General features: G+C 70.8%; 52 protein-coding genes (2 of these 52 only partly in view). 28 read left to right on the top strand and 24 right to left on the bottom strand.

Annotated features, from left to right (window positions below):
* The 3 genes from ACVKXF_RS01080 to ACVKXF_RS01070 all read right to left on the bottom strand — a co-directional run.
* Positions 1 to 98, bottom strand: partial view of an alpha/beta hydrolase gene (locus ACVKXF_RS01080; RefSeq protein WP_456794587.1) — the start only. The gene continues 1726 nt to the left of window position 1, outside the view; 98 of the gene's 1824 nt are visible here — the first part of the coding sequence; its start codon is at positions 96 to 98; its stop codon lies beyond the left edge, outside the window.
* A 141-nt stretch (positions 99 to 239) separates the two neighbouring features.
* A complete protein-coding gene (locus tag ACVKXF_RS01075) occupies positions 240 to 1583 on the bottom strand; it encodes a peptidoglycan DD-metalloendopeptidase family protein (RefSeq protein WP_456794586.1) in 1344 nt (447 codons plus the stop codon).
* A 64-nt stretch (positions 1584 to 1647) separates the two neighbouring features.
* Positions 1648 to 3315, bottom strand: coding sequence for a hypothetical protein (locus ACVKXF_RS01070; protein WP_456794585.1), 1668 nt, complete (start codon positions 3313 to 3315; stop codon positions 1648 to 1650).
* A gap of 86 nt (positions 3316 to 3401) precedes the next feature.
* On the opposite strand from ACVKXF_RS01070, the gene pyrE reads away from it, so the two are divergent.
* Entirely contained in the window at positions 3402 to 3953 is a 552-nt protein-coding gene (gene pyrE / locus ACVKXF_RS01065) for an orotate phosphoribosyltransferase (RefSeq protein ID WP_071404348.1), read from the top strand.
* A complete protein-coding gene (locus ACVKXF_RS01060) occupies positions 3950 to 6211 on the top strand; it encodes a septum formation family protein (protein ID WP_456794584.1) in 2262 nt (753 codons plus the stop codon). Before pyrE ends, ACVKXF_RS01060 begins: the two co-directional genes overlap by 4 nt.
* Before the next feature lie 167 nt (positions 6212 to 6378).
* Here ACVKXF_RS01060 and ACVKXF_RS01055 read toward each other — a convergent pair whose 3' ends face one another.
* Positions 6379 to 7332 carry an aldo/keto reductase gene (locus tag ACVKXF_RS01055; protein ID WP_456794583.1) on the bottom strand — a complete coding sequence of 318 codons (954 nt, stop codon included), beginning with the start codon at positions 7330 to 7332 and terminating at the stop codon, positions 6379 to 6381.
* A 110-nt stretch (positions 7333 to 7442) separates the two neighbouring features.
* Between ACVKXF_RS01055 and ACVKXF_RS01050 the strand changes: the two genes are divergently transcribed.
* Complete coding sequence (locus ACVKXF_RS01050; RefSeq protein WP_456794582.1) at positions 7443 to 8087, top strand: HEAT repeat domain-containing protein; 645 nt, start codon at positions 7443 to 7445, stop codon at positions 8085 to 8087.
* Positions 8088 to 8367: 280 nt separating this feature from the next.
* Here the strand turns inward: ACVKXF_RS01050 and ACVKXF_RS01045 are convergent, their stop codons facing one another.
* The gene (locus ACVKXF_RS01045; RefSeq protein ID WP_340485042.1) at positions 8368 to 9057 is read right to left on the bottom strand and encodes a metal-dependent transcriptional regulator; all 690 of its coding nucleotides are present in this window, start codon (positions 9055 to 9057) and stop codon (positions 8368 to 8370) included.
* 37 nt (positions 9058 to 9094) lie between these two features.
* On the opposite strand from ACVKXF_RS01045, the gene ACVKXF_RS01040 reads away from it, so the two are divergent.
* Entirely contained in the window at positions 9095 to 9973 is an 879-nt protein-coding gene (locus ACVKXF_RS01040) for a CPBP family intramembrane glutamic endopeptidase (RefSeq protein ID WP_456794581.1), read from the top strand.
* 97 nt (positions 9974 to 10070) lie between these two features.
* Here the strand turns inward: ACVKXF_RS01040 and ACVKXF_RS01035 are convergent, their stop codons facing one another.
* Complete coding sequence (locus ACVKXF_RS01035) at positions 10071 to 10880, bottom strand: methyltransferase domain-containing protein (protein WP_123310399.1); 810 nt, start codon at positions 10878 to 10880, stop codon at positions 10071 to 10073.
* A 2-nt stretch (positions 10881 to 10882) separates the two neighbouring features.
* On the bottom strand, positions 10883 to 11680 hold the full coding sequence (locus tag ACVKXF_RS01030; RefSeq protein ID WP_123310397.1) for an HAD-IIA family hydrolase: 798 nt from the start codon (positions 11678 to 11680) through the stop codon (positions 10883 to 10885).
* 177 nt (positions 11681 to 11857) lie between these two features.
* Here ACVKXF_RS01030 and ACVKXF_RS01025 point away from each other — a divergent pair, with 177 nt between their 5' ends.
* Together ACVKXF_RS01025 and ACVKXF_RS01020 are read left to right on the top strand one after the other, a co-directional pair.
* A complete protein-coding gene (locus ACVKXF_RS01025; protein WP_185021231.1) occupies positions 11858 to 12544 on the top strand; it encodes a TetR/AcrR family transcriptional regulator in 687 nt (228 codons plus the stop codon).
* Between the two features lie 98 nt (positions 12545 to 12642).
* Positions 12643 to 13287 (top strand): TrmH family RNA methyltransferase, encoded by a 645-nt coding sequence (locus ACVKXF_RS01020; RefSeq protein ID WP_456794580.1) that lies wholly within the window; start codon positions 12643 to 12645, stop codon positions 13285 to 13287.
* 109 nt (positions 13288 to 13396) lie between these two features.
* Here ACVKXF_RS01020 and ACVKXF_RS01015 read toward each other — a convergent pair whose 3' ends face one another.
* Positions 13397 to 14404 (bottom strand): LacI family DNA-binding transcriptional regulator, encoded by a 1008-nt coding sequence (locus ACVKXF_RS01015; RefSeq protein WP_456794579.1) that lies wholly within the window; start codon positions 14402 to 14404, stop codon positions 13397 to 13399.
* Between the two features lie 120 nt (positions 14405 to 14524).
* Between ACVKXF_RS01015 and ACVKXF_RS01010 the strand changes: the two genes are divergently transcribed.
* Positions 14525 to 15328: an NAD-dependent epimerase/dehydratase family protein gene (locus ACVKXF_RS01010; protein ID WP_456794578.1), complete on the top strand. Its 804-nt coding sequence runs from the start codon at positions 14525 to 14527 to the stop codon at positions 15326 to 15328.
* A 109-nt stretch (positions 15329 to 15437) separates the two neighbouring features.
* Here ACVKXF_RS01010 and ACVKXF_RS01005 read toward each other — a convergent pair whose 3' ends face one another.
* Genes ACVKXF_RS01005 through ACVKXF_RS00995 form a run of 3 tightly spaced genes read right to left on the bottom strand, consistent with a single transcriptional unit; the run spans position 15438 to position 19039 of the window.
* On the bottom strand, positions 15438 to 17672 hold the full coding sequence (locus tag ACVKXF_RS01005; protein WP_456794577.1) for a YhgE/Pip family protein: 2235 nt from the start codon (positions 17670 to 17672) through the stop codon (positions 15438 to 15440).
* The gene (locus ACVKXF_RS01000; RefSeq protein WP_456794576.1) at positions 17673 to 18389 is read right to left on the bottom strand and encodes a hypothetical protein; all 717 of its coding nucleotides are present in this window, start codon (positions 18387 to 18389) and stop codon (positions 17673 to 17675) included.
* Complete coding sequence (locus ACVKXF_RS00995) at positions 18386 to 19039, bottom strand: TetR/AcrR family transcriptional regulator (protein ID WP_456794575.1); 654 nt, start codon at positions 19037 to 19039, stop codon at positions 18386 to 18388. The genes ACVKXF_RS01000 and ACVKXF_RS00995 overlap by 4 nt, the downstream gene beginning before the upstream one ends.
* Before the next feature lie 161 nt (positions 19040 to 19200).
* Between ACVKXF_RS00995 and ACVKXF_RS00990 the strand changes: the two genes are divergently transcribed.
* From ACVKXF_RS00990 to ACVKXF_RS00955, 8 genes are all read left to right on the top strand, one after another.
* Positions 19201 to 22869 (top strand): S8 family serine peptidase, encoded by a 3669-nt coding sequence (locus ACVKXF_RS00990; protein ID WP_456794574.1) that lies wholly within the window; start codon positions 19201 to 19203, stop codon positions 22867 to 22869.
* Positions 22870 to 23012: 143 nt separating this feature from the next.
* Entirely contained in the window at positions 23013 to 23177 is a 165-nt protein-coding gene (locus tag ACVKXF_RS00985) for a hypothetical protein (protein ID WP_159573348.1), read from the top strand.
* 184 nt (positions 23178 to 23361) lie between these two features.
* Positions 23362 to 24660 (top strand): adenylosuccinate synthase, encoded by a 1299-nt coding sequence (locus ACVKXF_RS00980; protein ID WP_123312146.1) that lies wholly within the window; start codon positions 23362 to 23364, stop codon positions 24658 to 24660.
* A 2-nt stretch (positions 24661 to 24662) separates the two neighbouring features.
* Positions 24663 to 25223 (top strand): arsenate reductase/protein-tyrosine-phosphatase family protein, encoded by a 561-nt coding sequence (locus tag ACVKXF_RS00975; protein WP_456794573.1) that lies wholly within the window; start codon positions 24663 to 24665, stop codon positions 25221 to 25223.
* A gap of 188 nt (positions 25224 to 25411) precedes the next feature.
* Positions 25412 to 25903, top strand: coding sequence for an SRPBCC family protein (locus tag ACVKXF_RS00970; protein WP_456794572.1), 492 nt, complete (start codon positions 25412 to 25414; stop codon positions 25901 to 25903).
* A gap of 95 nt (positions 25904 to 25998) precedes the next feature.
* On the top strand, positions 25999 to 26973 hold the full coding sequence (locus tag ACVKXF_RS00965; RefSeq protein ID WP_456794571.1) for a CPBP family glutamic-type intramembrane protease: 975 nt from the start codon (positions 25999 to 26001) through the stop codon (positions 26971 to 26973).
* A complete protein-coding gene (locus tag ACVKXF_RS00960) occupies positions 26960 to 28237 on the top strand; it encodes a sensor histidine kinase (RefSeq protein WP_456794570.1) in 1278 nt (425 codons plus the stop codon). Before ACVKXF_RS00965 ends, ACVKXF_RS00960 begins: the two co-directional genes overlap by 14 nt.
* Positions 28234 to 28902, top strand: coding sequence for a response regulator (locus tag ACVKXF_RS00955; protein WP_123937474.1), 669 nt, complete (start codon positions 28234 to 28236; stop codon positions 28900 to 28902). Before ACVKXF_RS00960 ends, ACVKXF_RS00955 begins: the two co-directional genes overlap by 4 nt.
* 24 nt (positions 28903 to 28926) lie before the next feature.
* Here ACVKXF_RS00955 and ACVKXF_RS00950 read toward each other — a convergent pair whose 3' ends face one another.
* Entirely contained in the window at positions 28927 to 29400 is a 474-nt protein-coding gene (locus ACVKXF_RS00950) for a hypothetical protein (protein ID WP_456794569.1), read from the bottom strand.
* A gap of 124 nt (positions 29401 to 29524) precedes the next feature.
* Between ACVKXF_RS00950 and ACVKXF_RS00945 the strand changes: the two genes are divergently transcribed.
* On the top strand, positions 29525 to 30160 hold the full coding sequence (locus tag ACVKXF_RS00945) for a TetR/AcrR family transcriptional regulator (protein ID WP_123310369.1): 636 nt from the start codon (positions 29525 to 29527) through the stop codon (positions 30158 to 30160).
* A gap of 207 nt (positions 30161 to 30367) precedes the next feature.
* The gene (locus ACVKXF_RS00940) at positions 30368 to 30829 is read left to right on the top strand and encodes a GNAT family N-acetyltransferase (protein WP_131921307.1); all 462 of its coding nucleotides are present in this window, start codon (positions 30368 to 30370) and stop codon (positions 30827 to 30829) included.
* Here ACVKXF_RS00940 and ACVKXF_RS00935 read toward each other — a convergent pair.
* On the bottom strand, positions 30784 to 31881 hold the full coding sequence (locus ACVKXF_RS00935) for a BLUF domain-containing protein (protein ID WP_456794568.1): 1098 nt from the start codon (positions 31879 to 31881) through the stop codon (positions 30784 to 30786). The genes ACVKXF_RS00940 and ACVKXF_RS00935 overlap by 46 nt on opposite strands.
* Before the next feature lie 603 nt (positions 31882 to 32484).
* Between ACVKXF_RS00935 and glgX the strand changes: the two genes are divergently transcribed.
* Positions 32485 to 34503 carry a glycogen debranching protein GlgX gene (gene glgX / locus ACVKXF_RS00930; protein ID WP_456794567.1) on the top strand — a complete coding sequence of 673 codons (2019 nt, stop codon included), beginning with the start codon at positions 32485 to 32487 and terminating at the stop codon, positions 34501 to 34503.
* Between the two features lie 64 nt (positions 34504 to 34567).
* Positions 34568 to 35017, top strand: coding sequence for a hypothetical protein (locus tag ACVKXF_RS00925; RefSeq protein ID WP_456794566.1), 450 nt, complete (start codon positions 34568 to 34570; stop codon positions 35015 to 35017).
* A 374-nt stretch (positions 35018 to 35391) separates the two neighbouring features.
* On the opposite strand, the gene ACVKXF_RS00920 is transcribed toward ACVKXF_RS00925, so the two are convergent.
* From ACVKXF_RS00920 to ACVKXF_RS00910, 3 genes are all read right to left on the bottom strand, one after another.
* Positions 35392 to 35562 carry a hypothetical protein gene (locus ACVKXF_RS00920; protein ID WP_456794893.1) on the bottom strand — a complete coding sequence of 57 codons (171 nt, stop codon included), beginning with the start codon at positions 35560 to 35562 and terminating at the stop codon, positions 35392 to 35394.
* A gap of 73 nt (positions 35563 to 35635) precedes the next feature.
* On the bottom strand, positions 35636 to 36934 hold the full coding sequence (locus tag ACVKXF_RS00915) for a PP2C family protein-serine/threonine phosphatase (protein WP_456794565.1): 1299 nt from the start codon (positions 36932 to 36934) through the stop codon (positions 35636 to 35638).
* A gap of 46 nt (positions 36935 to 36980) precedes the next feature.
* A complete protein-coding gene (locus ACVKXF_RS00910; RefSeq protein WP_456794564.1) occupies positions 36981 to 37703 on the bottom strand; it encodes a CPBP family intramembrane glutamic endopeptidase in 723 nt (240 codons plus the stop codon).
* Positions 37704 to 37862: 159 nt separating this feature from the next.
* Between ACVKXF_RS00910 and ACVKXF_RS00905 the strand changes: the two genes are divergently transcribed.
* The 4 genes from ACVKXF_RS00905 to ACVKXF_RS00890 all read left to right on the top strand — a co-directional run bounded on the left by ACVKXF_RS00905 (position 37863) and on the right by ACVKXF_RS00890 (position 43047).
* Positions 37863 to 39299, top strand: coding sequence for a polysaccharide biosynthesis tyrosine autokinase (locus ACVKXF_RS00905; protein ID WP_456794563.1), 1437 nt, complete (start codon positions 37863 to 37865; stop codon positions 39297 to 39299).
* A 13-nt stretch (positions 39300 to 39312) separates the two neighbouring features.
* Entirely contained in the window at positions 39313 to 40266 is a 954-nt protein-coding gene (locus ACVKXF_RS00900; protein WP_456794562.1) for a hypothetical protein, read from the top strand.
* 89 nt (positions 40267 to 40355) lie between these two features.
* A complete protein-coding gene (locus tag ACVKXF_RS00895) occupies positions 40356 to 41747 on the top strand; it encodes a sugar transferase (RefSeq protein ID WP_456794561.1) in 1392 nt (463 codons plus the stop codon).
* 1 nt (position 41748) lies between these two features.
* Positions 41749 to 43047, top strand: a complete 1299-nt coding sequence (locus ACVKXF_RS00890; RefSeq protein WP_456794560.1) for a hypothetical protein — start codon at positions 41749 to 41751, stop codon at positions 43045 to 43047.
* Position 43048: 1 nt separating this feature from the next.
* Here ACVKXF_RS00890 and ACVKXF_RS00885 read toward each other — a convergent pair whose 3' ends face one another.
* From ACVKXF_RS00885 to ACVKXF_RS00850, 8 genes are all read right to left on the bottom strand, one after another.
* Positions 43049 to 44134, bottom strand: coding sequence for an acyltransferase family protein (locus tag ACVKXF_RS00885; RefSeq protein ID WP_456794559.1), 1086 nt, complete (start codon positions 44132 to 44134; stop codon positions 43049 to 43051).
* 42 nt (positions 44135 to 44176) lie between these two features.
* Positions 44177 to 44692 (bottom strand): acyltransferase, encoded by a 516-nt coding sequence (locus ACVKXF_RS00880; RefSeq protein ID WP_456794558.1) that lies wholly within the window; start codon positions 44690 to 44692, stop codon positions 44177 to 44179.
* Positions 44689 to 45921 (bottom strand): hypothetical protein, encoded by a 1233-nt coding sequence (locus ACVKXF_RS00875; protein WP_456794557.1) that lies wholly within the window; start codon positions 45919 to 45921, stop codon positions 44689 to 44691. Before ACVKXF_RS00875 ends, ACVKXF_RS00880 begins: the two co-directional genes overlap by 4 nt.
* The gene (locus ACVKXF_RS00870; RefSeq protein ID WP_456794556.1) at positions 45918 to 46649 is read right to left on the bottom strand and encodes a glycosyltransferase; all 732 of its coding nucleotides are present in this window, start codon (positions 46647 to 46649) and stop codon (positions 45918 to 45920) included. The genes ACVKXF_RS00875 and ACVKXF_RS00870 overlap by 4 nt, the downstream gene beginning before the upstream one ends.
* A gap of 500 nt (positions 46650 to 47149) precedes the next feature.
* Positions 47150 to 48079, bottom strand: a complete 930-nt coding sequence (locus tag ACVKXF_RS00865) for a glycosyltransferase family 2 protein (RefSeq protein ID WP_456794555.1) — start codon at positions 48077 to 48079, stop codon at positions 47150 to 47152.
* Positions 48069 to 48767, bottom strand: coding sequence for an acyltransferase (locus ACVKXF_RS00860; RefSeq protein WP_456794554.1), 699 nt, complete (start codon positions 48765 to 48767; stop codon positions 48069 to 48071). Before ACVKXF_RS00860 ends, ACVKXF_RS00865 begins: the two co-directional genes overlap by 11 nt.
* On the bottom strand, positions 48764 to 49636 hold the full coding sequence (locus tag ACVKXF_RS00855) for a glycosyltransferase family 4 protein (RefSeq protein WP_456794553.1): 873 nt from the start codon (positions 49634 to 49636) through the stop codon (positions 48764 to 48766). The genes ACVKXF_RS00860 and ACVKXF_RS00855 overlap by 4 nt, the downstream gene beginning before the upstream one ends.
* 200 nt (positions 49637 to 49836) lie before the next feature.
* Entirely contained in the window at positions 49837 to 50955 is a 1119-nt protein-coding gene (locus ACVKXF_RS00850; RefSeq protein WP_456794552.1) for a glycosyltransferase, read from the bottom strand.
* 226 nt (positions 50956 to 51181) lie between these two features.
* On the opposite strand from ACVKXF_RS00850, the gene ACVKXF_RS00845 reads away from it, so the two are divergent.
* The 5 genes from ACVKXF_RS00845 to ACVKXF_RS00825 all read left to right on the top strand — a co-directional run.
* A complete protein-coding gene (locus tag ACVKXF_RS00845) occupies positions 51182 to 52933 on the top strand; it encodes a DUF4012 domain-containing protein (RefSeq protein WP_456794551.1) in 1752 nt (583 codons plus the stop codon).
* A gap of 106 nt (positions 52934 to 53039) precedes the next feature.
* Positions 53040 to 53600, top strand: coding sequence for a sortase (locus ACVKXF_RS00840; RefSeq protein WP_456794550.1), 561 nt, complete (start codon positions 53040 to 53042; stop codon positions 53598 to 53600).
* A 421-nt stretch (positions 53601 to 54021) separates the two neighbouring features.
* A complete protein-coding gene (locus tag ACVKXF_RS00835; RefSeq protein ID WP_123310335.1) occupies positions 54022 to 54351 on the top strand; it encodes a hypothetical protein in 330 nt (109 codons plus the stop codon).
* A gap of 120 nt (positions 54352 to 54471) precedes the next feature.
* On the top strand, positions 54472 to 54801 hold the full coding sequence (locus ACVKXF_RS00830) for a hypothetical protein (protein WP_123310333.1): 330 nt from the start codon (positions 54472 to 54474) through the stop codon (positions 54799 to 54801).
* 270 nt (positions 54802 to 55071) lie between these two features.
* A protein-coding gene (locus ACVKXF_RS00825; RefSeq protein WP_456794549.1) for an Ig-like domain-containing protein crosses the window boundary here: on the top strand, positions 55072 to 57245 show its 5' end (the start). The gene runs 3325 nt beyond the window's last position; 2174 of the gene's 5499 nt are visible here — the first part of the coding sequence; it begins with the start codon at positions 55072 to 55074; its stop codon lies off the right edge, out of view.

Here is a 57245-nt window from a genome sequence, read left to right as displayed (position 1 = left end):
CTCCGACGCGGTCCGGCGCTCGCTCGCAGCGTCAGTGCCACCTCGACCGCGCAGCTGACCAACCGCGACGCCGCTGCGTCGTCGAACTCGATCCCCATCGTCCCCCACCATCCAACTGGTTGTTGTGGGAAACGTAGCATTTCAGTAGTTCAGTGTGAAATTGTCCGTGGTTCGCTGTGGAGGAACAGCGGACCGCCGCCCGCGGGGAGCGGACGGCGGTCGGTGTGTGATCGGGCAGGCTAGAAGGCGACACCCCGAGCGGACATGAACGGCACCGGGTCGGTCGTGGCACCGTTGATGTGCACCTCGATGTGGCTGTGGCACCCGGTGGACTGGCCGGTCGAGCCGACGAGCGCGATGAGCTGCCCTGCGGAGACCTGCTGTCCGGTGCTGACCCGGAACCCGCCGTTGACGATGTGACCGTAGGCCGTCTGCACGCCGTTGCCGTGGTTGATGCGCACGTAGTTGCCGTAACCGCCGTACCAGCCGACGTAGTCGACGGTGCCGGCCGACGCGGCGACGATCGGCGTCGAGCAACCACTGGCCAGGTCGGTGCCGTCGTGCTTGATGACGGTGCCGTAGATCGGGTGCACACGGTAGCCGTACGGACTGATGACGTAGCCGCTGGCCGGACGGACCCAGCCCTGACCGCCACCCGAGCCGGCGGAGCCGCCACTGCCTGAGCCGCTGCTGCCGGAGCCGCCACCGCCGCCGGACGATCCGCCGCCGGCGTTCGCTGCCGCCGCTGCCGCCAGCTCCCGGGCGGCACGGGCTTCGGCTTCGCGCGCAGCCTTCGCCTCGGCCGCCTTGCGGACCCGCTCACCCTTGGCGAACTCGGCTTCGGTCCGGACGCGGCCGGTGGTCAGGGTGGCCAGCTGCGCGTCGAGCCGGGCCTTGTTGGACTGCTGTTCGTCGTAGGCGGTCTGCACGGCGTCGGAGGCGGCCTGCGCTTCCTGCATGCGGGCCTCGGCCTTCGCGGCGAGCCGCTCGAGCTCCGCTGCGGCGCGGTCGGCCTGGGCCTCGAGCGAACGGGTGACGCCGGCGTCGACGGCTGCGGCGGCCTGGACACGCTCGGCCTGTTCCGACAGCTTGCTCAGTGCACCGAGGTCGTAGAGCAGGTCGCGCGCATCGTCGCCCTTGGTCAGCACCGAGGTCGTGACGTCGGCGCCGCCGGAGCGGGCCATCTGCGCGGCGAACTGGCCGGCCTGCGCGGCGCTCTGCTCGGCGACCTTCGCGTGCTCGTCGGCCTTCGCGCGGAGCTTCTGCTCTTCTTCGGCAGCGTCCTGCGCATCGGACTGGGCGTCGAAGAACACCTGCCCGAGCTCCTTCGCCTTCGCCTGGGCGGCCTCGACCTTGGCGTCGAGCTCGCTGATGATGCCCTTGATCTCGGTGATCTGCCCCTGCTTGGCGGATTCCTTGCCGCGGGCGTTCTTGACCTCGTCCCACGTGGGGTAGGTGACCGCCTGGGCAGTGGGCGCATCGACGACGACCGTGCCGACGAGGCCCGCGAGTGCCAGTCCGGTGACGGCGAGGCGGAGGCGCACGGAGGCACGAGGGGTGCGGTGGCTGGTGGGGCGAGACATCGAGCACGAGCCTATACATCCGTACAGAGAAGATCGGACGGCGACGCGCCGCTGTGGACAACTCCTAGAACCCGCGTTCCTGCCGGATCTCGTCGGCGCTGCCGACCACGTCGCGTCGGAGCACCTCGGCGCCGGCGGTCCCCGCGTAGTCGTAGACGTCGAACCCCGTGCAGTGCGTGATCGTCGCGGGGGCACCGAGCGAGTCCTCGACCGCGGTGGTCCACAGGTCGTGCGACCCGACCACCACGAACGTCGGGTCGGCATCGCGGTACGCCCCGAGGTCGACCAGCCACGGGTACGTGTCGAAGGTGTCGCGGACCTGCAGCAGCTGCACGTTCCGGGCGGAGTACGTCGCGAGGGGCCGCACGGTCCAGAACTGTCCCACCCCGGTGACCGCCCGTCCGTCCGCCCAGCGGTCGAGGCAGGACGACGGCGTGTACCGGGCGGTGGCGACGGCGTGCGCGGTGCTCGGTGCGGTGGCCACCCCGGCCGCGAGGACGGCGACGGCGGCGATCGCGACGGTGGCCCGGACGCCGCGGAACGGTCGGTGCACGCGGGTCCGGCGGACCGCGGTGCGCGTGAGCTCGGCCACCGCGACGAGGGCCAGCAGCGGTGCGGTGACGACGGGCTCGAGGTACCGCGGTGTCTCCGACCCGACGACGACGACGCCGATCGACGCCGCGACGACGGTCACCAGGGGCAGGGCGGTGGCGACGAGCACGGTGCGCGCGGTCCGGACCCGCCAGGCCCAGACCGTGCCGCCGACGGTGACGAGCACCCCGACGAACATCACGAGCAGTCCGGCGTCGCCCGCGGCCGTGCCGGCGCGCTCGTCGGTCAGTGCCGCGAAGAACTGCAGGGTCTCCACCGCGCGTGACGGCCGGACGTACGTGGACGGGTCGAGCGACACGAAGGGCTGCAGCGGGATCCGCACCAAGTACCCGATCACCGAACCGACCGTCACGGTGCCGGACAGCAGCAGGGCGGTGCGCCACGGCACCCGGCGCACCGCCGCCAGCAGCACGAGCGTGACGACCACGGGCGCGGCGGACCACGGCACGTACAGCGGGTTCGACGCTGTCGTGCACACCGCGACCAGGCCGAGCACCACGAGCACGACGACCGATGCCCGCCCGACCCGGACGGCACGGAGCACGAGCACCGCGGTGCCGAGCATCGCCAGCACGACGCCGTAGTAGTAGGTCGTGGTCAGCAGCAGGGACGCCAGCTCGAGCGACGTCGCGGTGGCCGACGACTCCGTCAGCACGAGCAGGGTCACGAACGCCACAGCGGCCGCCGACACCGTGATGCGGGCCGCTCGCCCGGCCGACGGCATGAGTTCGTTCGCGGCCGCCCGCACCAGCGCGTACACGGCCAGCAGGACGAGCACCCCGTTCAGCGCCAGCGCCTGCTGCGGGGTGCCCGTGACGAGGGCACAGAGCAGGTAGACGGGGAGCTCGGGGAAGAAGAACAGCGCCGGGGACATCGCCCACTCGAACGGCTGCCCGAGCTGCATCGACCGGTGCACCAGGGGCAGCAGCACCGAGTCGCCGTCGTACCAGAGCAGGGCGACCCGCTCCGTCGCGACGACGTGGCGGAGGGCGACGACGGACAGGGCCAGCGCGACCAGCGCGCCCAGGGCCTCCCGTCCGATCGCCCCGGCCACGCCGCCGGACCGACGGCCGCCGGACGGAGCCGGCGCCACGGCGGCGCGACGCGGGGCTCGGGGCATGACCCGGAGCGTACCGAGGGCTGCTCGGGACGACCCCACAGACCGGGGGAGCGCGCTGCGAGCCCGACCGGCTACCCTTGTGCGCTGTGACCGACGCGCGCGAACAGTTGATCCAGTACATCTCCTCCGAAGCGGTGTTCCACGGCGACTTCACCCTGACCAGCGGGAAGAAGGCGACGTACTACATCGACCTGCGGAAGGTCAGCCTGGACCACCGGGTCGCGCCGCTGATCGGACAGGTCATGACCGAGCTCGTGCAGCAGGTGCCCGACGTCTCGGCCGTCGGCGGCCTCACCATGGGCGCCGACCCCATCGCCAGCGCCGTGCTGCACCAGGCCGCCGCACAGGGCCTCACCTACGACGCCTTCGTCGTCCGCAAGGAGCCGAAGGACCACGGCCGCGGCAAGCAGGTCGAGGGGCCTGACCTCAAGGGCAAGCGCGTCGTCGTGCTCGAGGACACCTCCACCACCGGCGGCTCGCCGCTCAAGGCGGCCGAGGCGCTCGAGCGCGAGGGTGCGATCATCGCGGCCGTCGCGGTCGTCGTCGACCGCGACACCGGCGCCAAGGAGACCATCGAGGCAGCCGGGTACCCCTACTTCGCGGCCATCGGGTTGGCTGATCTGGGGCTGACCGCGTGAGCGGGGAGCGTCCGGACGAAGCGCGCGACCCCGAGGACACGGCCGGCCCCGCAGCAGCGGCCGACGGTGCCGACGGGGTCGACGGCCAGGAGGCCCGGCGCGCGTCCGACCCGGACGCTCCGTTCCACGGTCTCCGCAGTGCCGCGGACATCTTCGGCGCCCCGCGTGGCGAGGAGGACTGGCCCTCGCGCCGGGAACGCCGCGAGGCCGAGCGGACCGCACGGGAGACCGGCGCACCGTTGCCCGAGCCGTTCGAGGCGTCGGTTCCGGAGTCCGAGGCGCCTGAGCTGGTCGAACCGCCCGCACCTGCAGCTCCGGCGGCTCCGGCCGCTCCGGTGCTGGACGACGGCGCGACACAGGCCATCTCGATGCCCGAGCAGCTGTCGGCGCCGTCCGAGAGCCCCGACGCCGCCGCCGAGCACGAGCGCTCCACCCTGCACGACCGCATCCCGCCGGCCGCCGTCGTGCCGCCGAACCCGACCGCACCGCACCCCTCGTCGATCGTGCTGCCCACCGCGCAGACCCACCGTGACGAGCGCGCTGCGGCGTCGAAGGCCATCGAGGACGAGCGTCGCCGCGTCGACCCGTTCGGCGAGGGCCGTGCCGACGTCGACTGGCTCGGCCGTGCGACCGGCTCCGGCGCACCCGTCCCGCCCACCGGGCCCGTCGCGCACCAGCCGCTCGGCGTCGAGAACGTGCTGCCCCCGACCGAGGAGCCGCCGAGCTTCACCGACCTGCTGCGGCTCTCGGGCGACGGCCCCACCCCAGCGCAGGGCGCCGGGCCGGACCGACCGTTCGACTGGGCCATCCGCGACGACGAGACCGGCGAGGTCCCGACGACCCTGACCGGCGACTCGTTCGACACGACGGCACTCGGCGGCGGCGGCTCGTGGTCGCTGGCGGACGAGACCGACGCCGAGGACGAGGTCGTCTCCGGCGAGGTCGACACCCCGGCCGACGGCGTCCCCCAGGCGCCGCGGACGTTCCCGGTGCCGCCGGCCGTCCCGACAGCTGCTGCGGTGCCGCCGGCTGCTGCCGTGCCGGCTCCCGCTGTGCCGACCGCGGATGCCGCTGCCGGGCGGCCGGTGACTCATGCGGAGCCGACCGAGGCCCTGGACACGACCCGCTCGGCCGCCGAGGGTGACGGGGCGGACGCTGCCACGGGCCTCCCGGACGCCGCGACCACCGCGCTGCCGGTCGCCGGCACGCCCTGGTGGTCCGAACCGGACGCGACCGTGCCGCCGACCGCTGCGCCGCCCCTGGTCGAGCCCGCTGCGTCGCCCGCGTACCCGGCACACCTGCCACCGGCCGTCGGGCAGGACCTGGACGCCGTGCTCGGTCTGCGCCGGGACGACACCGGTGCGCAGTCCGCGGCGTTGCCGGCCGCTGCGCCGGACGACCTGGACCAGTCCGAGTGGGACGGCCGCGAGACCAGCGACACGAGTGCGATCAAGGACCTGTTCGGCACCGAGGCCGTCGGGCAGCTCGGTGGCACGGGCTACGACCCGGAGGACACCGGGACGCGCATGATGCCGGCGGCCGCGGTGCCGTCGGCTGCTGTTCCGTCTTCCACGACCGCCGCCGCGCCGACCGGGGAACGCGACAACTTCATCAACCAGGGTGCGGCGCGCCTCCGGAGCGAGGGCAAGCGCGGCAAGCAGCTGCTCGTCTACGGCTCGATCGCCCTCATCGTCGTGCTCATCGTCCTGGTGTTCCTGCTGTCGAAGTGGATCCTCGGCAACAACATCTCCGACCAGGAGATCGCGCCGACGAAGTCCTCGGCGGCAGCGTCGTCGGCTCCTGCGACTCCTTCGGCTGCGGCGTCCGCCGCCCCCTCGGACGAGGCCGCTGCTCCGGCTGCCACGCTCCAGTTCGCCACCACGCCCGCACTGCCGGGTGAACACGCCTGGACCGACCTGGCCGGCGGGGAGTGCCTGTCGCCGTTCACGAACGCCTGGGCGCAGACCTTCACGGTCGTCGACTGCACGACGCCGCACATCGGACAGCTCACCGCTCGGCTGACGGTGGACGGGGACGCGTACCCGGGGCCAGAGGCCCTCGCGACGCAGGCCGCCGACCAGTGCCAGTCGGACGCGGCGCTGAACGCCTCGGCGGCTGCGGCCGTCGGGGACGTGCAGGTGCAGGGGTCCTACGCGCCGGACCAGGCGACGTGGGACCAGGGCGACCGGTTCATCTCGTGCTTCGTGACGCGGTCGTCGGGGCAGGAGCTCACGGCGTCGTTGGCGCCGGGGGCGTAGGGGGCTGAGGGGCTGCTGCGGGTATCGACGTGGAACGACACCGTCGACGTCGTACGACATCGATCTCGTCGCTGGTTGCGCGCCGGTGATGCCCGCGTGTGCAACGAACGACATCCCCGACGTCGTGCGACGTCGAGGATGTCGTTCGGGGTCGGGCGGTCGCCGGGTCAGGCGGACGCGGGGACCTTCGCCGACACGTCGGACAGGGTCTGCAGCTCGTCGGCGCTGAGCTCGAGCTCCGCCGAGGCCAGCAGTGCCGGCAGCTGCTCGGTGTTCCGGGCGCTGGCGATCGGCGCGACGACGTCCGGCTGTGCCTGCAGCCACGCCAGGGCGACGGTCGCGAGCTCGGTGTCGCGGGCCTCGGCGATGGTGGACAGGGCGTCGACCACGGCGAGTCCCTCGTCGTTGAAGTAGCCCGACACCTGGCCCTCACGGTCCTTGCCGGCGAAGTCCTCCTTCGAGCGGTACTTGCCGGTCAGGAACCCGGCGGCGAGTGCGAAGTACGGCACGACGCCGAGGCGGTGCGCGTGGGCGAGTGGCGCGATGTCGGACTCGTAGGGCTCGCGGGTGACCAGGTTGTAGTGCGGCTGGATCGCCACCGGCTGCGCGAGGCCGTTCTCGGTCGCGATGCGGATCCACTCCTCGGCGCGGTCCTTCGAGTAGTTCGAGATCGCCGTGTAGCGGACGATGCCGTCCTTGACGAGCTGGTCGAAGGCGCGGACGGTCTCCTCGAGCGGGGTCGACTGGTCGTCGAAGTGCGCGTAGTACAGGTCGATGCGGTCGGTACCCAGTCGCTGCAGGCTGGCTCGGGCGGCAGCGGCGACGGTGTCCGCGCCGAGGCCCTGGAACTGCGGGTGCTGCGAACCCTTCGTGGCGATGACGACGTCGTCCCGCTTGCCCGAGGCCGCGAGCCACGAACCGATGACCCGCTCGGACTCGCCGCCCTCGTTGCCGGGAGCCCACGCGGAGTACACGTCAGCGGTGTCGATGAAGTCGCCGCCCGCCGCGGTGTAGGCGTCGAGGACCTGGTGGGAGGTCGACTCGTCCGCCGTCCACCCGAAGACGTTGCCGCCGAGGGCGAGGGGGAACACGTGGAGGTCACTGGTACCGATGCGGGGCATACGGGGTCCTTTCGTGGTCGGGCGAGCGGTCCTCCGTGTGAACCGCTCCGCTGCCGACGCTATGCCCCGACGCTTGACACGGCCCCGGTGGCTGCGGGTTGCATGGAGCCATGACCGTGCTCACCGATGCCCTCGCCGACCCCCGATCCTCGGTCCGCCTGCAGGCCGTGATGGCAGCCGGGACGACCCCGGACGCGGGCGACCTCGACGTGCTCGTCGAACAGTGCGCCGTCGAACCGGACTTCTTCGTCCGCGACATGCTCACGTGGGCGCTCACCCGGCACCCGTCCGACGACGTCGTTGCGCGCGTGCTCCCCGAGCTCGCCCGTCCCGAACCGCAGGCCCGCAGCCAGGCGCTGCACACGCTGTCGAAGGTCGGCGACCCAGCGGCGTGGCCGTCGGTGCGCCCGTTGCTCGCGGACCACGACGACGAGGTGCTCCGGGCCGCCTGGCGGACCGCCGTCGCACTCGTGCCCGACGACGAGCGGGCCGAGCTCGCCCGGACGCTCGCGGTGCAGCTCGGGGTCGGTCCACGAGAACGACGACTCAGCCTGTCGCGGGCACTGGTCGGGCTGGGTGAGGAGACGGTGGCGCCGGTGCTCGCGGCGGCTGCGGACCGCGGCTCCGGTGCCGTGCGGGACCACGTCGCCGACACCGAGCGGCTGTTGCACGACCCGGACGCTGCGTCAGCGCTCGCCCTCGAGCGGGCTCGGCGCGAGGTGGCGCTCGGCCGCACCCGATCCGCGAAGGGGTGAGTGCGGCCGTGGACGTCCCCTGCTGACGGACGGGAGGCCCGTGGCGGACACGGCCACGGGCCTCCCGGTCGTCACGGGGCGGGCCGGTCGCTGCGGGTCGGGCCGGCCTCGGCCACGGGGCTCGCTCGAGGTTCCACAACACGCCGCGTGCGCGACGCCGAGGTTCCACAACACGCCGCGTGCGCGACGCCGAGGTTCCACGGACGGCCCCTGGGCGCGTCGAGGTTCCGAGATTTCGGAACCTCACCGGACGGGGGGCAGGCTGGCACGCCCGCGCCCGTCAGTCGGCGTCGGGGGCCAGCCAGATCGCGGTCGCGGCGGCGGCCGGCAGGTCGACGAGCGCCTCGGCACCGTCCGCCCCGCGCCGGGACACCGCGATGACCCCGGCGTAGTCCCGCACCCGCTCGACCCGCAGGTGGGTGCCGAGGCCGACCCCGAGCTCGTCGAAGTACCGCAGCAACGAGGGGTCATCGTCCGACACCCGGTCGACGGTCCCGCACGCACCGGGCTCGATCGCACCGAGCAGGACACCGAGCGTGGCGGGCACGGTGCCGTCCGCTGCGGGGATCGGGTCGCCGTGCGGGTCGTGCGTCGGGTGCCCCAGGTCGGCGTCGACCCGGTCGAGGAACCGCTCCGACACCGCGTGCTCGAGCGCCTCGGCCTCGGTGTGGACCTCGTCCCACGTGTAGCCGAGACGTGACACCAGGAACGACTCGATCAGCCGGTGCCGCCGGACCATCGCCACCGCGACCTGCTGCCCGAGCGGGGTGAGCACGACGCCGTAGTACGGGGTGTGCTCGATGAGGCCGTCGCGGTCGAGCTTCTTCAGGTTGCCGGACACCGTCGAGGCCGAGACCTTCAGCGTCGCCGCGATGTCCCGGGTGGCCAGTCCGGCGCCGCCACGCTCCCCGGCCTTCCAGATGAGCTTGACGTAGTCCTCGGCCATGGTCGACAACGAGGGCAGGCGCATACCGCCAATCGTACGGCTGCCCTGGTACAACCGGGACGTGCACCAACCCCGTCGTCGCCGCTGGCCGGTCCCGCCCTCGCTGCTCATCGGCCTCGCGCCGCTCGTGGTCTTCGCGGCGATCAGCGCGTGGCGGTCGCGGCCGAGCGACGACTACCCGTCCCTCGGGCAGACGGTCGACAGCGTCGTCCGTGCGCTGGTGATCCCGGAGGGCATCGCCGCCGTCGCGCTCGCCGTGGTCGTCACCGGCCTCGGCTGGTGGCGGATCGCGACCGTCGACCGCACCCGGACGCCACTGCGGTGGTCCGCGCTGGCCCCGGCCCTGGTGCTCGTGGTGTGCCTGGTGCGGCTGCCCCTGATCGACTGGACGGCGCTGCCGGCGCACTACTTCCTGCTGCTCACCGTCGGGGTGCTGTTCGTCGGGGTGTTCGAGGAGCTGATGGCCCGGGGCATGCTCCTGGTCGGGCTGCGTCGTCGGGTGCCCGAGTTCGGGGTGTGGGCGCTGTCGTGCGTGCTGTTCGGGCTGCTGCACCTGCTCAACGCGCTCGCCGGAGCCGGGATCGGGCCGACACTGATCCAGGTCGTGTTCGCGGCGTCGTTCGGCTCCACGCTGTACGTCGCCCGACGGGTCACCGGTTCGTTGCTCGTCCCGGTGCTGCTGCACGCGTTCTGGGACTTCGGGTCGATCGGGTACTCCGCGACCGCCGATCCGTCGGACACCGGTCGCATCGTCGTGCTCGGTCTGATCGGACTGTTCTCGTTCGCCGTGTTGGGCTTCGGGATCGTCGCGGGCGGCATGGTCGCGTGGCGCGACGACCGTCCGCGTCGCCTGGCGAAGCGGTGGCGTTCCGTCCCGCCGATGGCGGCCTTCGCCCTGGAGGCCCGTGGCGACCTGGCAGCGCCGGCTGCGGCCCGGTAGCCGCCCGGCTCCAGGGCCCGGCAAGCTTCCGCGCCCGGCCCGCCCTCCCGGCCCGCCCGCCCGCCCCGGCCCGGCGGCGCCCGGCCGGAGCCGTCCGTCAGGGCTTGCGGCCGACGGCGAAGACCCGGCGGAACGGGTACACGGTGCCGTGGGCGCTCGCCGGGTACGCCTCGCGCAGCGCCGCCCGGTAGCGGTCGACGTACTCCGCCGTCAGTGCACCGGAGGGGTCGGCGGCGTCGAGGGCCGCCAGAGCCGGTCGCAACCCGGTGCCGCGCACCCAGTCGAGCACGGGGTCCTCGCCCGGCAGCAGCTGCGCGTAGGTGGTCTCCCAGGCGCGGGCGACGAACCCGGCGTCGAGCATGATGCCGAGGTAGCCGGCGGGATCGAGCACCGGGTCCGACCGCAGCACACCGTCGAGCGCCGGGGCCCACGGCCCGGAGGCCCCGATCGACCGCATCAGCGCGTGCGACGGGGACCCGAAGTTCCCCGGGACCTGCATCGCGAACCACGACCCGGACGGCATCGCGTCGAGCCACCGCGGCAGCAGCGCCACGTGCGACGGGACCCACTGCAGCGCCGCGTTCGTCACGACGACGTCGTCGGTCGGCCCGGGCGTCCAGTCCTCGATCGCCCCGAGCTCGAACGACAGGTTCGGCAGGTCCGCCAGGGCGGGGTCGGTCCCAGCCGACGCGAGCATCTCCGCCGAGCTGTCGATCCCGACCACCCGCGACGAACGCCACCGCGCTGCCAACGTGGCGGTGAGGGCCCCGGGACCGCAGCCCAGGTCGACGACGCGACGCGGGGCCTCCCGAGTGTCCGCGGACCACGCGACCTGCGCGACCAGGTCGTGGAAGGGACGCCCGCGGTCGTCCGCGAACGCGGCGTACCGCGACGGGTCCCAGCGCACCGCTACAGCTCGACCTCGAAGGGGGCGGTCCGGACGAGCTCGTGCACGCCGGAGATGACCTCGCTCGGACGGAACGGGTAGCGGTCGATCTCGGCCTGGTCGCTGATGCCCGTCATCACGAGGACGGTGTGCAGCCCGGCTTCGATGCCGGCCTGCACGTCGGTGTCCATCCGGTCGCCGATCATGCCGGTGTTCTCGGAGTGCGCGCCGATGCGGTTCATCGCCGAGCGGAACATCATCGGGTTCGGCTTGCCCACGACGTAGGGCTGCTTGCCGGTGGCCTTCTCGATCATCGCGGCGATGGCACCCGTCGCGGGCAGGACGCCCTCGGCCGACGGGCCGGTGGCGTCGGGGTTGGTGACGATGAAGCGGGCGCCGTCGCGGATCAGGCGGACGGCCTTGGTGATCGCCTCGAACGAGTAGTTGCGGGTCTCGCCGACGACGACGTAGTCGGGGGCGGTCTCGGTCATGATGAACCCGGCCTCGTGCAGGGCGGTGGTCATGCCGGCCTCGCCGATGACGAACGCCGAGCCACCCGGCATCTGCGACTTGCAGAAGTCGGCCGTGGCGAGGGCGCTCGTCCAGATGCGCTCCTCGGGGACGTGGATGCCGGACCAGCGGAGTCGCGCGCTGAGGTCGCGCGGCGTGAAGATCGAGTTGTTGGTCAGGACGAGGAACTCGGTGCCCTCGTCGAGCCACTGCTGGATGAGCTCGGGGGCACCGGGGAGCGCCTGGTTCTCGTGGACGAGCACGCCGTCCATGTCGGTCAGCCAGCACTCGACGTCGTCGCGGGTCGCCATGGCCTCACCCTACTGCGCACCCGTGACGGCCCGGCTCGGTGTCGGCTCGGAGAAGGCCGGGAGGCACGGATCGGCTCTTGCGCGTCGGCTCCGGACCCGAGAAGGTCGAGTCACCGAACGCCACTCGGCTTTGCCCTAGGCTTTTCGGGACACGTACCGAATCAAGGAGAACCCGCCGTGCTCGTCGAACCCGGATCGCCGACCGCCACGCCCCGCCCCACCGCGGTGCCGGACCTGGTCGAGGAGGCGCCGCGACGACGCCGGGGCCGGCCCAACGTCCTGAGCCGCGAGCAGGTGATCGACGCCGCGACGGCGATCGCGAACGAGGACGGTCTGGACCGGTTGTCCTTCCGGGCGCTCGGGGTGCGGCTCGGCGTCGCGCCGATGACCGTGCACCGGACCATCGGCGGCCTCGACGACCTGCACGCCGAACTCGTGCGCCGCACGGTCGACGAGTTCACCGCCACCTTCGTCTGGCCCGACGAGTGGCACGCGGTCGTCCGGGTGTTCGCCAGGACCTTCCGCGACCTGATGCGCACCCACCCCCTGGTGCTCGAGTCGCACAGTCGGCGCGGAGCCCTGGTGTCCACCGAGTCCGACGCCGTCGTGGCGAAGGTCGTCGGGGCGCTGTGCGACGCCGGGCTGCCCGAGGTCGAGGCGATGTACACGTTCTTCGTCGTGTACGACTTCGTGGTCGGACACACCTCGGTGCAGATCGGGCGCGGCGACGACGACACCGGGCGGCCGGAGCGGCACACGCTCGTCGGGCAGATCCTGGGGGAGCACTCGTACGACGCGCGCTTCGACCTGGGGCTCGACGTGCTCATCGCGGGCATCGAGTCCCGCGTCGCCCGGACCGCCTGATCCGTCGCTCCGGAACCAGGTTCCGGACCTGGAACCGCGCAGATCCGCGGTGCTGTGTCCGGAACCTGGTTCCCCGTGCCCGGCCGTACGCTGGTGCGGTGACCACTGCGCCCGAACCGTCGCACGAGCTGACGACGAACGGCGTCGGCCCGCACCCGGAACCCTGGCCGGACGATCCGCGCCTCGACCCGGAGCTGTTGGCGGCGGGGGACTCCCGCAACGTGCTCGACCACTTCCGGTACTGGTCGATGGACGCCATCGTCGCCGAGCTCGACACCCGCCGGCACGCCTTCGACGTCGCGATCGAGAACTGGCAGCACGACCTGAACATCGGGTCGATCGTGCGGAGCGCCAACGCCTTCCTGGCCGGCACGGTCCACATCATCGGGCGGCGGCGCTGGAACAAGCGCGGGGCGATGGTGACCGACCGGTACCAGCACGTCCGCTACCACCCGGACGTCGAGGCGTTCCTCGCCTCGATGACCGACGAGCAACGCCCGGTGATCGCGATCGACAACACCCCCGGTGCCGAGCGCATCGAGACCGCGGCGATCCCGGAGCGGTGCGTGTTCCTGTTCGGTCAGGAGGGCCCGGGGCTCACCGACGAAGCGGTGGCCGGTGCCGCCGGACAGCTGGAGATCACGCAGTTCGGGTCGACGCGGAGCATCAACGCCTCGGCGGCGGCCGCGATCGTCATGCACTCGTGGATCGTGCAGCACGCCGCGTTGCCGGACGCTTCCTGAGCAGGAATGGTCGGGTACGGGCCCTGGACCCGACCATTCCTGCTCACGAAGCGGGCGTGGCGGGCGTGGGACGGGCCTCCCGGTCGGGGTGTCGGCGGGATCCGCCGCGTCAGCGCGGGGCGGTCGTGCGGCGCGCGACGAGGCGGGGTTCGACGAGCGACTCGGTGGCCGCGAGGCCCGGGTCGGCGATGCGCGCGAGCAGGCGTTCGCCGGCGCCGCGGCCGATCTCGACGCTGCGGTCGTCGATGCTCGTCAGGCCGACGTAGCGCGTCGCGGCGACGGGGGTGTCGTCGTAGCCGATGACGGAGACGTCCTCGGGCACGCGGAGTCCGCGCTCGGCGAGTTCGGACAGCGCTCCGAGGGCCATCACGTCGTTGGCGGCGAACACCGCGGTGACCTCTGGGTGCTCGTCGAGCAGGGCGCCGAGGGCGCGGGACCCGGCCTCTTCCGTGGGCTCGCCGGGCAGGACCGCGACGGCGACGGTCACCGGTCCGGCTGCTGCGGGCGCTGCGGCTGCTGCGCCCTCGAAGCCCGCGCGGCGCTCCTGCGACGCCGCCGAACCCGCACCGAGGAACCCGAGCCGGGTGTGCCCCAGGTCGAGCAGGTGGGCGGCAGCCATCCCGCCACCGGCACGGTCGTCGTTCGCGACGGTGTCCGCGCGGGGGATCGACACGCGCCCGCCCGCGATCACGACCGGCATCGACGCGGGGATCGCGAGGTCGGTAGTCGGCTCGCCGGCGATGACGATGCCCTCGACGCGCATGGACAGGAAGCCCTCGACCGGCGAGGCGTCGAGCCCCGTGTTCAGGAACCGGTCCGCGACGACGAGCCGGTGGCCCTGGTCCTGCAGCGCCTCGCGCAGGCCGGTGAGCAGGTCAACGAACCACTGGTTCCGGAAGTCGTCGAGGACCACGCCGATGGTGCGGCTGCGGGTGCCGGCGAGCGACACCGCCGCGGTGGAAGGACGGTAGTCGAGCTCCTGGATGGCCGTCAGCACGGCGGCCCGGCGCTGGTCGCTCACCCGGGGGGAACGCTGCAGGACCAGGGAGACGAGGGACTTGGAGACCCCGGCGCGTGCGGCGACGTCGTAGATGGTCGCGGGCTTGCCGTCTCCCATGATGCGCTTCGACCTCCGTTGGCTCGTGCGTCGATCGTAGCGGGCGGCGTGACACGGGCGGTCACGCTGTGGTCGACCACCTGAGGGAACTGCTCGTGCGCCGCGGGTAGCGTCCGCGGCATGGCGACGCTGCTCATCACCGGAGCCGCAGGACGCATCGGGGCGGCTCTCCGGCCCAGGCTCCTGGCGGCCGGACACGACCTCGTCCTGCTCGACGAACGGACGCCCGACGACCCGGTGTCCGCCGGGGAGCGGTTCGTCTCCGGCTCGGTGAACGACCCGGCTGCGTTGGACGACGCGCTCGCCGGGGTCGACACCGTGGTGCACCTGGCAGGTATCCCGACCGAGGCCGCGTGGGACGACCTGCTCGCGGCGAACCTGACCGGCACGAAGAACGTGCTCGAGCGGGCGGCGGCAGGCGGGGTGCTCCGGGTGCTGCTCGCCAGCTCGATCCACGCGGTCGGCCGGGTCCCCGAGCCGCTCGACGAGCCGGGCAGCGTGCCGGGCGATCGACTGCCGCGGCCGGACACCTACTACGGCGTGACGAAGGCCGGGATGGAACTGCTCGGCAGCCTGTTCGCCGACCGGTACGACATGTCGATCGTCTCGGCGCGCATCGGGGCCTTCGGGGAGCAGCCGTCGTCGTCGCGAGCGCTCCTGATGTGGAGCTCGCCCGACGACCTGGCGCGCCTGGTGCTCGCGACCGTCGACCTTCGCGAACCGGGGCACCACGTCGTGTGGGCGCTGTCGCGGAACACCGGCTCGCCCGCCGACCTGACCGCCGGGGAGCGCATCGGCTTCGTCCCACGCGACGACGCGTTCCGGGCGCTCGACCCCGACGCTCGGGCGGACCTGCCGCCGGAGGACCTGCGCTTCCTCGGCGGCGAGATGGTGTCGTTGCCCCTCGGGCGCAGCACATCGTGAGCAGAAATGGTCGGGTGGCCTGACGCCACCCGACCATTTCTGCTCACCATGCGAACGCCCGGCGCCCCGCGCGCCCCGCGCCCCCGGCCCCGGCGCCCGCCCGCGCGCGCTACCCGATCAGGCTCGGACGCAGGTCGCGCAGCGTGCGGGAGCGGGTCTGCCGCGCCGTGACCACGAAGGACACCAGCAGCGCCCCGAGCAGCCAGCAGAGCAGCACGCCCGCGTCGGACCACGCGGCGCCGAGGTCCCCGCCGTACATCGTCTGCCGGATCGCGTCGACCGAGTACGTCATCGGCAGCGCGAAGTGCAGCGCCGCCAACGGCCCGGGCAGCGTCTGCCAGGGGAACGTGCCGCCGGCGGTGACGAGCTGGACGAGCATGAGCACCAGTCCGAGGAACTGCCCGACCGACCCGAGCAGCACGTTGAGTGCCATGATGATCGCCGCGAAGGTCGCCGACGCCAGCACCATGATGCCGATCGTGCCGCCGACGTGCACCACGTTCAGGTCGAGGGCGAACCGCACGATGAAGAACAGCGCCACCATCTGCACCAGGCCGAGCAGGGCCGGGGTCAGCCAGCCGCCGAACACCACGGCCAGGGGCTTCCGCACCGCGGTGATCGCCCGCTTCGAGATCGGCTTGAGGATGAGGAACAGCGCGTACATGCCGATCCAGGCCGCGAGCGAGATGAAGAACGGCGCGAGGCCGGCACCGTAGTTCGACGCCGCGGCGACGTTGTCGTCCCCGACCTTCACCGGGTCGGAGATCACCGAGGCCTGCGACTCACGCTCGGAGGCGTTCGACGCCGGGATCTTCGTGCGGCCCTCGTCGAGCGACGACGCGAGCTTCGACGAGCCGGTCTTGAGCTCGTCGAGGCCCGATGCGAGCGACGAAGCACCCTTGTCGGCGGACGCTGCGCCCGCGGCGAGCGACGATGCGCCCGACGACAGGGTCGGAGCGGCCGAAGCCAGCGTCGACGTGCCGTCTGCGACCTTCGCGGCACCCGCGGAGAGCGTGGACGCGCCGGTCGCCGCCGACGAGATGCCCGAGGTCAACGTCGGTGCCGCGGCAGCCAGCTTCGACGTCCCGGCGGCGAGCGTGTCGGAGCCGTCCGAGAGCTGCTGGATGCCACTCGTCAGCGCCGGAGCCCGCTCGGCGAGCTGCGATGCGCCCGCGGACACCTGGGCGCTGCCCGTCTTGAGCTTCTGCAGGTTGCCCGACAGCTCACCGGCACCGGCACCGAGCTTGGTGCTGCCAGCCTGCAGGTCGTCGAGCCCGGCGAGCAGCTGGGTCTTCTGTTCCGCGGTGAGTACCGTGGAGGCTTGCACGACGGGCTTCAGCGTCGCGACGAGTTCCGGTGACTGCGCCGAGAGCTGCTGGACGCCCTCGATGAACGGCGTGGCCTCGTCGGCCAGCGTGGCGTTCCCGGTGGCGACCTGCGACGCACCACTGGACAGGCGCGCAGAGTCGGAGGGAAGCGAAGCCGTCTGGTCACGGAGCTGGTGCAGCCCGGTCTGCAGCTGCTGCGCCCCACTGTTCAACTGCTGCGTCTGCGACGGCAGCGCCGCCGTCTGCTGCTGCGCGCTGGCCAGCCCGGACGCCAGGGTCGACGCCCCCGACGCCACCTGCTGCGCCCCGCTGTCCAGCTGCTTCGTCTGCGACGGCAGGTCAGCCGTGCCGGACGCGAGCTCCGCCGCACCGGACGACAGCTTGCCGGTGCCGTCGGCGAGGGTGTGGGCGCCCGTGTCCGCCTTCGCGGTGCCCGACGCCAGCTGGTCGGCCCCGTCGACGGCGTCGCCGAGGCTGTCGCGGACGTCGGCGAGCCCGACGAGCAGGGTCTTCGCCGCCTGCTTGCCGACGCGTTCGGCGACGGCCGTGCGCATGGTCTTGCCGGCCTGCTCCGCGATGGTCGACGCCAGGTACGAGTTCGTGTCGGCCGTGGTCATGACGAGCTTCGCCTGCGTCGGGTCGTCGGACTGCGCGGACACCAGGTGCTCGGAGAAGTCGTGCGGGATGGTGACGACGAAGTCGTAGGTGCCGTTCCGCACGCCGGAGCGCGCGTCCGCAGCACCGGTCTTCGTCCACTTGAAGTCGGCGCCGTCGATCGCTTCCTTCGTGACGTCGGTGCCGTAGTCGACGTGCTCGCCGTCGAGGGTTGCGCCGGCGTCGAGGTTCACGATCGCCGCGGGGATCTGGTCGAGCTTGGCGTACGGGTCGCGGTTCGCCCACAGGTAGGCGCCGCCGTAGAGCAGCGGCACGATCATCAGGGCGATGAACGCCAGTCGCGCGAGCGGGGTCGCGGTGAGGCGCGCCAGTTCGGCGCGGACGAGCGAGGTGGTGGTCACTTAGGTTGCCTCCGTCGGGACGGTTGCTGCGGTGACGGACGGGTCGGACGGGAGGCCCGGCTCGGTTCCGTCGGACAGGGCCGCGTCGTCGGGACCCTCGGGCTGGGACGCGTCGATCGTGTCGAGCAGCGTCTCGACGGTCGTGGCTGCGGCCTTCGAGGTGACGAGCACGACGGTCGTACCGCGTCGTGCGACGTCGCGGAGGACCGCGAACCACTCCTCGACGGCACCGCCGTGCCGCTCGGGCGAGGTGACGACGACGCCGGTCACCCCGTCGCGGAGCAGGGCGAGCTCGACGAGCAGTCGGACGCGCACGGCCGTCGGCACCCGCTGGACCGGGGTGTCGGCGTAGTGCCGCAGGTCGAGCTCCTCGAGCACGGTGTCGACGTGGCCGCGCGAGGGCCGCTGGGCGGCGAACGCCAGTTCCTCGCGCACGATCTGCTGCACGGTCATGACGGGGAAGGGCTCGGCGACGCCCGGGGTGTCGACGAGGGCGAAGGCGCGGCGCGCGGCAGCGGCGTCCTCGTGCCCGTCGAGCAGGAGCCGCCCGGTGTCGGGCTGCATCCGGCCGCCGGCGACGAGCGAGGCGAGCACGGGGGCCTGCTCCGTCTCGACGGCGACGACCCCGGGGCGTCCGGGGGCGGCGACGGCGGAGACGACGGGCAGTGCCGCGCCGGGCTCCTCGCCGATGCCGACGTGGGCGAGTTCGAGCGTCATGCGGGGTCCTTCACAGCGGGAGCAGCGGGAGCAGCGGGTTCGGAGAGCAGTGCGGTGCGCCAGTCGATGCCGGCCATGCCGAGGGCCGACACCACCACCATGCGCCGTCCGGCCTCGTCCGAGGTGCCGGACCGGGTCGCCTCGTCGAGGACGGCGATGCACGCCCCTTCGACCAGGCGCCCCAGGGTGGCGGGGTCGACGTCGTCGCGCATGGTGCCCTCGGCGATCCCGAGCGCACACGCCTGGCGGACCTGGGCCCGGAGCGGAGCGAACACCTCGGCGACGGGTTCGGCGAACGGGCTGCGCACGGCGACCCGGGCCATCGAGCGGACGTGCGAGACCTCGGTCCAGAGCGTGACCGCGATCGCGGCGAGCCGAGCGGCCGGCGGCAGCTCCTGCAGGTCCGAGGTGGTCGGCATGGACGCGGCGATCCGAGCCGCACCGGAGGTCACGACCTCGCGCACGAGGTCGTCGCGCGACGGGAAGTGTCCGTACACCGCACGGCGCGAGAGTCCGGCGGCCGCGGCGATCGTCTCGATGGAGGCGTCCGGATCGCGCTGCAGGCAGGTCCGTGCCGCGTCGAGGAGGGCTGCCCGGTTCTCGGTCGCGTCGCGGCGGGGTGCGCGTGCGGGATGGGGAGCAGTGGTCACGAACCCCATCGTAATAACGTGCACACGGGTGTGCAACTTAACAGGAACACCGGCCCTCGAACAGGGGTGTCCCCCAAAGAGCGGACTGCCCTTTCTGAATGTAAGCGCATAACTTCACAGCAATCTCATGCGAACCACGGACTGAGCCTGGAGTGCCCTCTTTGAACCGTGCAACACCGAACCACGACCCGAACCCGAACTCCCATCGCATCGCACGCGTCCTGACCGCCGGCATCGCCGCCGTGGCCCTGACGTGCGGCGGCCTCGCAGTCGGGGGCGCGGCCTCCGCAGCTCCGACCGGGGTGTCGGTGGCCGACCTGAAGCTCTCCGCACCACTGCGCGACGCCAAGGCCACCAAGACCGTCGCCGCGTTCGTGCGCACGACCGGTCAGGGGGCCCTCGAGGTGGACGCCGACGCGAAGGGCGGTGACCTGACCAAGTCGAAGACGCCGTCCTCGGCGGCGAAGAGCCGCGTCAAGGCGATCGAGTCGACCACCGCAGCCGTCAGCGCCGCCGTCCAGCGCGCCGACGCCGACGCCACCGAGCTCTACTCGACCGAGTACACCGTCCCCGGTGTCGCGGTCGTCGCCGACGTCTCCGCGCTGCAGGACATCGCGAAGCGCTCCGACGTCGAGAGCATCATCCCGCTCACGCCGAAGAAGATCGTCCAGCCGACGGTCCTGCCGGACGCGAGCGTCGCCCCCTCCGGCGTGGACCCGAGCCTCGTGCGTCCCGGCGCCGACGGGGTCGCCCCGAAGAACGCCGCGAGCGACGTCTACACGCGCTCGCTCAACGCCTGGCAGCAGACCGGGCACACCGGCAAGGGCGTCAACGTCGCCGTCCTCGACACCGGCCTGGACTACACGCAGGCGGACTTCGGCGGACCCGGCACCACCGCGGCCTACCAGCAGGCCCTGGCGAACGCGAGCTCCGGTGCTCCGGACCCCAGCCTGTACGACGCGTCGAAGTTCCTCGGCGGGTACGACTTCGCCGGTGCGACCTACAACGCCGACCCGACCGACCCGGCCTACGACCCGGTGCCGGCTCCGGACGACAACCCGATCGACGGCAAGGGCGGCGACCACGGCACGCACGTGTCCGGCTCGATCGCGGGCTACGGCCTGACCGCCGACAAGCAGCAGTTCGACGGCGACTACACCAAGCTCACCACGCAGCAGGTGCAGGACATGTGGATCGGACCGGGCACCGCGCCCGAGGCCGGCCTCTACGCCCTCAAGGTGTTCGGTGACGGCGGCGGTTCGACCGACGTCACGGGTGCCGCGCTCGACTGGGTGGGCCAGGCGCTCACCGAGGGCAAGGACATCAACGTCCTGAACCTGTCGCTCGGCTCCGACTACGGCGCACCGGACGACCCCGACAACGCCAAGATCGACGCACTGACCGCACGCGGCGTCCTGCCCGTGATCGCCTCGGGCAACGCCGACGACTTCACCGACATCGGTGGATCGCCGGGCAACGCCGAGGGTGCGCTCACCGTCGCCGCGAGCGCCACCGGCCAGTCGCTGTACGACGGCGTGCAGGCCACCGCCCCCGCGAACGTCGCGAAGACCTACCGGTCGCAGTACTCGTCCAACTTCACGGGCACGCTGCCCGTCGAGGGTGACGTCGTCGTCCCGACCAGCAACATCGACGGCTGCGCCGCGTTCAGCGCCGCCGACGCCGCGAAGATCGCGGGCAAGGTCGTCTGGCTGAAGTGGACGGACGGCGCGCTCGAGTGCGGCTCCGGCGTGCGCTTCAACAACGTGCAGGCCGCCGGCGGCATCGGCGTCCTGCTCGCGGGCACGATCAACACCTTCGACTCGGGCATCGCGGGCAACGCGACCATCCCGGGTGCCGAGCTGACGCTGGACGCCGCCACGAGCCTCCAGGCCGCTGCCAAGGCGGGGACCCTGCACGTGCGCTTCGCGGACGAGCTCAAGGGCTTCGAACTCGCCACCGACCCGGAGGCCGTGAACACGCTCGCCGCGTTCACCAGCCGGGGCGTGCACGGGTCGTTCAACGACATCGTCAAGCCGGACATCGCCGGCCCCGGGGTCAACGTGATCTCGGCGGCCAACGGCACCGGCGACGGCCGCATGTCGATGAGCGGGACCTCGATGGCCACACCGGACGTCGCGGGCATCGCGGCGCTGACCTTCCAGTCGCACCCGGAGTGGAGCGCACCGCAGGTCAAGGCGGCGCTCATGAACACGGCGACGCACGACGTCAAGGACGGCTCCCGCTCGGCGACCCTGCTCCGGCAGGGCACCGGCCGCGTCGACGCCCTGCAGGCCGTGACCGCCGGCACCACCGTGCGGAGCGTCGAGAACGACCTGCTCGTCACCGCCTCGTTCGGTGTCGTCGAGGTCTCGAGCGCGACGAGCGAGAGCCGCACCCTGCAGATCGCGAACACCGACGGCGTCGCGCACACCTACGACGTGGCCTACCAGCCGCAGGTGTCGCAGCCCGGTGTGACGTTCGCGCTCGACACGAAGCGGGTCACCGTCCCGGCGAACCGCACCGCGACGGTGAAGCTCACGTTCACCATCGCCGACCCGACGAAGCTCCGCCGCGTCATCGACCCCACCCAGGAGTCGGTGCAGCAGGGCTACCAGCGCGAGTTCGTCACCGCCGCCTCGGGCATCGTGGCGTTCACGCCGACCGACACGACCGCGGTGCCGTTGCGCGTCGGTGCGTACCTCGCGCCGAAGCCCGTCAGCTCCGTGCAGGGTCGCTCCACCGTCGCCTTCACCGGCCCGGGCAAGTCGGCCGACCTGACACTCAAGGGCCGCACCGTCGACCAGGGCGGGCTGACGACCGGCTACCACGCCGCCGTCGCTCCGTTCGTGCTCGGTGGGACCGACCCGGTCGAGGCGTTCCCCGACGGTTCGGCGAAGCGCTCGCTGCAGGCGGCGGACATCCGCTCCTACGGCGCCAGCTACGACAAGGCGTCGGACACGATCGCGTTCGGCATCCAGACGGCCGGTCCCGACGCCAACCCCGGCGCCGTGACCAACGTCGAGGTGCTCATCGACACGAACCGTGACGGCGAGCCCGACTACCTGGTCTACAACGCGAAGTCCGCCGCGGTGGACGCGACGTTCGCGACGACGATCGACCTGGCCAAGGCCGCGTCGGACGACCCGGACGTCGACCCGGTCGTCGACGTCCAGCCGCTCAACGGCGGGGCACCCGGCCAGGACGTGAACACCTTCGACAGCTCGGTGAAGGTGCTCACGACCACGGGTGCGCTGATCGGTGCGAAGGGCAAGTTCACCTACTCGGTGCTCACCGAGTCGGCCTACGCCCCCGGTGCCGCGACCACCGGTTCGTCCGTGGTGGACGAGGCGAAGAACGCGTCGTTCGACCCGTCGAAGCCGGCACTGTCCTTCGCGCAGGGCCGCAGCACCGGCGTCCTGTTCGCCGACTCCGGCGTCCTCCGGGTCACCCGTGCCTCGGGCGTCACGAAGGCCACCGTGCTGCTCCTGCACCTCGGCAACGCGTCGGGCAAGCAGGCCGGCACGTCGACGATCTCGGTGGTCCCGCCGAAGCTCGCGCTCGCCGCGGGCAGCAAGGTGACGATCAGCGGGACGGCGAAGGTCGGCTCGAAGCTGTCGGCGAACCACGGCAAGTGGAGCACGACGAAGGCGACGTACAAGTACCAGTGGCTCCGCGACGGCAAGGTCGTGAAGAAGGCCACCGGTGCGACGTACAAGCTCGGCACGTCCGACGCGGGGCACAAGTTCTCCGTGAAGGTCACCGCGCACGCCTCGGGCTACAAGGACGGCACCGCGACGTCCAAGTCGACCGCGAAGGTCTCGCGCAAGTAGTGCGGCGTCCGCGCCGCTGAACGAACAGGAGACGCCGGGTCCGCAGTGCGGATCCGGCGTCTCCTGTGTTCCCGGCGGTCGGGGGAACGCGGATTCAGGACAGGTAGTTAGACAAACTAGTTACACAGTGCCAGGGTTGCAGCATGCAGAACACGCTGAGCCAGCTCCGGGCCAACCCGACCGAGTGGCGCCGCCGGGGGCTCACCCCGCCCGACGTCGTCCAGGCGATGATCGAGCAGCGTCTCGCCGAGCCCGGCTACTCGCAGCCCGTCGGTGACCCGTCGTACCAGGACTTCTTCCGCGCCTGATCGCGGAACGCACGGACACGAAGGACGGGAGGCCCGGTGCCAGCTGGCACCGGGCCTCCCGTCCGTCCGTCGTCACCATCTCGGGCACGCGCCAGGTGGCGCGCAGGTGGCCGTCCGATAGACTCGGGTGGACCACCGGCCCGCCTGGTCGCGTGAGGTCCTCCGCCAACGTGAGGAGAACCAGATGCCCGCAGCAGTCATCATCGGAGCCCAGTGGGGCGACGAGGGCAAGGGGAAGGCCACCGACCTCCTCGGCTCCCGCATCGACTACGTCGTGAAGTTCAACGGCGGCAACAACGCCGGCCACACGGTCGTCGTCGGCGGCGAGAAGTACGCCCTGCACCTGCTGCCCTCCGGCATCCTCACGCCCGGCGTCACGCCGATCATCGGCAACGGCGTCGTCGTCGACCTCGAGGTCCTGTTCCAGGAACTCGACGCGCTGAAGGCCCGCGGCGTCGACACCTCGAAGCTGCTCGTGTCGGCGAACGCCCACGTCATCACGCACTACCACCGCACCATCGACAAGGTGACCGAGCGGTTCCTCGGCAAGCGCCAGATCGGCACCACCGGTCGCGGCATCGGCCCGACCTACGCCGACAAGATCAACCGCGTCGGCATCCGCATCCAGGACATCTTCGACGAGAACATCCTGCGCCAGAAGGTCGAAGCGGCCCTCGACCAGAAGAACCACCTGCTGGTCAAGGTCTTCAACCGTCGCGCGATCGACGCCGAAGAAGTGGTCGAGTCGCTGCTGTCCTTCGCCGAGCGCCTGCGCCCGATGGTCGCCGACACGGCCCTCGAGATCCACCGGGCACTGGAGCGCGGCGACACCGTCCTGTTCGAGGCCGGTCAGGCGACCATGCTCGACGTCGACCACGGCACCTACCCGTTCGTGACGTCGTCCTCGGCGACCGCCGGGGGCGCCGCGACCGGGTCCGGCATCGGCCCGGGCAAGCTCGAGCGCATCATCGGCATCGTCAAGGCGTACACGACCCGCGTCGGCGCCGGTCCGTTCCCGACCGAACTGTTCGACGAGTCCGGTGAGTTCCTGCGCGCCAACGGCTTCGAGTTCGGCACCACCACGGGCCGTCCGCGTCGCTGCGGCTGGTACGACGCCCCGATCGCCCGCTACACCGCGCGCATCAACGGCGTGACCGACTTCGTGCTGACCAAGCTCGACGTGCTGACCGGGCTCGAGACGATCCCCGTGTGCGTCGCGTACGAGGTCGACGGCGTGCGCGTGGACGAGGTCCCCGTGAACCAGTCGGACTTCCACCACGCGAAGCCCGTGTACGAAGAGTTCCCCGGCTGGACCGAGGACATCACCGGCGCCCGCTCGTTCGAGGACCTGCCGAAGAACGCGCAGGACTACGTGCTCGCGGTCGAGGCGATGTCGGGTGCGCGGATCTCCGCGATCGGTGTCGGTCCGGGGCGCGACGCCATCGTCGTCCGCCACGACCTGCTCGGCGCCGGCGCAGCCTGACGATGCGGATCCTGTTCGTCTGCAGTGGCAACATCTGCCGGTCGCCGCTCGGCGCGCAGGTCCTGACGGCGCGACTCGGCCCGGACGCTGCGGCGTTCGTGGTCGAGTCCGCCGGCACCATCGCCGACGACGGTGCCGCGATGGACGGTGCCGCCGCGGCGCAGTCGGTCCGGCTCGGCGGTGACCCGTCGCGGCACGGCTCGCGGCACCTGACGTCGGCGATCGTCGAGGACGCCGACCTGGTGCTGACGGCCGAACGGTCGCACCGTGCGGCCGTGGTGTCGCTCGCGCCCCGGGCCACCAAGCGGGCGTTCACGATCAAGCAGTTCGCGCGGGTGCTCGACGGACTCGAGCCCGGTGACCTGCAGGACGTCCACACGCCCGAGGCCCTGGTCGAGCGGGTCGCACGCCTGCGCGGCACAGTCCCGCCGCCGGCCGACCCCGCCGACGACGACGTCGACGACCCGTACCGCCGGTCCGAGGCGACCCACGCGCGGGTCGCCGACGAGATCGACGCCGCGCTCGCGCCCATCGCCGACGCGCTCCGGGCCGCGCTGCGCTGACGCCGCGCGGACCGAACTCGCACGGTGCGCGGTTGTTCGCCCGGTGCGAGGTTGGCGGCCTGGTGCGGGGTTGTAGCGGCGCACGGAGCGTGCAACCTCGCACGGGGCGGCGGGCGCTGCACGGTGCGCGGCCGGTGAACGTCGCACGGGCCGGCGAGCACCGCACCGTGCGCGTGCGAGGATGACTCATGCCCGTCGTCGAGTCCCGCTGCATCGTGCCGGTCGAGCCGCAGGTGGCGTTCGCCGTCTCGCAGACGCAGGGGGCGATCCGGAAGCGCTGGGACCCCTTCATCCGACGCCAGCACCTGGTCGGTGGTGCCACCGTTCCCGGCAAGGGCGTCCGGACCTACACGGTGCAGCGGTTCGGCTTCGCGATGGAGAGCGAGTACGTCTCGTACCATCCGCCGTCGAACGTCGGGATGAAGATGACGAAGGGGTCGTGGTTCTTCGAGCGCATGGGCGGGGGCTGGCGCTTCACCGAGGCGGAGGGGCAGCCCGGGCACACCCTGGCCGTCTGGCGCTACAACTTCACCTGCCGGCCGAAGTGGCTGGCGCCGCTCGCCGAACGGATCGGCGTGCTCGTGCTGCAGCGGGACATCGACCGGCGCATCCGCGGCTTCGCCCGGGGTTGCGAGGACCCTGTCGTCCTGGCCCACATAGCCGCCCAGCACGCCGCCTGAACGGCCCGAGAGCACTTGCATCCTTCGATGGAACTCCCGCAGGTGCGTCCCGAAGCCGGTCGTCTCCGAGCGCGCTGGTTCCTAGCGTCGTGTGCATGACGAACACCACCGAAGTCCGGCCCGTCGCCGGCACATCCCCGCAGGACCGTGGGGGTGTCCGCGGCCTCATCGCCCGGCACCCGCTCGTGTCCTTCTTCACCCTGGCACTCGGCCTGAGCTGGCTCGCGTGGGTGCCCTACATCCTGTCCCCGCACGGCATGGGCGTGTGGGACATCCACTTCCCCGAGGTCCTGGGCAGCGGACAGTTCACGGGTGTGCTGCCCGGTGCGCTCCTCGGCCCGTTGGGCGGTGCGTTCATCGTCACCGCGGTCGCCGACGGCCGTCCGGGCCTGCGCCGCTGGGTCGGGCGCCTGTTCCGCTGGCGGGTCGCCTGGTACTGGTACGCCCTGGCGCTCGTCGTCGTGCCGGCCATGATCGTCGCGTCCGCGCTGCCCTTCGCCGGCGGTGACGTCCGTGCCCCCTCGGCCCTGGCCGTCGCCATGCTCGTGCCCGGCCTGGTCATCCAGCTGTTCTCCACCGGTCTCAGCGAGGAGCCCGGCTGGCGCGACTTCGCCCTGCCCCGCCTGCAGCACCGCTTCGGTGGGCTCGGTGCGGCTGCGATCCTCGGCCCGATCTGGGCGCTCTGGCACATGCCGCTCTACCTGAGCGACTGGGGCGGCTGGCCGAACGCGCACTGGAGCGAGCCCGTCGTGTTCGCCCTGTTCACGATCACGTTCAACGTCGTGATGATCCAGGTGTTCAACAAGACCGGCGAGAGCCTGCCCCTGGCCCTGCTGCTGCACGTCGGCGTGAACAACACGATCTCGACGCTGTTCCCGGAGATGTACCCGAGCATGACCGCCGGCACACTGATGATCGGCCTGACCATCACCTCGACCGTCGCCGCCGCCGTGCTGCTCGTCGTGACCCGTGGCCGCCTGGGCTACGACCCGGCGCGCCGGACGCTGCCGATCGACGCCCCGGTCCCCGCTCGCACCCGCCTCGTAGGATCCAACGATGGCCTCCGCTGACCCGCGCACCAGTGACCGCCGCGTCGACGTGTTCGTCGCGCTCGGCACGGCCGTCGTGGCGATCGGCCTGCTGCTCGGTCTGCCGCCGCTCGACGGCCTCGAGCCGGACGGCGCCGCCCTGGCCATGCGGGTCCCGGCACCGTTCACCGCTGCCTGGACTGTCCTCGCGCTCGGCCTGCTGGCCCAGTCCGCCGCCCTGCTCGCCGCCCGTCGGGCACCACGCACCGTGCTCGTCGCGGTGTCGGTGCTGCCGGTGCTCGTCGCCGCGCTCGCCCCGCAGTCGCTCGACCTGTTCGGCCTCACCGCGCTGCCGGTGGTCGTCGCCGTCGTCCTCGCCGCACTCCGGGTCCCACTCGTACGCCTGTGGCCGACGCTCCTGGTCGCCGGCGCGCTCGTGGCAGCCGGCAGCGCGGTCCTGTCCGGCACACTCGGCCAGGGCGTCCTGCAGGCGGTCGGTGCCGTCGGGCTCCCGCTCCTGGTCACCCTGCTGGTGCGGTCCCGCCGCGAGGTGCGCGCCGCCCGCACCGCCGAGGCGAGCGCGGTCTTCCGTGAGCAGGACGCCCTGGTCGACGCCGCGGTCTCCCGCGAACGCGCCGCCATGGCCCGCGAGCTCCACGACATCGCCGCGCACCACCTGTCCGGCATCGCCCTGATGGCCGCCGTGATCGACCGGCAGATCGACAGCGACCCGGAGCGCGCACACGAGGGCGCCCGCCAGGTGCGGGAGCAGAGCACCGCCGTCCTCGACGACCTGCGCCGCCTGGTCGGGCTGCTGCGCGAGGACGTCCCCGCCGAACGTGCGGTCGAGACGGTCGCCGGCATCGTCGACCTGGTCGAACGCGCCCGGTTCCGCAGCGACGTGCGCCTCGACGTGCTGCCCAGCGACCGTCCGGCCGACGACCGCCCCGTGGCCGACGGCGTCGGCCCGCTCGCACAGCTCGCCGCGTACCGCACCGTCCAGGAGGCGCTGGCCAACGCCGCCCTGCACGCCCCGTCCGCCCCGTGCACCGTCACCATCGACGACCGCGACCCGGCCCGGGTGGTGATCCGGGTGGAGAACGCACCAGCCGCCGCTCCGGCAGCGCCGACCTCACCGTCGGGCGGCAACGGCCTGCGGGGGATGCGCGAGCGGGCGGACCTGGTCGGGGCGCGCCTCCAGACCGGCCCCACCGCGACCGGCGGATGGCTGGTGGAGCTGGCGCTCGGCCGGGAGGCACCTCCCGCACCCGCGCAGGTCGCCGACGGCGGCGAGGTGGTCGCGTGATCCGCGTGCTGGTGGCGGACGACCAGCCGCTGGTCCGTGCCGGGGTGTCCGCGCTCCTCGGCGCGGAGGCCGACATCGAGGTGGTCGGCGTGGCCGCCGACGGCGGCGAGGCGCTCGCGCTGGCGCGCTCGTTGCGGCCCGACGTCGCCTGCCTGGACATCCGGATGCCGGTGGTGAACGGCATCGAGCTCGCCCGGCTGTTCTGCGCCCCCGACGCCGACCCGGCCATCCCGGTGCTGATGCTGACGACGTTCGACCTGGACGACTACGTGTTCGGGGCCCTCGAGGCCGGTGCCTCCGGGTTCCTGCTGAAGGACGCCGAGCCGGACACCATCGTCGATGCCGTGCGCCAGGTCGCCGCGGGCAACGGGACGCTCGACCAGGCGCTGACCCGGCGGGTGCTGCGCGAGTTCGTGTCGCGACGGAGCCTGCAGCCGGTGTCGGGGGACCGGGCCGACGGGGTGCTCACCGCCCGCGAACGCGAGGTCCTGCTGCTGCTCGCGCAGGGGATGTCGAACGAGGAGATCGCGGTCGCGCTCGTGCTCGAGGTCTCGACCGTGAAGTCGCACCTGGCGCGGATGCTGCCGAAGCTCGGGGTCCGGTCACGGCTGCAGGCCGTGGTGTGGGCGTACCAGAACCGGATCGTGGCGGTCCCCGAGCCGTAGGGCACGTGTGGTGCGTGCCGGGCGTCAGTCGGTGGTGAGCGGCTCGGCGGCGCCGGGGACGACGAGGCGCCAGACGCTGTCGTCGTCCTCGGGGTCGGCCTTCGTCAGGTAGAGGCGGAACGTTCCCCCTGGTTCGAGCACGTCGCCGTCGAGGTACTCGACGGGTTCGCCGCTCGTCGTGCACTGGTCCGACGTGCTGACGACCTCGATGGTGGTGCCGGGGGCATCCCCCTTCGAGGTCGTCGTGACCTCGGCGTCGTAGACGTCGTAGACGCCGCCGATCTCGACGGTGCGATCGGTCTTGGTGACCTGGCCGTCGACGACGAGATCGGCGGATTCGCGGCGCTCGGCCGCGGTCATGGGCATGTAGTCGATGCAGGAGCTGACCGAGGTGCCCGTGTCGATGGACGGGACCGTCCCGTCGGCGCCGCACCCCGCGAGCGCTCCGCTCGCCATCAGGGCCACCGCCGCCACCGGTACGATCCGTCCCCACTGCATGGGATGAGTATCGCTCGCAGGTCGATCGGTGGGAAGTGTCGTGGCCGGATCGTGCTGGTCCGTTTTGCGCGCGATCCCCGTTCGGGGGCTTTGGTGGGACCGGAGTGCCTGGTGGGGTGTATGCATGCACATCGAATCATCGCGCCGGACCTCGGACGATGCCGCCCTCCGATCGGCCGTCGTCGACGGGATGATCACGGCACTGCGGACGCGTCCGCTCCACGAGGTCACCCCGGCCGTCGTCGCGGACCACGCCGGCCAGGACGTCGACGTGGTCGGCCGGACGTTCCCCAGCTGGGACGGTCTGCTCCTGGCCACCATCGACCACTGGAACGAGCAGCGCACCGCACCGCTCATGCCACTCGCCGAACGGTTCGGGACGGTGCCGTTCCTGCGTGCGATCGTGACCGCGAACATCGCCGACCCGTCCCTGATGCGCTTCCTCACCGCCACCCTGAACATCGCGGCGTCGCCGGAACACCCGCTCGCGCCGATGCTGCACGCGCGGTGGCGCCGGTTCCACGCCTTCGTGCAGGACTCCCTGCAGCGCGACAGCCTGCTCGGTCGCGAACCGAGCACCATGGAGCCGTCGCGCGGCGCCGAGCAGCTGCTCGCGACCTACGAGGGACTGCAGCTGCAGTCCATGGTGCGCCCTGAGATGGACCTGCTCGAAGCGTTCGACCGGGCAGTCACCCGGTTGCGCGAGGGATGGTCCCGCGAGTACGTCGCCCCCGTGTGGGACCTCGACCTGGTGAGCTGACCCGGACCGACCACACACCACAGACCACGGACGCTAGGGCGTCCGAGGGCAGACGCCAGCCGTCTGCACGCGCCACCGCTCGATTCGGGTTCGAGCGGAAGCGCGCACACCGTGCCGCCGCTCGATTCGGGTTCGAGCGGCGGCACGCACACTGAACACCCACGGGGTACCCGCGACGACGCGGCGCCGGGCGAGGAACACACCACGATGCAGCACCTGACGTTCTCGGTCGCGGCCGAGCCCTTCGACCACGAGGACGCCGTCCGGCTGCGCGCCGCGGCCCGGATCGAGGTCGACCGGATCTACGGCCGTCCGGCCGACCGTGGCCGTCCGCTGACCGAGGCGACCGCCGCCGTGCACGTCATCGCCCGAGACCGCTCGGGCCTGGCGCTCGGTACCGCGTCGCTGAGTGCGGCCGGCGACGGCGTGTTCGAGGTCCGGCGGCTGTTCGTCCGACCGGACTCCCGCGGGCAGGGCGTCGGCGACCTGCTGGTGCTCGAACTGCTCGCGCAGGCCGAAGAGCTGCAGGCACCGGCGGTCGTCGCCGAGTTCGGCGTGCTGCAGCCGCACGCCGCCGCGCTGTTCGCCCGGAACGGGTTCGTGCGGATCCAGCCGTTCGGGCCCTACCGCGACGACCCCGAGTCGGTCTGCTTCTCGCGGGCGTTGTGATCGCCCGTGCCTTCGACCGGGATCTCGAACAGGTCCGTGTGCCGGTAGTCCTCGGCCCACCCCCGCCGCAGCCGTGACACGGCGCGGTCGAAGGACGCGATGATGTCGAACCCCTCGATGAGGAGCGACTGGATCCGCAGACCGTCGTAGAGCGCGAGGAGCTGCTCGGTGGCACGCGCGGGATCCATGGTGGCCGGCTCGCGACCGGTCCGGATGTCCCGCTCGAGTGCTTCCCGGACGGTCCGACGGAACCGGAGGTACAGGGTGCGGTAGTACTCCGCGCCCTCGTGCCCGGGGTCGGTGCTCGAGGCGAGCGTCGAGGCGAGCAGCCGCATCAACGCCGGTTCCTCCGAGTACGCCACGACCAGCGCGTGCAGGTACGCGACCGCGCCGTGCGTGTCCGCGATCGGCCGCAGGGGCCGTGACACGGAACTCGACCACCGGTCGACCGTGGCGGTCAACAGGCTCTCGCGGGAGGGGAAGTGGGTGCGCAGCTCGTCGACGGTCATCTCGGCCCGGGCGGCGACGGTGTCGACGTCGACCTGCTCGACCCCGGTGTCGTGCAGCACCGTGATCGTCGCGTTGACGATCCGGGTGCGCAGCTCGATGCCGTCGTCGCCGTGCTGGTTCGTCAGCGGCGCCAGGGGGTGCTTCCGGAACCACTCCAGCAGGGCCTTCGCGCGTGACGTGCCGGTGGCGGGGTCGGGCGCGTGCCCGTCGGCGAAGAGGTCGAGGAACCCCGGGATCTCCTTGATCAACGGGTCCGCCGGTTGGAACGCCATCGACCACTCCGGGAAGGACCGGGTCGCGACGGTGTCCGCGGCGACCTGGCGCACGTTGGTGTGGCGGGGGTCCTGACGGATGCCCTCGAACCGTTCCCGCACGACCTCGTCGTCGCCCTCGATGATGCCGATGCAGTTGCTCCCCTGGTGGGCGAGGATCCCCGTGATGCCGAGCTGCAGGTTCTTCTCGCGACCGATCACCAGGATCTCGGCGAGTTCCTCGTCCGTGACCGGTCGGCTCATCGTGCTCACGTACACCAACGACAGCATGTGGTCCCTGTTCCTCCGAGCGAGCGTGTACTCCACACAGTGGTGCACCCCTGCCGCCAGGGCAAGCCTCGGTTCCCCGCTGAATGGGGGTGCCGCCGTGTCGAACCCGAATCGACACGCCGGCACCCACCGCGACCGCCCCACCCGAGGGGGGTCACCTTCGCTTGGTGCCGAAGCTCCGCGCGGATCTCGTCCGCAACGGAGTTGCTGACTCGACGACCCAACCAGGCCACGCCCCTCGTCGATATCCCCCGAACGGGGAACGCACGTTCTCCGGATGACGGCAGGGTGCTCCCGGTCGATTTCCGCGTACCTGTGCACCCGGAGAGCGGCACATCCGTACCGTCTCGTGAGCTACCCCGCGGCGCCCAGCTGCGAGGGCCCGATCCCTGTTCCGGGCTGGCATCGTCGCGGCCCGCCGCGCCGAACCCGACGTCGTCGTAGCGCGAGGGCGCCTGCTCCCCGACCCGAACGAGGAGCAGACGCCCTCGGTCACCGTTCGGTGTCGGCCCACTTGGTCGCAGCTGTCCGGTCTGCGCATCCATGCCTGCCGGGGTACGTGCGCGAGCCGGGACCACAGCGGCCGCCCGGTACAACCACACCATGACCACTTCTGCCCGCACCCCGCTCGGCGTCACGCTCGTCGACGGCGGCGCCAACGTCGCTCTCTTCTCCAGCACCGCGGAGCGCGTCGAGTTCTGCACGTTCGACGACGACGGCACGGAACACCGCACCGAGCTGCAGCACCGCACCGGCTACACCTTCCACGACATCGTCCCCGGCGTCGCTGTCGGCACCCGCTACGGCTTCCGCGTGCACGGCGCGTGGGACCCGGCCAAGGGCCTCCGCCACAACGGCTCCAAGCTCCTGCTCGACCCGTACGCCACGGCGGTCGACGGCTCGTACGAGTGGGGCCAGGCCCTGTTCGGGCACGACATGGACGACCCGGAGACCCGCGACGACACCGACTCGGCCGCCGCCATGCCGAAGTCGGTCGTCGCCGACCGCTCGTTCGACTGGGGCGACGACGTCCGTCCCGCGACCCCGCTCGGCGACACCGTCTTCTACGAGGTCCACGTGAAGGGCTTCACGAAGCAGCACCCCGACGTTCCCGAGGCGATCCGCGGCACCTACGCCGGCATGGCGCACCCGGCCGCGATCCAGCACCTCGTCGACCTCGGCGTCACGGCCGTCGAGCTGCTGCCCACGCACCAGTTCGTCCAGGACTCCACACTCGCCGACAAGGGGCTGCGCAACTACTGGGGCTACAACTCCATCGGGTTCTTCGCGCCGCACGACGAGTACTCGTCCAGCGGCACGGCCGGCCAGCAGGTCGCCGAGTTCAAGGAGATGGTCAAGGCCCTGCACGCAGCCGGGCTCGAGGTCATCATGGACGTCGTCTACAACCACACCGCCGAGGGCAACCACATGGGCCCGACGCTGTCCTTCAAGGGCATCGACAACGAGTCGTACTACCGGCTCGTCGAGGGCGACGAAGCGAACTACTTCGACACGACCGGTACCGGCAACAGCCTCAACGTCTCGCACCCGGCCGCACTCGGTCTGATCATGGACTCGCTGCGCTACTGGGTTGAGGAGATGCACGTCGACGGTTTCCGCTTCGACCTGGCGACCACGCTGACCCGTCAGGGCGGCGAAGCCGAGAAGCACTCCGCGTTCCTCGACATCATCCACCAGGACCCGGTGCTCCGTGAGGTCAAGATGATCGCCGAGCCGTGGGACACCGCGGGGTACCAGGTCGGCGGGTTCCCGGCCGACTGGTCCGAGTGGAACGGCAAGTACCGCGACGACCTCCGTGCCTTCTGGCGCGGCGACGAGGGGGCGCTCGGCGACGCCGTGCAGCGTGTCCTCGGCAGCCCGGACGTCTACGACGGGTCACGGCGCTCGCCGCTGTGCTCGGTCGACTTCGTCACGGCCCACGACGGCTTCACCCTGGCGGACCTGACCTCGTACGCCGAGAAGCACAACGAGGCGAACGGCGAGGACAACAACGACGGCGAGAGCGACAACGCCTCGTTCAACGGCGGCGTCGAGGGGCCCACGGACGACGCCGGGGTCAACGAGTACCGCGACCGGCAGCGCCGCAACTTCCTCGGCACCCTGCTGCTGTCGGCCGGTGTGCCGATGATCCTCGGCGGCGACGAGATCGCCCGCTCGCAGGGCGGCAACAACAACGCCTACTGCCAGGACGACGAGATCTCGTGGTTCGACTGGGACGCCGCCGACCAGGACCTGCTCGCGTTCACGACCGCGGCCATCGCGTTCCGGGCCCAGCACCGTTCCCTGCGTCCGGAGTGGTACCGCACGGCACCCGGCGACTCCGACTCGACCGTCTCGGTGCTCCGCGCCGACAACGCGGGCTTCGAGGACGGGGACTGGGCAGACGGCGGCAACCGGGCGGTGATGCTCGTCCTCGAACAGGGCGACGACACGGTCGCCGTCCTGCTCAACGCCTCGGACACCACCGTCGAGTTCACGCTGCCCGAGAAGCCGGGTGGCGGCACGTGGCAGCTCGGGCTGTCCAGTGACCCGGAGCAGCAGGTCGCGGGTCACGCGGCGACCGTGCTCGTGCGCGACGCGTCTTTCTCCGCCCTGTCCTGACACCGACAGGTCACCGGCGATCGGCTCGTCCGGGCCGATCGCCGGTGACCGCTACGGTCGAGGCATGGGGAACGATGACGTGACCGGGCAGCAGCGGCGGGACCGAAACCGGTGGTGGCTCTGGTGCGCCGGCGGGTTCGTGCTGTCGCTCGGGCTGCTGCTCGTGCTGGGGCAGTGGTTCCCGGTGAGCGCTGGGGTCCCTGGGGTGTGGTTGGTGCTGGCGATCTCGACGTCTGCGCATCCGCAGGCCGCTCCACGCGCGGGGAACCGTCCCGCGACGATCTTCGCGTTCGTGCTGGTGGCGACCGGTCTGAGCCTGCTGATCGGTGCGCTCATCCCGAACCGCGACGACGGTGAACTCCGCGTCGGGGGGACCGTCCTCGGCGTCGCACTCACCGCGGTCGGCTCGACCTGGGCCGCGCTCGTGGCGAAGCGGTTCTCGCGGCGGCAGGTCGATGCCGAGGTCGAGCGTTTCCGGCGCGAGCAGGCAGAGGCGCCGGAGGACCGTCAGTGAGTCGGCGTCGCCTCGCATCGCTCGGGTGGTTGCTGCTCGGCTTCGCACTGGGGATCTGTACGCTCACGATCCTCCAGCGCTGGTTCCCGGTCGAGAGCCTCGTGTTCGTGGCGTGGGGTGCGTTCGGCACCTCCTTGTGGTTCGAGACGGGGCCAGGTGCCCCGCGGAAGGAACGGCGTCCACACTGGGCACGGAACCTTGCGGTGTTCTACACCGTCGAGACCGTCGGGATGGGACTGCTGTTCGGCGGACTCTGGCCGGACGACGACCGAAACGGTGACCGCGTGACCGGGGCAGTGATCGGCGGTGTCCTGGTGCTCAGCGCGTTCCTGGTCCCGCTGCGCAGTCGACGTCGACGAGTTTCCGAACCGGTGTCAGTGGGGCCAGGTGAGCAGGACGGCCACGGTGTTGCACAGGACGTGCGCCAGGATCGCGCCGCCGATGCGCACGGCCATGGTGACGAGCGTCCCCGTCAGCAGGCCGAGCACGAACATCGGCTCGAAGCCCGCGACTGACGATGTGGTCGTGCTGATCGCCACGTGCATCAGCGCGAACGCGAACGCCGTGACTAGCACCGCCAGGAACCGCATGCGCGGCGTCAGCTCAGCCGCCACATCATCAAGTGCGCTCCCGGCGCGCTGGGTGGGCGGGCAGCGCGGAGGTGTCAGCCGGAACCGGTGAACGTCGGATCGCGATCACCGTCACATCGTCGTCGTGCGCGACCTCGTCCGCCCGCGCGGACAGCGCCGCCACGAGCGCAGTGGGCTCGGACCCGCAGGCCAGCGCGAGGTCGGCCACCGCGTCGACGGTGTCCTCGCGGCCTCCGAACAGGTCGAGCACACCGTCACTGAACGAGATGAGCAGGTCACCGGCGTCGAGAAACCCCTCGGTCGTCGCCCACTCGTCGCGGAGTCCCATCCCGAGCGGGAGGTCGCTCGACCGGAGCCGGTCCACGGTGCCGTCCGACCGGAGCACCAGGCTCAGCCCGTGCCCCGCGTCCGCCCACCGGAAGGTGCCGTCGGTCGAGATGCGCGCGTGGAACAGCGTGGTGAACGTCACGTCGGTCACGCTGGCCTCTGCGGCGAGCCCGTCGGCTGCGCGGAGGAGGGCCTCGGACGGGTCGTCGACGGTGCGGGCACTCCGTACCGTGGCGCGCACGGCCGCCGCGATGAGCCCGGCCCCGACACCCTTGCCCATCACGTCCCCGAGGGTGACGGCGATCCCGGTGTTCGTCTCGTACCAGTCGAAGAAGTCACCACCGACCGACTTCGCCGGCAGACAGGCGCCCGCCACCGCGACGTCGGCGCCCAGGTGGCCGGTCGACGTCGGGAGCAGGGACCGCTGCACGGCGGCAGCCCGCTCGATCTCCGCGCGGACGCGCTCCTCACCCAGCCGGGCAGCGCGGACGTTGCGCCGCGCTCGCCGCGAGAGCTCCTGCACGACCGCCGCGACCGTTCCGAACACGATGACGGTCACGCCGAGGCGGACGAGCTCGCTCGCACCGGGGACGTTCGTCGGCGTCAGGAAGTAGGGCGCCATGATCACGAGCGTCACTCCCAGCGCCGCGTACACGACGGTCAGGCGACCACGGAGGGATCCGCACCAGACGACCGGCAGCACGGCGAGCGACGTGAAGACCGAGGCACCTGCGCCCGTGCTCGTTCGGAACAGCGCGATCGCCACGAAGTCGAGCACCAGCAACGCCGGCACGAGCCCGACGGCGTGGGGGAGCGCCAACGCCAGTGCAGCCACGACCGTCGCGACTCCGGTGACCGCCAGGCTCCCGACGAACAGGCCGCCGTCCGTCACCTCGAGCGACGGTACCGTGATCGAGAGGACCGCGCTGAGCGCCAGCAGCCCGCTGAGCGGAGCCTGCCGCGCGAGGGGGCTCTCGAAGACGCTGGTTGTGCGAGACATTCGAGGAGGACGTTACCGGTCGATGCGTCTGCCGGTGCGATCGATGTCAGCGTGGCCAAGTGAGCACGACGGCCACGGTGTTGAACAGGACGTGCGCCAGGACCGCCCCGCCGATGCGTCCGGTCATCGCGACGATCGTCCCCGTCAGCAGGCCGAGCACGAAGGTCGTCACGAAGACCTCGAAGCCCGCGACCGACGACGCGGGCGTGCTGATCGCGAGGTGCATCAGCGCGAACGCGAACGCGGTCACCAGCACCGCCAGGAACCGCGTGCGCGGTGTCAGTTCGGCCGACAGCCGTCGCTGCATGACGCCGCGGAACACGATCTCCTCGAGCACCGGACTGACCAGGCACACCCCGATCGCCGAGACCACGAGCAGCAGCACGTCCGGCGTGCCGAGGGTCGGCTGCGGCGTCAGCCCGGTCGTACCGAAGAACGCGACGGACAGCACGGCGTCGAGCCCGCGGCACACGATGACGATGCCGATGGCCGCGACGGCGTCGGCCCACCCGAGCCCGAGCCGGCGCACCAGCAGTGCCGGAGAGGACCTCCGGAGCACCCACCCGACGCCGAGCACGAGCGGCACCCACACAGCCAGGTCGGCGACCAGCACCTGCGCGACCGGGGAGGGCAGACCCCCAGTCCGGGCGACGCCGCCGACGATCCGGGACAGCAGCACGGCGACCAGGAGCGCGATCACGATGACCTGCAGGTCCCGCACCGCCGAGGAAGGGCGGGCGGCGGTCGGCGCGTCCGGTTCGGGCTGCATGTCGCCACCGTACGGGACGCAGAACGAGACTCGACGTCGCGCGACCCCGAGCGCGTCTCATCGGTGTGGCAGTATTTCCCTGCCGAACGCTGGGAGAATCCCGGTCGACCTGCGACAGGGACTCTGCAGGGCGCGGCGACTTCCGGGGAAGGGTGCCGCGTGGAGCTACGCGACTACATAGCGGTCTTGCGCAAGGGATGGGTCTTCATCCTGGTGCTGGCACTGGTCGGGGTCGCGGCCGCTGCGGGCTTCTCGCTGCTGAAGCAGCCGGTCTACTCGGCATCGGCGCAGGTCTTCGTGTCGACGCAGACCAGTGGCAGCGCGAGTGACCTGGCGCAGGGAAACACCTTCACGCAGCAGCGTGTGCTGACGTACTCGAACCTCGTCGAGACGCCGATCGTGCTGCTCCCCGTGATCTCGAGCCTGAAGCTGGACATGACGTCCGACCAGCTCGCCGAGCTCGTCACCTCGGACGCGCCGCTCAACACGACGCTCATCTCGATCACCGTGAACGACACGAGCGCCAAGCAGGCCGCCGACATCGCGAACGCGACCTCCGAGAGCCTGACGAACGTCGTGCAGAACATCGAGGCCACCGACGCCGACGGCACGAGCACGGTCAAGCTCACCCGCGTCAAGGAAGCCCAGGTGCCGAACGCGCCGGTCAGCCCGAACGTGCCGGTGAACGTCGTGCTCGGCCTGCTCGTCGGCCTCGCGCTGGGCGTAGGAGTCGCCGTCCTCCGCGAGACCCTCGACAACCGCGTCCGCACCGAGTCCGACGTCGAGAAGATCAGCGAGAAGCCGGTCGTCGGTGGGATCGCCTACGACAGCAAGGCCTCGGAGCGCCCCCTCATCGTGCAGGTCGACCCGCGCAGCCCGCGCGCCGAGTCGTTCCGCACGCTCCGCACCAACCTGCAGTTCCTCGACCTCGGCACCGGTTCGCGCACCTTCGTGATGACGTCGTCGGTCGAGTCCGAGGGCAAGAGCACCACCGTCGCGAACCTCGCCATCGCACTCGACAGCGCCGGGTTCCGCGTGATCCTGATCGACGCCGACCTGCGCCGCCCGAAGATCGCGACATACATGGACCTCGAGGGCGGCGCCGGCCTGACCGACGTGCTCATCGGGCGCGCGTCCATCGAGGACGTCTCCGTGCCGTGGGGCCGCGGCAACCTCGTCGTGCTCCCCGCCGGGCCGATCCCACCGAACCCGTCCGAACTGCTCGGTTCCCGAGCGATGCAGGACCTGATCGCCGGGCTGGAGCAGCAGTTCGACTACGTCCTGTTCGACGCCCCGCCTCTGCTGCCCGTCACGGATGCCGCGATCCTGTCGAAGAAGGCCTCCGGCGCGATCGTCGCCGTCGCCTCCGGTCGCACCCACAAGGGCCAGCTCGCCGGCGCGGTCAGTGCGCTCGAGAACGTCGGGGCCCCGATCGCCGGCTTCGTCATGACGATGATGCCGACCAAGGGACCCGGCGCCTACGGGTACGGCCGCTACGGCTACGCGTACGGCTACGGGCTGCAGGACGAGGACACGCCCATGCCGAAGCCCCCGAAGCGCGGCCGCGTCGCAGCCACCCGCGGAGCCGCTCGATGACGGCGGTCCGCACGTGAGTCCGCGCCGAGGGTCCCGCACCCTCGGCAGCGTCTTCTCGCGCCGCACGCTCGTCTGGGTCGCCGTCATCGTCGTCGTCCTGGTGGTCGTCGACGTGCTGCTCGTCGCACTCGCGCTGGCACGCACGGCGCCTTCGTCAAACGGGACTCCTGGGCCGGTGCCGACCTTCTCGAGCTCTCCCAGGTCGCCGGGCTCCGCGACGGCCAAGCCGTCGGCGACCGCCACGGCGGAGCCCGCAGGGATGGTCGCTCCCGGCCGCCGCCTGCTGTCCGCAGTCGACGGACGGGAGGCATGGCGCGCCTCCAGCGGAGTGTGTGACGGAACCGACGGGGTTCTGGAACACACCGTGGACGGCGGAACGACGTGGACTCCGGTCGGTCTCGGGGCCGGATCGGGTGCCGTGCTGGCGCTCCGCGCCGGCACGGACAGCGTCTCGGTCATCATCGGCACGGGGGACGACTGCGAACCGACGGTCCGGACGTCCGTCGACGACGGCCGGTCCTGGAAGGACGGAGCCGCCGGCGCAGCCGGAGCCGGCGTCGGACCCGCCGGGCTGATCCTGTCGACCGGAACCGTCGACTCCCCGTGCGCCGACCCCATCGAGGCATACGAGGGCGAGTTCACCACCGCGGTCGTCTGCGCCGACCAGGTGCAGTGGCGCTCGGGCGACGGCGACTGGGTCGGCGTGCCGCTCGTCGGTGTTCGGTCCCTGGCGGACGACGGTGACTCGTACCTCGTCGCACGCGTGGGCGCTGCCGCGTGCGACGGCGCGGAGATCCGGTCGCTGCCAGCGGTCGGTGTGACACCGGCGACGAAGTCCGCCATCGTCGGTTGCGCGGCGGACGCTGACCCCGACGGAGGGCTCGCCGTCACAGAGGCGGGCACAGCTGTGTGGCTGTGGTCCGGGAGCGATGTACTGGTGTCGAAGGACGCCGGTGCAACGTGGTGATGGGCACGTCTTCGAGTGCAGACTCGCGGCCACGAGCTGTCGGGGATGCTCTCCGCGCAGGGGACTGGAGCAGGTCCTACAGCCACCGGGTGCTCTTCACCGACCTGCTCGTCCTCGTGTGGGTGGTGTTCGGAGTCCAGATCGCGTGGCTCGGCCTCGACTCCAACCTCGCCACGAACACCAACGACCTCCGGTTGAACTACACGGCAATCTCCGTCGGAGTCATCCTCTTGTGGCTGGGAGCGCTGGCGATCTACGACACCCGCAGCGCACGCGTTCTCGGCGTCGGAAGCAGTGAGTACCGGCTGGTTGCTGACTCGAGTGTCCGGGTGTTCGGTCTCCTGGCGATCGCTGCGTTCATCTTCCACATCGAACTCGCACGGGGATATGTCCTCATCGCGTTCCCGATCGGCATCCTCGTCCTCATGCTCTCGCGGTGGATGTGGCGGCAGTGGCTCGTCGCGCAGCGCAGGTCCGGCCGGTACTCGGCGCAGGTCCTGCTGGTCGGATCGACGTCGAGCGTGCTGGACATCGCCGCGCAGCTCGCCCGGACCCCCGAAGCCGGGTATCGCGTGCTCGGGGCAACCGTTTCGAACGGACACACCGGGATGATTCCGGGCTCGGAGATCATGAGCTACGGCGGGTTCGACGACGTTCAGGACGCTCTCGAACAGAGCGGCGCCGACACCGTCGTCATCACCAGCGCTGATGACCTGCCACCGGAACGTGTCCGCGAGCTCAGTTGGACGCTCGAACCCGGACGGCAGCACTTGGTGGTAGCTCCCAGTCTCACTGACATCGGCGGCCCGCGGATCCACACGCGGCCCGTTCAAGGGCTCCCACTCATCCACGTCGAGACGCCCACCTACTCCGGCCGGAAGCTCTACACGAAACGGGCTTTCGACGTGGTCGGCTCGGCGCTGCTGATCGGCGCGCTGTCACCGGTGCTCATCGTGCTCGCGTTCATCGTCAAGGTCACTTCTCACGGCCCGGTCCTGTTCCGGCAGGAGCGCGTGGGGCTTGATGGCGCGTCGTTCACGATGCTCAAGTTCCGCTCGATGGTCCAGGACGCCGAGGACCAACTTCAGGAACTTGGTGCACTCGACCGTGCGGAGGGGAACGCCGTCCTCTTCAAGATGAAGGACGACCCCCGCATCACTCGTGTCGGCGCGGTCATGCGACGGTTCAGCCTGGACGAGCTGCCCCAACTGTTCAACGTCGTGGGTGGAGGGATGTCACTCGTGGGGCCGCGTCCACCCTTGCAACGTGAAGTCGAACGGTACGACAGCCACGTACATCGGCGGTTCCTGGTGAAGCCGGGGATGACCGGTCTTTGGCAGGTCAGCGGACGTTCGGACCTGTCCTGGGAGGACTCGGTCCGACTGGACCTCTACTACGTCGAGAACTGGTCGATCATCGGGGACGTCGTCCTGCTCTGGCGCACGGCCCGTGCCGTGCTGATGTCGAGGGGCGCGTACTGAGATGGCTCCGACTCATTCCCGCAGGACAGCGCTCGACTGGGCTGGATCGGAATCGAACGGCGCGGTCCGCGCGGTGGCGGCGATTGCAGCCTTGGTACTCGTGTTCAAGGTGCCAGGTACGACGCTGTTCCCGGTTCTCACGCTCCTGCTGGGGATCGTCCTCGCGCCGATCGTCGTCCGGAAGCTGACCACGTTCCAGACCGGGCGAGTTCTGCTGCCGTTGGCATTGATCGCGCTCCTCAACGGCGTCGTGCTCCGTCTCACGGTCGAACCGACCGTCGGGACAAACGGTTCGCTCGTCACAGCTGTCACGCTGTCGACCTGGCTGCTGACCATCCCGATCGGCGTAGGGCTCGCATGGTGGGCGAAGGACCAGCTGGGCCCGATCGGATTCGTGCGCCTCGTGGTCTTCGGCGGTCTACTGAGTGCGCTGCTCATCGAGCAGCCCTTCTCTTGGAAGGGGAACACCGGCGTCTACATCACCCTGATGGTGCTTGCCGTGCTACCTGTCCGCCGCGCGTGGCTGGTCCGGGGAACGCTCGCTGTCTCGGCGCTGCTCAGCAGTGTCTCCGATGCTCGGTTCATGTCCCTGATCGCGATCGTCGTACTGATCTCGACCTTCGTCGGCGGACGAGCTCGCGCGCACATCGCCCGGCATCCGCTCCCTTGGATCGTGATCATCGTCGCGAGCCTCATCGCGCTGGCACAGGGTGCACTCGTCGCCATGCGGAGCGGGCTGCTGGGCCCTGCGATCGCCGCTCGCACCATCGCGCAGACGGCTGGGGGACGATCGATCGTCGAAGGATCCAGGACCGAATGGGCCGCGACGCTCCACCTGTTCGAAGTGCATCCGTGGGGCTTCGGCCTCGGAGAGATCACGAACGGAGGTCTCGCGCGGGAAGCGATCGCGCACGTGCAGTCGGTCGGTGGTGACTACACGGCTCAGTACTTCATCGTCGACGTCTTCGGGCAGCGCGTCGACCTGCACTCCATCGTCGCCGACCTCTGGTACCACTTCGGCGCGGGAGGGGTGCTCTTCGGAGCGGTAGCTCTGGTGCTCCTCGTCGGATCGCTGCCGAAGGCACTGGGTCTCCCGATCGGGATGTCCGCTCTCGTTCTCTTCGCCGTCTTCACGGGCGTGTGGGATCTCTTCTTCAGCCCGATGCCGGAGTCGGATCGGCTGATGCTCGCACTGATTCTCGGTGCCCTCAGCGTGACCGGGTACTTCAAGCCGCAGGACCTGGTTCCCGTACATCTCGAATCGGGCTCAGCACCCGATCGGGCTGGCACGGTGCGCTGAGTCAGATGCGATGGCCTGGGCCGCCCAGCGTCTGGAGACGCTTCGCGATCCGGTGTGACGGACCCTCGACCACGCGGTAGAACGTCACCGCAACGAGGATCGAGAGTGGAATCGAGATGAGCGGACCGAGCCCGCTCAGCCCTGGCGGGAGCAAGATGCCAACAGAGACCACCACGGGCTCGTGGACCAAGTACAGGCTGAAGGAGATCCGACCGAGCCACTGGCAGGGCGCGGTGTCGAGCACCCGCCGCGCACTCGGCCATCGAACGGCGCCGACGATGACCGCGAGCGCACCGAGCAACAGGAGCGGTTGCACAGCGGGCTCAGTGACCCCGCCAAATGGCGCGAGCCACCATCGTGCCGTCACCGCGATCAGGCCGATCATGAACATGGCCGCGGCGACGCGTGATGTCAGCTGGAGACGGTCCTGTCCGAACGCGGCAGCGCAGAAGCAGCCGATCAAGAAGACGGGCAGATAGGTGAATGCTGCGCTGTTGAGGGCAACGCCCACGGACGAGATGGCGACCAGTGCGACGGTTGCGGTGACCCAGTAGCGCTGCGTGTGGAGCACTACGATCACTGCCAGCGGCAGCAGCAGGGAGAAGACGACCTCCCAACGCAGCGACCAGAGTGGACTGTCCAGGAAGTCCGGAGACAGCAAGGTCGCGTTCCGGGCGATGGACAATGGCGTGAGTGGGATCTCGTGCTGCGCCATCCAATCGCTCCGACCATCGAGTCCGACACGTGGGATCACCAGTGCCAAGAGCGCAGCGAAGAGGACCGCGGCGATGACCGGGAAGTACAGTCGAACGAGGCGACTCGGGTAGTACTTCGCCCAGGAGACCGCCCGAGGCCCTGTCTGTTGTCGAGCGAGGACGAATCCGCTCAGGACGAAGAACACGAGGACTGCCTCGCCACCCGCCCAGACCAGATGGAGCGGGGAGTACACGAACCACTTGAGACCCGCGGGCACGTAGCCGTCGTAGTAGCCCGCGCTCAGCGCTGGGACGACGAGCAGGGAATGGTGGACGAGCACGATCGCAGCTGCGACGCCGCGGAGCCCGTCGAGCGACGAGAGGCGCTGCACCGGAAGAGTCGCCGCCGCCTGACTCGTGGACCTGTCCATGGTTCAATGACCTTCCACGACGCGCGCTGGCACGCCGGCGACCGTCTGCAGCGGCGCCACAGAGCGAGTGACGACGGCTCCCGCCGCAACGACGGCACCGCGGCCCACGGTGACTCCAGGCAGAACCGTCACTCGGGCGCCGATCCACGCACCATCCTCGATCACGATGGGCTCGGCGGTCTCGCGGCCAGCGCGCTGGTCGGAGGTTCCGATCTCGTGCGAGCCGGTCACGAAGAGGCACTGCATCCCGATGCGGACCTTCCGGCCGATCGTGATCGGTGCCGAGCCGTCGAAGAAGCACTCGTAGTTGACGAAGGTGCCAACGCCGATCGACACATTGCGGGCGCCGAAGAAGCACCGCGCCTGGATGTACGAGCGATGCACGTCGAGACCGACGGCGCGGAGCAGTCGCCAGCGAGCACGGGGAACCACCGCTGCGCTGGCGATCAAGGTGTTGAGGACGAGATCCCGCGCTGCTCGGCGCAGTTCACGGCGAAGGCTGGTCACGAGGCCGATCATGCGTGGGTCCGTTCTGCATCGGGGGTCGGCTTGTTCCACAGCCGGACAGCGACCGCCGCTGCGATGGCCTTGAGGGCCGCCATGCCAGCGAGTGCGATCACGAGCCCGTCGAGTCCGAGGGTGAGCGTCAGGACGAGCTGTGTCGCCAAGTCGATGCTGACGACGACCAGACGAATCCGGTGCGGGACACTCGGGCGTGCGCCGAACCGGATGACGAGCAGCGCCGTGTCGAGCACGAGGTTGCCCGCGAGAGCGGCACCGACCGGGACGAGGAACGCAGCGGTATGACTGTAGTTCGCGCCCGCCACACCGGACGCCGCCACTAACCAGCCGATGAGGCCTGACACGACGACACCAGCGAGACCCGCGGCGACCCATCGCGTCGCTGCGCGAGTCCGAGCTGCCCCGGCGTTCCGGCCGAGGTCGCTCATGTGCACCAGGAGCAGCGGTGTCAGGGCCTGGATCAGACTGAAGACCGGTGCGAACACGACCGAGTACGCAAGTCGGATCCCGGTGGTCGCTGCGGGCACCGCGACGAGGTAGATGATCAGGATGCCGAGCTGGGAACCGAGCGCGGAGTACAGCGCTTCGGCGGAGATGCGCGACGCAGTACCGAACAGACCTGGGATCGATGACGAGTGCGGGCGCGCGCGAAGGACGGCGAGCCACGATGCTCCGCACGCCACGGCGAGGCCTGTCATCCACAGGACGAGAACGGGAACGTCGGTGCCGAGGAGGAGCAAGATCACCGCGACGCCGGCGAAGGCGGCGTAGGGCAGGGCGCCCACGATCGCCGCGCGGAACCGGCGCTGCAGCGTGAGCAGGTAGTGCGGGCCGTCCGCAAGGACGATCAGCGCTGCGAGCGCTGTCGGCGCCAGAGAAGCGGGTGTCGAGCCGCTCGCGATCCAGATCGCGCTCGCCGCGGTGGCGATCAGCGCGAACGTCACAGACGTGAGCGCGACTGCCCGCCCGGACATCACCTGGTCAACGGGCAGGCCCGCGCGCGACCCTGCCACGATCCGACCATCCATCGCGAACGACCGAGCGCAGGCCGCAGCGATGACACCGACCGCCGTCACGACGGTGAGTGCGGCGAACTCCCGCGTGCCGAGCGATGCGCTCGCGGTGATCGTGAAGAGGAAGAAGGCGGCCGACCACGAACCCTGGTCGATGAGCCGGAGGACGACGGGGTGCCGTGGGAGCGCACGGATGCGTGCGAGCGTCGTCATCGTGAGGACGTCAGATCGAGGGCTTCGCGAAGGAGGCCCCGTTCGGCTTCGAGCAGCCGGTCCGTGGTCCAGACGGTGCTCGGACGGCGGGGAAGGGACGCAGCACGCAGGACGGCATCGGCGATCGTCCCGATGGAACGGGGTGCTGACCGGGGGACGGTCACGCCCGAGGCGTCGGCGTAATCGAGCACAGCCGCGGCTCCGGTCCCGGCGAAGGCCACGACGGGCAGGCCGACCGATGTGGCTTCGCCGACGACGCCGGAGCCGCCCTCGCGGGCAGACAGATGCACGAGGACATCAGCCGCCTGCATCTCGCGAACGACGTCGTCGCGGGGGATCTGGCCGAGGAACTCGACACGTGCCTCGACTCCGAGACGATGAGCGAGGTCCACAAGCGCGTTCGTCTGGCCGGGAGCCGGCTTTCCCGCGATCCGGAGGCAGGCGTTCGAGAGCTCCGGCGTCGCCAGTGCCGCGATGCTCAGCTCGATGCGCTTGAGCGGTACCAAGTTGCCCACCGACAGGATCCGGATGCCGTCGCGATGGCCATCGCCACGGGCAATGGTGTCCGGCTCCGCGGCGATCGGACGGGTGTTGGGGAACACGCGCGCCGATGCGCCCACCGCCCGCAGCCGGTCGGCGAGAGCCGACGACGTGACGAGAGTGAGTCCGACACGACGGCCGGTTCGACTTGCGGCGATCGCGCTCAGGAAGTCGCGCAGCCGCTGCACGAGGTACCGGCTGCGCCAGTCCTTCGGCCGTGGTTCGTACAAGTAAGCATCTGCGCGTCCCGTCGAACCGACGGGACCCCAGACGGTGTGGGCTCGTCGGCGGAGCCAGGTGATCGGGGCCGGGAGGAGCTCGCTGGCGAACGTGACGTGTCGCGCGAGGACGATCCGGTCGACGTCAACGGCCCGGCGAACCGCGGCGGGCGTCCGCCATCCCCACACGATGTGTTCGACCCGCGTCAGCCGGTGGTGGCGGAGGGGCCGGGACCACAGCGGCTCCGGAGGGCTGACCAGCTGCAGTCGTGCGGCGTCGATGCCGTCGGCGCGCAACCGCTCGGCGGTTGCGATCCGGGAGCGCTCGTTCATCACCGCGACGACGTGTACGTCCCGTTCGTCGGCAATCTGGAGCCAGGTCGTCACGTACTCCCACCCGATCGTCGGTTCGCTCGGGAGTCGCGGATCGCAAGCGAACGCGGTCAGGACGACCACAGGGCGGTCGGCACTCACCGAGTGCTCCGGACGAGTGCCCTGCTGTACCCGCTGAACCGACGGGCCGCGGGGCTTCCCGTTCCGTGCCGCACGGCGGCGACGAGCCCGCGGAGACCGAGGCCGGAAGCGACGACGGCGGTCCAGAGCCCCACGGAGCGGCGCGAGAGAGCGAGGTCGGTGGCGTAGAAGTCGCGCAGGTTCAGGACCCAGGCGGCGTTGACCGTCGTCAACGCTGACGAATCGCTCTGGCCGACCAGGTGCGTGGCGCGCGCCTCCGGGGCCAACCAAACCCGGCGTCCCGCGCGTCGAACCCGGTGGCAGAACTCGATGTCCTCGGCGTACATGAACCAGCGCTCGGAGAGCCCGCCGACTTCGTCCCACGTGCGTCGAGCGACGACGAAGCACGCACCGGTCACCCACTCCACGGGCATCGTGCCATGGACCTGGCGAGGCAGGAGGTAGTGCCCCTCGAGGAGCGGGAGTCGCGCGCTCAGGCGGGACAGCCCGAAGTAGTGCGTGAACATCCGCCAGACGGTCGGCATCCGGCCGGCGGACACGATCCGCTGCGGAGCGGGCTGTTCGACGAACGGCGCGACCACATCGTCGGGGTGCGACCCCAGCGCGTCCCGGAGCACACGGATGCCGTGCGCCCCGATCTGTGCGTCGGGGTTGAGCAGCATGACGAGATCGCCGTTCGATCGGCGGACCCCCTCGTTCACCGCTCGTGCGAAACCGACGTTCTCGTGGTTCTCGATCACGGTGGCCGACGGCCAGGCGCTCCGGACGATGTCGACGGTGTCGTCGGCCGATGCGTTGTCGATGACCACGAGTTCGAGGTCGTCGATCTCTGTCAGTGCATCGAGTGCGTCCAGGACGACACCGGCGCTGTTGAAGGTCACGATGACCACCGACAGGGTCGACTGGACGCGGCCATCAGTCGTCACGGTCGTCCTTCCGGCTCGTGTGCACCTGCGCTGGAACCCCTGCCACGACGGCGAACGCGGGGACATCCCGGGTGACCACCGCGCCGGCGGCCACGACGGCTCCGGAACCGATGGTGACGCCCTTCAAGACGACGGCGCCGGCTCCGATCCAGCAATCATCGCCGATGACGACGGGACTGCGGTCGTGGCCCTGCTCGCGGATGGGGACGTCTAGGGCGTCGAACCGATGGTTCTCGCTCACGACGGTCACGTTCGGTCCGAGCAGGCAGTCCTCGCCGATCGTGACGCCGCCCTGGCCCCAGATCACGTTCCCGCGGCCGATCGACGTTCGATCACCGACGCGCACGCCGACTCCGGGCTCTGCCACGACACCACTCCCACGGATCTCGGCACCGGCACCGACCGTGACGTTCGCTCCGAGCCAGACACCGCGCTTCGCGAAGCCGTCGATCGTGACGTTGCGGTTCAGGGAAGCGCCTCGGCCGATCCGGACGTACTGCGGATGACGGACGACCACGCCGCGAGATCGGAACCGGGGCCCGATGTCGGTGAACCGCCTCGGAAGGGTGAGACCGCCGATGGCCTGCAGTCCCTTTGCCGCAGCGAACTGGCGCAAGACGCGCGGCGGGACGTCGGCGCTCATCTGCCGGCCTCGGAGTCGTGCGTAGAGGGTGTCCAAGATGCTCATCGGCGGGTGTTCTCCCTCTGGTAGCCAGCTCGGATCGCAGAGACCACGTCGGCCCACGGTCGGTTGCCGGGCGCCTGGTGGACCTCGCGACGCCACGGGCGGTCGATCTCCGCAGCGACGGCATCGGCGACGCCGACGGTGTTGCGCGGGTCGACGTAGGTCACCGCGTCGCCGAGGACCTCGTGGAACACCGGAAGGTCAGACGCGATGACCGGAGCTCCGCTCGCGAGGGCCTCGATCGGTGGCAAGCCGTAGCCCTCGTCGAGCGACATGAACAACATCAGGCGGCACTCGCAGTACAGCCACGCGAGCCGTGCGTCGTCCACCGCACCCGTGAACCGCACGGAACCGTCCTCCACCGCTGTGCGCGCGGCGGCGGGAAGACCCTCGGCGCGGCCGTCTGGACTGCCCACCACGACCAGCGGGAGATCAGACGAAACGCGCCCGGACTGCACCACCGCCTCGATGACGGTGCCGACGTTCTTGCGGACGTTGAGCCGCCCGACGGTGAGGAGGAAGCGACCGGGATGCAGCTCTGGGTCCGCATCGGTGCTCGCGTGCTCGCGTGCGATGGCAGTCGGGACGCCGAGGCCGGTCGCCTCCACGCGATGCAGCTGCGGGTTCCACGCCCTGATGCGCTCCGCTTCGGAGCGCGAGGATGTGAAGACGATGTCGGCTCGGCGAGCGAATCGTGGGATCAAGCTGAGGTAGATCCGCTCCGCTCGTGTGAACCACTCCGGGTTCGATTGGAAGAGCACATCATGTACGAAGACGCCGCTGTTCCGGGTGCCGGCGGCGAAGTTCTGAGCGAGCGTTGCGTCGAACGGCCCGAAGCGCCGTTCAGCCCGTCGGAGGGCCAGGCTGTTCATGAGCGGATGGACTCGGAGCGACGTCCCGGTGAAGACGAGATCCGGCGATTCCGCGCGAGCGTGCGAGACATCCGCTGCGGGAACGACGAGGTGCAACTCGTCCGCCGGGAAGGACCGCCGCCACGCTCCGACGATCTCGCGGAGCACCATGCGGCCGGACGGGGGCCCGCTCATCCACCAGTAACCGTCGAGCAGGACCCTCACGGCGAGTCTCCGGATGGAAGCTGCGCGCGGAGGAGCGCCTCGTAGGCGGCGCAGACCTTCTCCCAGGAGTAGACCTCCGCGGCACGCTGCCTGCCGAGGTTGGACAGCTCCCGCTGCCGGTCTGAGTCGTCCAGAACAGCGCGCAGGGCAGAGACGATCGCATCGGGCTGGGGTGCGGTGAACGCGCCCCTGTTGCCGAGCACTTCGCGGTTGTAGACGGTGTCCCGTGCGACCACCGGAGCGCCGAGCGCCATGGCTTGCACGAGAGCCGGGTTCGTCCCGCCGACGCTGTGCCCGTGGAAGTAGGCGCCCGCTCGGGCCCAGAGCGTGTGCAGGAGTTCGTCGTCGTTGACGTGTCCGAGCCAGTGGATCCGTTCATGCGCGTCGGCCAGAGCCTGGGCCCGTTGATCGAGTTCGCCGCCGAAACCCGACGAACCGACGATCACGACGTCGTGCGTGCGCGCGATCTCGGGTGCTGCTTCGAAGAACTCAGCGATCGTGTTCTCCGGTACGAACCGGGCGACGACCAGGACGTACGTTCCGTCCTCGAACGGCGTCGTGGCGTGAGGAGGACGAGTATCGCCGCCGTAGGGGATGAAGTGACCGTCACGGCCGAAGCGCTCGGACCAGTGCGAGCCGATCGCCTTGGCGTCGACGACGATCTCGGTCGCCCACCGAGCGGTCATCCGCGCGCCTGTCCGGAACATCGTCCGCGCGAGGCGACCCCACTTGGCCCGTTCCCACTCGATCCCGTCGACGTTCACGACCGTCGCGATCCCTCGCGCGCGGAGCAGCGGGAGCCAGAAGCCGTTGGCGACGTTCATAACGAGGGCGACATCGGGTCGTGTCCACAAAGCGTGCAGGGAGGAGGTGAGCCCGAAGGTCAAGGTGCTGAGCGACTTGCTCTGCAGGCCTCGCGTGACGACCGAGCGGACTCGGGGGTCGGCCTCGAACTCGTCGTCGGTCGTGCCGGGCCGGCCGTAGACGGTGACGTCCCAGCCGCTCGACGCCAGGTGCGGCGCGATGTGGCGGACAGCGGTCTCGAAACCGCCGTAGAAGCTCGGGTAGCCACGCGTGCCGATGATCGCCACCGATGGAAGACCTGTGCCAGTCAACTTGCCCCTCATCACGACCGAAGTCCGCGCGGTCGCTCTCCGGAGCAGTCGGCGCGTCGAACATAGCAAACGCGAGCACCTCTCTTTGCTTTCACGCGCGCTGATATCCCGGAACGCGGCCATGTCTCCGGAGGACGTCGACCCGGCCTCCTAAGCTGTGGCCATGTCGGACGAACCCGAGTCTCGACGTACTGCTCGGTCCCGGGGGCCTCGACGTCGCTGGGTCTTGTGGGGCGTCCTCTTCATCGTCCTGCTCGTGATCGCCGCGGTCGCCTGGGTGGCGATCCGCGGCGCGCTGGCGAAGCAGGACCTCGAGTCGTCCGTCGCGCACGTCGAGACGTTGCGGTCGCAGTTGGCGAAGGGCAACACGGCAGCGGCGCAGCGAACGGCGGCGAAGCTCGAGGCGAGTGCCGCCGATGCTCGGGCGAAGACGAGCGACCCGGTGTGGGCCGCCTTCGAGCACACGCCGTTCATCGGCGGCAACCTGCGCGCCGTGCGCCAGGTGTCGGCGATCGTCGACGACGTGGCGACCGACGCCGTCCGTCCGGTCGCCGGGGTCCTCGGCGACGTGGACGTCGACGCGTTCAAACCCGAGGACGGCAAGATCGACCTGCAGCCGCTCGTGGCGGCGCAGCCGGCGGTCGCGAAGGCGACCACCGCGCTCGGCAAGGCGACCCGCGCGGCCGACCGGATCGACACCGGTGACACCGTGTCGGCCGTGACGGACTCCGTGAACCAGCTCCGGGCCTCCTTGGCGTCTGCGTCGGAGCAGGCGGCCGTCGCGGACAAAGTGGTGCAGCTGGCGCCGGCGATGCTCGGCGACGGTGGCGCGAAGCAGTACCTCGTGCTCTTCCAGAACAACGCGGAGCTGCGTGCCGGCGGGGGGATCCCCGGAGCCGTGGCGCTGTTGGACGTCGAGGACGGCGCGATCTCGCTCGGGCAGCAGGCATCGACGTCGGACTTCCCCCAGACAGACGACCCGGTGCTGCCGCTGACCACGGACACGCAGGGCCTGTACGGCTCGATCACGGGGGAGTTCATCCAGGACGTCACGCTGACGCCCCGGTTCGACACCTCAGCGAAGCTCGCGCGGGAGATGTGGAAGCGGCAGTTCGGGGAGCAGGTTGACGGCGTGCTGTCGATCGACCCCGTGACGCTCGGCTACATCCTGAAGGCGACCGGCCCGGTCGACCTGCCGACGGGGGATCGGCTGACCTCGGACAACGCAGTGCAGCTGCTGCTCAGCGACGCGTACGCGAAGTACCCGGACCCGGCGGTGCAGGACCTGTTCTTCGCGTCGGCAGCCAGCGCGGTGTTCACGAAGGTGTCCGAGGGCGGCTTCGACCCGAAGGAGTTCATCGCGGCGCTGACGACGGGCGTCGACGAAGGACGGGTCAAGCTCTGGAGCGCCGACAAGGGTGAGCAGGCGGAGCTCACCGGGACGGCCATCGCGGGTGGCCTGCCGACGAGCGACTCGAGCTCGCAGCAGTTCGGCGTCTACCTGAATGACGCCACCGGCGCGAAGATGGACTACTACCTCGAGAAGACCGTCTCGGTCGGCAGCGAGGTGTGCCGGAAGGACGGTCGACCGACGTGGACGGTCGAGGTCAAGCTCACGAGCACCGCTCCGGCCGATGCGGCGACCAGCCTGCCGGAGTACGTCACCGGAGCCGGTGCGTTCGGCATCGCGCCTGGCGTAGTCCGGACAAACGTCGTCGTCTACGCCCCCTCTTCAGGGGTGTACGTCACATCCACTCAGGATGGCAAGACCGCGTCTCCACAGACGGCGATGGACGGCGACCATCCAGTCGCGCAGTTTCAGACCACCCTCTCACCAGGGAAAAGCACGACGATCCGCGTCCAGTACCTCGGTGCCGCCGACCAGGGCCGCACGCCGGTGGACGCGGTGTCGACCCCCGGAGTTCACCAGTCGGTTACACAACCCCTGGTCACCAGCTGTGAATCCCCGGTAGATTGAGCCCACTTCGCAATCGCGCCTGCACGTCCGGGGGGCTGATCGCACTTTCATCCGCCGGAGACATCAGGGTCCACGTGCGGAGCCATCGGGTCTAGGGGACACATCCATGAAGAAGATCATCGCTGCGGTCGTCCTGGCCGCTGCTGCGTTCGTTGCCGTTCCGTCCGCTGCAAACGCCGCCGGCTACGTGCCCGCGTCGAACGTCAGCGTCTCGGGTCCGGCTGTCGCCGGTGGCACCGCGACCGTCGGCTTCGCCGCCGGTTCGTTCGTCGCGAACGAGACGGTCTCCGTCTCCGTGACCGGTGCTGGCGCCGTCACGCTGGGCGCGCTGCCCATCACCACCGTCTCGAAGACCTACACGGCCTCGTCGACCGGTGCCGCTTCGGTCTCCGTCACGCTGCCGCAGGGCGCATCGGGCACCTACTCGCTCACCGCGACCGGCGCCACCTCGGGCAACGTGGCCACCTCGGCCCTGACCGTCGTCCCGGCTGACGGCACCGCCGTCGTCCCGGCCGCTGCTGCCGGCACCAACGGCAACGGCGAGCTCGCCTTCACCGGTTCCACGATCTCGATGCTCGCGATCTGGATCGCCGGCGGCGCCGTCGTCCTCGGTGGCGGCCTGCTGCTGGTCCGCACCTCGGTCCGTCGTCAGCGCGAGACCGTCTGAGTCTCCCCGCACTGCACGAAGCCCCTCGGAGCATCCGCTCCGAGGGGCTTCGTCGTGTCCGGCAGACCGGAGCGGCCGGTGGACGAGAGCCATCTCGCGACCCGGCGGCTGCGTCCGGTGGCAGGGGCGTGCCCTGGATCGCGGGGACTGTCAGAGGTCACCCGACTGACGGGAGCGAGCCGCGCCTCCCGTCCGGCTCGACAGCCATCCGTACCCCGTGAGCCGCCGATCCGGAAAACGAGTACCCCGATCACTGGCGTGTACCCCGGAAAGACGTCACACCGCCCCGGAAATCCGGGCAACGTCGATCAGTCGCATTGACGGAACCCGTGAATCGACGGGCCTCGCTGGCGGTTCGGGTCGTGGTTCTCGTAGCGTTCTGGTGTCAGCAGATGTACCCCGGATCGTGAAGGAGAGCGACATGACCACCATCGTCAACAACCAGACGCAGGCCGAGGTCACCCTCGACACTGACACGGTCGACACCATCGCGATCCTCGAAGCCGCCGCAGCGACCTCGACCCGTCCGACCCGCGCCAAGGTCACCTGGGTGCAGGAAGACCAGGGCGAGTGGATCGCCGGCTACGGCGGGTACTTCGGCGGCAGCGTCGACAAGCGCGACGGCCGGTTCGTCGCCTCGGACACCTTCGGCCTCGTCGTCGGTGAGTTCGCCACGCTCGAAGAAGCGCAGACCAAGCTCGAGGACCAGCTCCACGTGATGCTCCCGTCGGTCATCCGACCGGTCGAGTAGGCGCCACCGGCGCTGGCGCCACCGCACCGCCGGCTCCGTCAGCGCCGGCACCACCCAGCACCATCGGCGTCCGCGACGCCCGCAGCACCAGTACGCAGCACAGCCCGAAGGAGCACGACCATGAGCATGACCACCGATCACCCCCAGCAGGCCGAAGTGACGCTGGACACCCGGACGATCGAGGTCATCGCCGAGATCGAGGCGCAGGTCGTCGCCGACACGGCGCCCGAGCGCGTCCGCATCAGCTGGGCGCAGCCCGACACCGGGCTCTGGGTCGCCAACTACGGCGGCTACTACGGCGGCACCGTCGACCGCCAGGGCACGCACTTCTTCGTCGCCGACACGTTCGGCGAGTACGTGGGGGACTTCCGGTCCCTCGACGAGGCGAAGACACGTCTCGCCGAGCGGCTGCACGTGCTGCTGCCCGACGTGATCCGGCAGGCTGTCTGACGCGCTGAGCCCCGCGAACCCCGAAACCCCACCGGATCCGGTGGGGGTTTCGTGTGCCCCGAGCGGGTGACGCGGGCCTGAGGGGCGGCTACCCCCACAATGAGTGGTCCCCCCTATTGGGGACCCGTTCCGTCCCCACTTCGGTATCGAGACCTGCCAGTATCGACCCGGCGCCACCGACCGTTCTCCCTGAACCGACGGCCGTGGATCAGGCGCCCGCATCGTCTCGACCCGAAAGTGATCATGCTGCCTGCTTCCCAGGGCACCGCTGTGCCTCGACGCCGTCTCGGCGTCCGAACCGTCGCCATGTTCGGCGCCGCGCTGCTCGCCGGCGTCGGCCTGACGCAGGCAGTCGCCGCCGACCCGGCCGCCGCCGCGGGCGCACTCTCCTGCGACCAGAACACCCTGTACGGGATCAGCACGTCGGCGAACCAGGCCACGGCGAACCAGCTCGCGTCGATCGACGCCACGACGGGTGCCGTCACCAAGGTGACGACGATGGCCCCTGCCGACAACGGACTCGCGTTGGCACGCAACGGCGTCGCGGCGTACGCGGCCGTGAACGGCGGCAACACGATCGCGTCGTACGACGCCGTGAACGGCGCAGCGTTGCCGGACGTGACGAACGCCGACTCGACCGGCAACCACCAGATCCTGCGCGGTGCGATCAACCCCGCGACGGGCATCTACTACTACGCGAGCGGTGAGACTCCGGCCTACCTCGGCGCGTACAACACGAAGACCGGCACGAAGATCGGCAAGGTCGGCACGATCGGCGGCCTGCTCGCCGAGAAGAACGGCGACATGGCGTTCAGCACACGAGGCTTGCTCTTCGTCGTGACCGGGAACGAGATCCGCCGCGTCGACACCGAGACGATCCCCACGACCGCCGTCAACGCAGCGCTCACGACCTCCAAGGTGGCGACGCTGCCCATCGACGCCGCGGACGCTGGCAGCCCCGGCATCGCGTTCTCGTCCGACGGGTACCTGTTCGCGTCCGTCGGATCGACCATGTACAAGATCGACCCGGGTTCCGGCGCCCTGGTGAAGTCGTTCCCGATCGCCGGCAACTGGACGCCCAGCGACCTGGCCTCCTGCAACTACGCGAACACGCTCGCGGCCCAGACGAACGTCGACAAGCGCTGGGCCTCCGGCGACCAGTTCGCCCTCGCCGTCACCGGCGGCGGTGTGACCAGCGGCAACACCGCGACCACCAAGGGCACCGCGAACGGCGACCAGCTCCAGAAGGCCGGAGCCGTCCTGTCCACCCCGAACAAGCGGTACACGGCGACGCAGACCGCGGCCGGCACCACGGACCTGGCGAACTACTCCACCAAGTGGAAGGCCGTGAACCTCAACACCGACCAGGTCGTCGCCTTCGGTGACGGCAACACGGCTGCGTTCGACTTCCCGTCGGCGACGTCCGCCGACGGCACCGACATCGTCGTGACCTTCACCAACACGATGCAGGCCGTGCACGTCACCACCACGTCGGACACTGCCTCGACCCCGAACGGCACGAAGCTCACGGTGCCGACGAAGGGCGTCCTGGCGAACGACAGCGGCACCGGCCTGTCCGTCGTGTCGAACACCACACCGGCCCACGGCACGGCGACGGTGAGCCCCGACGGCTCGTACACGTACACCCCGGCCGACGGCTTCTCCGGCACGGACACCTTCCAGTACACGGCGAAGGACTCCTCCGGTCAGACGTCGACCAGCACGGTGACGATCACCGTCGCCCCGGCGGGCACCGACGACTCGTTCAGCGTGCACGCCGGGCAGACCGCCACCGCGGACGCGAAGACGGGTCTGCTCGCGAACGACTACGGCACAGGCCTGACGGTCACGGGCAACACGAAGCCGGCCCACGGTGACCTGACCGTCGAGCAGGACGGTTCGTACTCGTACACCCCGACCGCCGGTTACTCCGGCCCGGACTCCTTCACCTACACGGCGAAGGACGGTGACGGCGCGACGATCACCGGCACGGTCACCATCACGGTGCTGCCGACGGCGGTCGCCGACACCGTCACCGCGACGGCGGGCTCGCCGACCAAGGGAAGCGGAAGCGGAAGCGGCACCGGCACCGGCACCCCCGGCACCGGCACCCCCGGCACCGCCCCCGGCCTGCTCGCCAACGACCTCGGCTCGGACCTGACCGTGACGGGCAGCACCAAGCCCGCCCACGGTGACGTCGTCGTCGCGAAGGACGGCAGCTACACGTACACCCCGACCACCGGCTACTCCGGCTCGGACTCCTTCACGTACACCGTCACCGACGGCAACGGGGGGACCGACACCGTCACCGTGACCGTGCAGGTCGCCCCGCTCGCGAAGGACGACACCGTCCGCGTCGCCGCCGGCACCACGTACACCGCCGGCACCCGCGCCACCGGCGTCCTCGGCAACGACCTCGGCACCGGCCTCACCGTCTCGTCGAA

The sequence above is a fragment of the Curtobacterium sp. PvP017 genome, assembly GCF_054060195.1.
The sequence above is the reverse complement of the archived record's forward strand: the minus strand, read 5'-3'. Positions and strand labels throughout refer to the sequence as shown.

Coding starts and splice junctions, on each gene's coding strand:
- ACVKXF_RS01075 (WP_456794586.1), bottom strand. CDS start 1,583: ATGTCTCGCCCCACCAGCCACCGCACCCCTCGTGCCTCCGTGCGCCTC.
- ACVKXF_RS01070 (WP_456794585.1), bottom strand. CDS start 3,315: ATGCCCCGAGCCCCGCGTCGCGCCGCCGTGGCGCCGGCTCCGTCCGGC.
- ACVKXF_RS01055 (WP_456794583.1), bottom strand. CDS start 7,332: ATGCCCCGCATCGGTACCAGTGACCTCCACGTGTTCCCCCTCGCCCTC.
- ACVKXF_RS01050 (WP_456794582.1), top strand. CDS start 7,443: ATGACCGTGCTCACCGATGCCCTCGCCGACCCCCGATCCTCGGTCCGC.
- ACVKXF_RS01045 (WP_340485042.1), bottom strand. CDS start 9,057: ATGCGCCTGCCCTCGTTGTCGACCATGGCCGAGGACTACGTCAAGCTC.
- ACVKXF_RS01030 (WP_123310397.1), bottom strand. CDS start 11,680: ATGGCGACCCGCGACGACGTCGAGTGCTGGCTGACCGACATGGACGGC.
- ACVKXF_RS01015 (WP_456794579.1), bottom strand. CDS start 14,404: ATGGGAGACGGCAAGCCCGCGACCATCTACGACGTCGCCGCACGCGCC.
- ACVKXF_RS01010 (WP_456794578.1), top strand. CDS start 14,525: ATGGCGACGCTGCTCATCACCGGAGCCGCAGGACGCATCGGGGCGGCT.
- ACVKXF_RS01000 (WP_456794576.1), bottom strand. CDS start 18,389: ATGACGCTCGAACTCGCCCACGTCGGCATCGGCGAGGAGCCCGGCGCG.
- ACVKXF_RS00985 (WP_159573348.1), top strand. CDS start 23,013: ATGCAGAACACGCTGAGCCAGCTCCGGGCCAACCCGACCGAGTGGCGC.
- ACVKXF_RS00980 (WP_123312146.1), top strand. CDS start 23,362: ATGCCCGCAGCAGTCATCATCGGAGCCCAGTGGGGCGACGAGGGCAAG.
- ACVKXF_RS00975 (WP_456794573.1), top strand. CDS start 24,663: ATGCGGATCCTGTTCGTCTGCAGTGGCAACATCTGCCGGTCGCCGCTC.
- ACVKXF_RS00970 (WP_456794572.1), top strand. CDS start 25,412: ATGCCCGTCGTCGAGTCCCGCTGCATCGTGCCGGTCGAGCCGCAGGTG.
- ACVKXF_RS00965 (WP_456794571.1), top strand. CDS start 25,999: ATGACGAACACCACCGAAGTCCGGCCCGTCGCCGGCACATCCCCGCAG.
- ACVKXF_RS00960 (WP_456794570.1), top strand. CDS start 26,960: ATGGCCTCCGCTGACCCGCGCACCAGTGACCGCCGCGTCGACGTGTTC.
- ACVKXF_RS00950 (WP_456794569.1), bottom strand. CDS start 29,400: ATGCAGTGGGGACGGATCGTACCGGTGGCGGCGGTGGCCCTGATGGCG.
- ACVKXF_RS00945 (WP_123310369.1), top strand. CDS start 29,525: ATGCACATCGAATCATCGCGCCGGACCTCGGACGATGCCGCCCTCCGA.
- ACVKXF_RS00940 (WP_131921307.1), top strand. CDS start 30,368: ATGCAGCACCTGACGTTCTCGGTCGCGGCCGAGCCCTTCGACCACGAG.
- ACVKXF_RS00935 (WP_456794568.1), bottom strand. CDS start 31,881: ATGCTGTCGTTGGTGTACGTGAGCACGATGAGCCGACCGGTCACGGAC.
- glgX (WP_456794567.1), top strand. CDS start 32,485: ATGACCACTTCTGCCCGCACCCCGCTCGGCGTCACGCTCGTCGACGGC.
- ACVKXF_RS00925 (WP_456794566.1), top strand. CDS start 34,568: ATGGGGAACGATGACGTGACCGGGCAGCAGCGGCGGGACCGAAACCGG.
- ACVKXF_RS00920 (WP_456794893.1), bottom strand. CDS start 35,562: ATGCACGTGGCGATCAGCACGACCACATCGTCAGTCGCGGGCTTCGAG.
- ACVKXF_RS00915 (WP_456794565.1), bottom strand. CDS start 36,934: ATGTCTCGCACAACCAGCGTCTTCGAGAGCCCCCTCGCGCGGCAGGCT.
- ACVKXF_RS00910 (WP_456794564.1), bottom strand. CDS start 37,703: ATGCAGCCCGAACCGGACGCGCCGACCGCCGCCCGCCCTTCCTCGGCG.
- ACVKXF_RS00890 (WP_456794560.1), top strand. CDS start 41,749: ATGGCTCCGACTCATTCCCGCAGGACAGCGCTCGACTGGGCTGGATCG.
- ACVKXF_RS00880 (WP_456794558.1), bottom strand. CDS start 44,692: ATGATCGGCCTCGTGACCAGCCTTCGCCGTGAACTGCGCCGAGCAGCG.
- ACVKXF_RS00875 (WP_456794557.1), bottom strand. CDS start 45,921: ATGACGACGCTCGCACGCATCCGTGCGCTCCCACGGCACCCCGTCGTC.
- ACVKXF_RS00860 (WP_456794554.1), bottom strand. CDS start 48,767: ATGAGCATCTTGGACACCCTCTACGCACGACTCCGAGGCCGGCAGATG.
- ACVKXF_RS00855 (WP_456794553.1), bottom strand. CDS start 49,636: ATGAACAGCCTGGCCCTCCGACGGGCTGAACGGCGCTTCGGGCCGTTC.
- ACVKXF_RS00840 (WP_456794550.1), top strand. CDS start 53,040: ATGAAGAAGATCATCGCTGCGGTCGTCCTGGCCGCTGCTGCGTTCGTT.
- ACVKXF_RS00835 (WP_123310335.1), top strand. CDS start 54,022: ATGACCACCATCGTCAACAACCAGACGCAGGCCGAGGTCACCCTCGAC.
- ACVKXF_RS00830 (WP_123310333.1), top strand. CDS start 54,472: ATGAGCATGACCACCGATCACCCCCAGCAGGCCGAAGTGACGCTGGAC.